Below are 56,603 nucleotides of genomic sequence, written 5' to 3'. Positions count from 1 at the left end.
GTAGGGCGCATCGCCGGGGTAGTTGCCCTTCACCAGAAAACAGACCGGCAGCTCGCTCACCGCCGTGTCGCCGACGCGCCAGCCTTCGGGCAGCACGTAACGGGGAATTCTGAACCAGTCTTCCCCGTTCGATTCCGCGTGCTCGACGTCGCCGAAGTGGCGGCGCAGCAGGGCCAGCTCGTGGCTGATACGCGCGCGCATCAGCCACGCTTCCAGCGGTGCTTCTTGCCGAAACCCTGGCCCGGCTTGATCGCGATGACCTCGCCCGGCGCAAGCGTCCGTTCGACGTTGTGCTGGTCGACCTCGATCACGCCCTGCGAGATGTCCCAGCCGCCTAGCTCGGCAATCTGCTCGGTCGTGATCGTGTCCTCGCCCCAGGGAAACTCCTCCCCTTCGATGCTGAGAATGTACTTCGGTTCCTTAGCCTTCGTCTGATTCATCTCTCCGCTCTCCATGTTCGTTCCTTTCCCGGGCTGCTAGTGCCGATTCAGATATCTCGGTCAGCATGTATGCCAACGTTAGCTTATACAGCGAACACATGCCACAAAAAAATCAAAGGGTCAGCTGACCGCTCTCCGGGCGGGCAAAAAGATCATCGAGCCGGATACGGGCGACGACAGGATTTACTTCAAAGATTTCAGCCAGTTCGTGGACGGCGCGCTCCCGCTCGTCCTCCTTGAGCGTGGGCAGGCCCAGCCCGCCGCGTTCCTCGCAAAAGGTGGCCGCCGCCTTGATAGCGAGAGCGCGCGGCATCAATAGACCGCCGATCGCCCGATTCGCCTGGTACTCCCACCATCGCCCGTCGTAGCGCGACTCGTGCGCTGTGCCGTGAACGTCCCGGCAGAGGATCTCCGGTCGGTCGTTCTCGTCCTCGAACAATTTCGGCGGCTTCTCGCCGAGCGCGAAGAGATGCGTATGAAGCAGGCCGTGCCCCGCCTCGTGGGCGAGCGTCGTCCGGATGCGGCGCTCGGAGACGCTGCCGCCTTCCTCATCCAGCGCCGTCGTGATCACGATGCCCGTGACCCCCTTCGGCCCGAACGATGTATAGCCGAGCACGCCGTCGGGAAGCGCCTCGTATCGCGGTGAGACCTTGAAGTGCTTTTCGACGAACCGTTCGACCCTGACAGCTTCGGGCGTGTCGGGCATCAGCCCCGCGGCTTTCAAAGCGTCGCCGCAGATGCGGTCGATCTCCGCCGGCTTGTAGAAAGGGCGGGTCGCGAACGGCCCCCGATTCGTCCGGTACGTCCTCATTTCTTGCCCCCTTTGGGCGGAGGCTTGCTCTTATTGACGAGCTCAAGAAGCTGTTGCGGCGTCAGCTTCTGATCGACGAGCGTGCGGAACGCGAAGGCGTAGCCGGGGTCCTGCTCAGTCATGCGTTTGATTTCATCAAGTGGGGCGCGCTGGTCATGCCGCTTGATTTCCGCGACATCGACCTTCAGCAGCCGCGCCATCTCCTCCAGCATTGGCTCGGACGGAAAGCGCCGTCCGTGCTCCACGTCGGAGATGAAGGGAGGCGAGCAATCGAGCTTTTTTGCGAATTCACGGAGCGAGAGGTCGAGCTCTTCGCGGCGTTCGCGGATTTTTTGGCCAAGCGTTTTCACGATGTAAGCATACCCAGCGAACGCGTCGACCGTCAAGAATGGGCCGTAGGAAACGCGAAGCACGCCCCTCTGAGCTCCGTGGGCGAGTTCGCTAATGGCTACGCCGCCGTGCGAGGTTGGCGCTCATGGCCGGAAGGGTAAGCAGGGCGGCCACATCATCTATGCCGACCGCATCCGCAGGAAGCGTAAGGTCTAACCCTGCCGAGGATGAAAGATCACCCCCGCCGAAGCCGATCTTCGATGGTGATTCCCAAGAATGAAGACCCCCGAGTAGCCAAAAGACCTAGCTAGATCGGGAACTTGAGCGCAAAGCCAAACTACCAAACCTTGAGGACCCAAAATGTCGGCTTGATAAATCTTCAAAGAGAATATCAAAACCCTTCTCAAGTCGCCGTTGTTGTTCAGCTGGTTGAGCATCATCGAATTGATAGTGAACATGAGCGTCATTCTCGCAGTCCTTGGAAGTCACGGCATTCGCTTGCGTTTTGTCCGTCCCATCGGCCCTTAAGAAAAAAAGCCCCCACACAGCGAGCGCTGGACAAACCGTCCAAAGGCAAATCCGCACTGATCGGGAGGCCAACCCATGGGGTCCCGGCAGGGCCTTCCGATGGGCCCCGCAGCGGTACTCCTCCTGCTGGAGCATCAACCCGGTGCGTCTAGATGGGAGGCGGTAACTTCTTGCTCTATTCAGTACTCGCTGGAGAACATCAGGGTGAGCACGCGAGTCGTTCGCTTTGGGTCGCTCGCTCGGATCTTCTGAGCCGAACCGCATAGCCGAAGGCCCCTTTTTGGTGAGGCGGCCTATGCCTCGAGCCAGGCCGCGCCGAGTCTAAAACAACCTCTTTGCCGGCGAGATCGGCGAGTAAGCTGTCGATGAACTTGGCATCGGTGGCGTCGCCGAGCTGCTCGCGAGCATCATCCCCATTCCAGACCGACTTAGACAACACCACAGCCTTTGCGCGCATGCCTTCCAAAGTCGCTGCGCTGAGCGTCAGCATCTCTTCCCAGGCTTCGCGAACTGGTCGTAAAATTCCGAAGTTTGGGCGGCCAACCGCCTAACTTCCGAGGTGCTCGGCGAAATGGCCGGGCTTTCTGCTACCGCCCTGTCAACGACGACTGAAGAGGCTCCAATCACAGAGCATCATCGGAGCCGACGTCTCAATCGTCTCCCGCAAGGCGGTGGGAAGACCTATTCGAATGCTTGTGCTGGTCACCCTGGAGCGGGAGCGCACCTCCCTCACGAAATCGATCCTATCTGCCATTGCTACAAGATGCGTTAGGGCGGCGGCAGTCCTAGACATGAGATCTTGCCGGATCGGCTCGCATGACCAGGCGCTCACCCACAAGGATTTCGTGTCCAACTTCTGACACGGGACAAAGTCCGTCAGGTTCAAAACACCGGCTGCGTTTTGGGGCGCCTTGGAGTTTTCAAAGCGTAATCAGGCGCTTGATGCGTGCTGACCGAGATGGCACGCCTGTTGCTTTTGGGATGCAGAACCACGGAGTGAGGGCTGAGCGCACACGAGATGCACAAAACGAGTGATGCTCTCCTTCTCTTGAACCCGTGTGCTCCGTTTCTGAGAGAGACAGGCTAGCGCACAAAGTCGCGCAACGAGTGGCAATAGTTTTGGAGAGCAACATCGTGCTGTGCATGGAGTCCCCAGCTCCTCCGATCAAGGTGGAGAACTGGCTGCGCGGCGAGCCCCTCACGAGCTTTCAGCCCGGGAAGGTGTACATCGTCGAATTTTGGGCAACTTGGTGCGGACCATGTACGGCAATGATGCCTCATCTAGTAGAGCTGCAAGAGAAATACAAAGACAGCGGACTTGAGCTGCTCGGCGTCGCAGCTTACGAACAGGCTCCAACGGCGGACGAGGCCCGAACAACGTTGGACGCGTGGTTGACCGAGAAGTTCTCGAACCTGAACTATCGGATCGGGTTCGACTCCACAGGCGAAATGAGCAAGCTTTGGATGGACTCCAGCTTTTCTGTCGGGATTCCCACCTCATTCGTCGTTGACCGTGACGGCCACATCGCCTTTATCGGTCCTCCGATGCAGCTCGATGACGTCTTGCCGAAAGTTCTTAACGGCAGTTGGCGGACCAGCGATGAAGCTAAAGCCGCCGATACAGAGCGGATCGACAGCGGACGACGCGAAATGCGCGAAATGGAGCGCAAGCGGGCGTTGACTGAGCCGATTCTCGCCAAGCTTTGGCCGGCGATGAAGGCGGAGGATTGGGCAAAGGCGGTTTCGGCGGTCGAAGAGGCCGTCGCGGTGATGCCGGACGACCTCAACTTCCGCGTGCTCCATGCGAAACTGTTGCTTCACAGACTGCGCAACTTGCAGACCGGCTTGCCGGTTTTGAAGCGATTCGCTCGCGACGCGATCGACAAAAACGATGAGCACTGGATGGAAGGGGCACTGAGCCAGCTCTTTGATCCGGCGAATGACAACTCCCACTTCCCGTCTGCCGAGCGCCTCGCGATGGGCAAAGAGTTGTCCGAACACATTCTTGCGCTGAATCCTCCGCAAGGGGACGGTGGCTTCAAGTACCTGTCCTATGGGGCGGTCGCTCAGTATTATTATGAGAGCGGCAACAAGGATCGCGCAATCGAATTGGTCGAGGTGGCGTTGAACTCGCTAGACGGTCCTGAGCCTATCCCCGACGAACTGAAACAGCACGTCATGTCGACGTTTGTCGAAGCGCTGGCCAACTACAAGGGTGAAAAGGCTTGCTATGGGACTGTTTGTGCAACTCCGCAAGACGGGTTTCCGAGAGCGTCAAAGCGCAGGCAACGGAGCAAACAAAAAGAAGGGTGATAGTCGGAATTGCTCGCTTGGCATCATCCATTTCTCCGGCTGCCAGTGGCAACTAAATTTAACGGTCTGACGGTTTAAAATGCACGCGCGCACAGCCATCGGGGCGGCCGGACCTAGGCGGGCATCGCCACGCTTCTGCAAACAGGTGAAGATGAATGTTGTCAACTCCACTGATCGGAGTCCAAGATAGGCAACGTTCGGTGGTGTAGGCGAATCGGAACCTGCGAATTCATTCTCGCGTTGCCGCGGTGCCAACACGGAGGAACTAGCATGGCAAAGGCGAGAAGCGGACCACCCGCGGCCGAAAGCAGGACCGGGCGCGGGTGGCGGGCGGACAGGATTACGAGGTTCGCGACGAGGCGAAGAAGACGCGCCGCTCGGCCTCCACGAAGAAGGCGGTCGAGAAGGTGGGCAGCAGCCGCAAGAAGGTCGAGCGGCGCTTGGGTCGATGAGAGGCGGCCTGTCGCTCGTTAGGAACGAGCGTCCCTGCGGCTAGTTCAACGATCAGTCTTGCGTGCCATCTTGCAAGACCGTCCTGTTGCTGACAACTAAGCTCCAGCCCGTTCCTCCCGCGGGCTGGTTCTTTTTCGCGGTGGTTTCACATTTTTGAATCTGAACAGGAAGAATTTTTGGGATGAAGCTGTCGTTTGCCGAACCGGACAGCGGCAGACCGCTCGGTCCCAGCTCGTCTCTCGATCCGGAAAAATCTCCAGTCTGAGGCCGACGTGGTGGGCGCTTCGGCAACTCGAAAAATTTGGGTCATGATTCACATTCGTTATAGCTAGAACCGGGGACGCCAGGAGAAATCGGCAATGCCGGGCGGCGAAGGCATTTCAATTTCGGAATCATTGAACCCGGCAGCGTGAGGGGCCGCTGTCAAAAACAGCGGTCCTTTGCTTTTTGACCCATAGAGGTGCATTAGACACGACAAATTCGGGGTGCGCCGATTGCGTAATCGCGAGTTCCCCACCGCCAATGCAAGGTTGAGCGGCTTGGGTTCAGCGCCGCTTTAAGGCTGACCGAGCTAGGTCCCAACTCCAGCCAGCGCCGAGTTGGGGCCGCCCTTTTACGGTACCGCCGGGAGCGAGGAGCCCGCGTTCCACTTAAATGAGGGCCTTCACTCGTTCTCAGCCTTGGCTTGCGCGATTGCATTTTCCAGTTCAGATACGAGGACCCTGTAGTGAGGGACCACCCGGTCGAAAGCCGCCCGCTTTATTGGCGACTTGGCCTCATCTCTCAACCGCTCGCACTTCCCGATCTGCTCGCGCAAGGTCGCGACATGTTCGAGCATGTCTTTCATCGCGCCCCCCATCGGCCAATGAATTTCAACTGATACAACTTAGGCACTTTAGTCTTTAATAGGCGCTTAAGCGTTCAATTCACCTTGCGGCGCAGCTTCTGGATCAATCAGCATATTGCCGCGTCGGTTTGTGGCCCCAGCCGAAAAGGTAGCCCCCCGACTGCTGGAGGAAAACCCGTATCAGACGGGTTGGCGGCCCCTACTTGGGGCCGTTTACTTTCCAATTCAGTTTGCGCGTAACGGAAAGCTCGCGATCTTGCGCGTCAGCTGCCAAAGCTCGACTGCGTGGGTCCCCGCTAGTTGCTGCGCGCGCTGTCTAGCGGCTCTTCGCACAAATCAGCCTTACGCGTTGCACGATATTCCCATCAGGCCCGAACAAATAGGCCATGAACTCTTCCATCGAAGCTTCCACTACGGGCGCGGACCGCGAACACTATTAGTCTGAAACCATAGAGAACGCTCTAAGCACCGGGATTCGCGACCGCCTGCGGCCAACAACGCAGCGGCCGCGCCAACGCTGGCACGGCCGTGGCGAGGCCGCCTGCGCTCCGGGTTACCGGCGCTGGATATTGCCCGGAGGTTTGCCGATCATACCACCGCCACCAAGAGTAACGTTTGCCCGAAAGGGGCACTCATTAGGAGTGCAAAAAAAGGCCCCAACTCACGCAGGGGCATTTGAGCCGGGGCGGACTTGGGGTTACCCTTGGGGAAGGGCATGAACGTTCCCTTCCTAATTTCAAAGGAGCGTATTTCCGGATGATCTGGCACAAATTGCATATCCAGCCCGACTCAACCTAGGTTAAGATAGTACATGGGCAAAGAACAGCTAGTGCTTGTGCTTGCCATCGGCGCTGGTGTTTTCACCGTGGCCGCTGCAGCGGCGCTACTCTTTGGCCTTTGATCTATCTCAATTGGCGCACGCGAGCCGCCCCGCATCTTCCCATCCTGTTGGAGGCGACAATGACAATGCGGCCTTGGATGTTGCATGCGCTGGCGTGGGCTGCGGCCGCCCTGGGGTTGGCAGCCATCATTTCCATGAGCATGTAGGGGGCGGCGCCGATCGCTCGCTTGGGGCGGTGCTTCGATGTTGAGCTGGGGCAAGCTGCATATCAGGGCTTCTTCTGAGCGTGCTCGGCCTCGACGGCGCGGAGCAGGGCGGCAAGGTTGGGATATTCCACGCCATCGCGAGCATACCGGTTGACGCGCTCGACATAGCGGGCCGATCCGTCGGGCTTGCCGCGCCAGCTGAACAGCAGCACCGCGCTGTTGTGCTGGCGCAGAACGTGGCCGGCGCCATTACCGAAATACTTGCTCATGGCGTGGGGCTTCATGGCCGCGCCTCCAGCTTCGCCAGCTCCGACTTGTCCATTCCCGGATGAGCGTCCCGGCGGGGGACGTTCCTTATTGTAGACGAGGAGAGATTCGGGGAGGGTGAACAGCTTCACACTTCTTTGTTTTCAGGCGGACGACTGTCCAGCATGCCAGGCTGCCCCGGCGTCGGGAGCGCGAACTCCGGGCTGCGCGGTACGTCCGGATGTCGATGCATCGGCAGCAATATTAGATCGCGGCCGCCGCCAGCAGATCCTCGCCGGCCTTCTTCAGCGTTATGATCGTCCTTCCCTCACGACACGGAAGCGGGGTCCCGCCAGTTCGTCAGGGACGACGCGAACCGGGGTGAACTCAGTAACGATCCGCCGAGCGCGTTTGCAGTTGGGGCAAACGAAAAGGTGCGCGACTATCGCTTCTTCGTCGTCTCGCGACAACTCCGAGCGAAGCCAATTCATGCCGATGTGGCAACGGCCGCCCTCGACCAGATCGAGAAGCACGTCAATCCGGACCTGGTCGGCCGGTGCTTATTCTGTGCCTTGGCCGAGACGTAGTTTCGCACGTCATAGTTTTGATGATCCGAGCTCGAGCCAGCCGCGCTCGACGCCAAGATCTGCTCAAATAAGGAATCGCGCTGTTGCTTTTCCCGCTCCGTCATGATGCACGTCCTTAGTTTCCGCTGCGAACGCAAGAGCTCGTTGGAAGGTACCGCTTCCAGTGCGGCTCGGAAACAATGCTGATCGGAAACCCTTTGTCTCGCCAGTCGCAGGCCTTCATGATCTTGTTCCCAAACGACGAGTGTTTCCACGAATCGGTAGCGTAGATGCCGATCACAAGAACGTTTGTTTTCTGTGTCAGGCTACCGACTTCGGCGCCGAGGCGTTCGACCACGCTCTCACATTCCTTGCGGCAGCCGAAATTGAATGTGCCTGTGAAGCAGTATCGTTGGCCGGAGAATGTCAGTGGCGGCTCGGGATCGTTCAGCGGCAGCGATGTTGATTTGAGAACTTCACCCAAGCCATCAATCTCTCGGTTTGAAAACTGATTGAGCGTATCGAGTAGCTCCGTCTTCTCGTCGTCGTCGAGCACGCCGTCACTCAGCATCTCGCCGATCCGCTTGTAAAGCACTCGCACGACGGGCTGGTCGCTGATGTGAAGATTGGCGCCGAGCCACTTCTGCAAGAATTCGACTTCAGCTTGGTTGACCTGGTTGTCTGCCACCAAGCCGCGGGCGATCCCAATCAATTCATCGATCTGCCTGCTGCCGATCCTGTCGCCACCACACGATTATAGAATTCGTCTGCGCCGGCAATCATCTAAAATACTCCCAAACCGATAAATGACGGCATCAAATCGCAACCGGAGGGCGAGCGCAAGGGGTAACGATTGACCTCAATCGGTCACGTAAGCTTCACCTTCCCCAATGATCCTACCCGCCCATTGAGCGCGAGCTCGCAGAGCGCTTTCGTTCATTGACGGCATGTGAGCCTCCAGTTGGTTGAAGAGGACGCTGGCTGAAGCCCCAATCACGCGCGCTTCAGCCAGGCCTGAGGGCCACGCCTATCCGCGCCATAAAGACGGATCCTGCTGGGATTGGCTCGCCGATCGGTCTGGAGACGCTATCACGCTGAAGCGGATTCCCCAAGAGCGGGGATGGTGCGAACGCCTACTCGATCGGGTGTGTTCAATTCCCCAGACTCCTATGCGCGATCGAAGCGCTCGCTGCGGCCTTGGGCGGTCGCAAGCGCTGCGCTCGCACGGAGGACCAAGTCATGACCGAGCCCACACGTCAAGCCGCTGCTGCTCAGAACCGCTCCGGCAAGCTCACCGTCTTAGGCAAGCTCAAGACCGCCGTCGACCTCATGCTGTACGAGGGCTCACGTACGGCCGATGCTGCCATGGCCGCCGGAACGACCGACTACGGGCTCAGAGAGCCTATCTGCTTCGCCGAGGCTAGGTCTTGGATCGCAAACACTCTCGGCGATGGTCGGGGGATAGGGGGCGAAAAGTCCAAAACCGATACGGGGGCGCCTACCGCCATGGGTCTCATTCGGAGATTTTTTTTGCTCGCGCCGGAAATTTCAGCCGAAATCGTCAAAACGACCGAAAAACTCTAGGCGCCAACAACAGACAAAGCGGAGTCAGAACAGCGGCTTAGGGCGGTGACGTCGGAATTATTGCCGAAAAATCTGAATTCCAAAAATTGCATGGAGAATCGCGAAAGAGCCTGCGCCACAAGCACTTTTCGCATTCTGAAAGGAACAGAAAATCATGACGGACAGCGAACATCCGCGCCGGCGCCCGCCGCGCATAGTGATTGAGCGGCCGCCGAACCGGCCGCAGCCCCCGGAAACCTCCGAGGATAAAGCCGCTGAGCGGCAACACCGATTCGCGATCGTGTTGGCAGCGTTGCGCCAAAGCCTCTCGGAATCCGTCGGCCTGATCGATGCGGGCCAGATCGCGACCGCCCGATCAAAACTCGACGAGCTCGTCCGAGGCATCGACGCAGTTGAGGTGATGGATGACGATCCGGAGTGATGCGGCCAACGCCGCCGTTAGTCAGTTGCTCGATTTGGTCGCGACGCTGCAGGAGCGAATGACCAGGGCTATCGGACTCCTCGATGCCGGCAGGACCGCTGATGCCCGCGCTTTGCTTGATGCGCAAGTTATGGCGCTCGACGGACTCGACACCACGCCGATCGCTCAACGTTAGGAACCCTCTTGCCGACGGGTATCGCAAATCGAGTAAGAGTGATTCGTCGCTGCCGCCCTGCGCAATGCCGGCCGGTGATGACGAGATCCTTGTCGCTGGCTGCGCGATGCCGCCGGCACAAGCTGAAAACCTGCCTCTCACGAGGCCCGTGATCGCTTGCCGACAAGGACGACGCGCGAAATGCGCAACAGCATCAAACTCCCGACCGACAAACGGCCATCCGCTCAACGGCGCCTCTTTGCGCGTACCTTCGGAGCTGGATTCGATGTGCGCGCGGCTGACAGAGCCACCGAAATCACTGTTTTCGGCGAGATCGGCTGGGATGTCACCGCAGCAGCATTTCATGAGCGCCTCACGTCGTTGAAAGGCGACCTCGTTGTAAAAATCAATTCGCCCGGAGGCAACGTCTTCGACGGGATCCAAATGCACAACAGCCTGGTCGAGTATCCCGGCAAAGTGACCGTCAAAATCATGGCGCTCGCGGCGAGCGCGGCATCGATCGTCGCGATGGCAGGCCACGAGATACAAATGACCGCCAACAGCTTCTTTATGCTGCATAGAAGCTGGGGCATCACCGTCGGAAACGTCGACGCCCACACTGATACGGCGGGGTTATTGTCCAAGATCGACGGCGCGCTCGCCACAACATATGCCGCTCGCACCGGTCAAGATCTCGAGCAGGTCAACGCCTGGATGGCCAATGAGACGTGGTTCACGCCGATTGAAGCTATCGATGCGGGCCTCGCGGATGAGCAAATCGCGGATCCGGACGAACCGACGGCGGCTTTCGATCTCAGCATTTTTGCCAAAACCCCCGACATCCTGAAGCAATCGCAGCGACAGGGACTCCAAGCCACGAAGACCGAGCTCGAGCAGTCGTTGCGATCGATGGGCATGTCCAGAAGTCAGGCGAAGGGACTCCTCCACAGCGGCTTTGCTGGCTTCTCCAACGACCCTTCCTCCGAGTCGACGCACGCGCCCTCAGCGGCGGCACGGTTCGGAAGTGTTGCCGAGGAGGCTATGGTCGCGAAGGTGCCCGCGCCTTCGATGAGGCCTGGAACAAGGGTTGGAAGGACTTCAAGATCGAGTTCACGTCCGTTTTTCTTTCGCTCTACGGCTTCTTCGATGGTCTCAACGATGGAGCGATGAGTTGGGCGCGGCGTGCCGCAATGGCCGCCGGTGTCGATGTGAAGGGCAATCTGCTTCGCTCCGGACCAGCAGCCGGCAACGTTCTCACGAATGCCCAAGCCGGTTCGTTTTACGACGCCGTCGGCCTCAAATCGCCGTCTGCCGGAAATGGCGTCGACCCGGCGGTGCTGAAGCAGCAGATCGGCCTCGAGCAGCAGCGCATCGGGATTCTTGGCGGCATGGCCTCGATTTCCGATGTTATCCGTCAAAAAGAGCTCGAGATCGCTACGGCTCGGCTCAACCACATCAACATTACCGATCGGGAGGCGGATGCGCTGAAGGCTTTGGCGCGGGAGAACGCGCTCGGCATCACTGCGATGAAGCAGCAGGCCGATACGACACGGATCCAAGCCGAGACGCTCGGGATGTCCGCCGGCGCCGCGGCGGAGTACACGGCCGTTCAAACTAGGCTGGCGGGGGCGCTGCGCAATAAGCAGGGACTGACCGCGCAGGACATTGCGGCGATCAAAGCCCAAGCTGCTGCGCTTGGCCAGGTTACCCTGGCAGCTGCGATCGCGGCGGTGAACGACAACGTCGGATTTGGCCAGCAGACTGCGCTGCTGAGCCCGGATGATGTCCAGATCGCGCAGCAACTGCGGGGCATTTATCCGGATGTCGCGACGGCACTTGGTAGCGTTGAGGCAGGGGCTGCGCACCAATGCAGCCCTCAGCGGGCTCTCCTCGACGGTCTCCGGCCAGCTGGTGACCGGGATGACCGATATCGTCGATGGCACGAAGTCGATAGGGCAGGGCTTCCAGGATATGTCGAAGCTCGTCATTCGCGCGATCGAAGAGATGATCGTGAAGATCGCCATCATCCAGCCGATGATGCAGGCCCTCCATACTGGGGCAACAGCTTGGGTCTGAGCTCCGGAGTAGCGAGCATTTTCGGCGGCGGTGGCGGGCTCCCAGGAACTGCGGGCAGCGCATTTTATGGCCCGGTGGCTCCGAGCGCGTTGGGCAACATCTTCGCCGGCGGCAACATCATCCCGTTCGCGCGCGGTGGCGTTGTTTCGATCCCAACGCTATTCCCAATGGCCAATGGCGGCACCGGCTTGATGGGCGAGGCTGGACCCGAAGCGGTGATGCCGCTTCGCCGCGGCGCAGACGGTCGCCTCGGCGTCTCCGCCGGCGGGGCCGCCAACGATAACCGATCGTCCGGGGGCGTCGTCGTCAACGTCATCAATCAGACCGGCGTTCAAGCCGAAGCATCGACGTCTCGCAACGCCAATGGCGATGTCACGGTCACGCTCAAGAAGATGATGGACGATTCCGTCGGACAGTCCCTTTCTTCTGGTGCCGGTTCGCGTGTGCTGAAAAACCAATATGGCGTTCGCCAGTTTATGGGGTCTTGAGAGATGGGGGATCGCGTCGCGACAATCGCCGACTTCCGCGAGCAAGGCGCCCTCGATGCCAGGAAGTGCGCCGGTATCTTTTCTGAGCTCTGCATTGAGGCCTCGCCGGCCAGGCGTATGGATCCGGAAGATTGGCTCGACGTGCATTATAGCGAGATCGTCCCAAAGCGCCTCGACACGTTGCACCGACTCGGCGCGACCGCTGAAGAGCTAGTCGTGTACGTCAGCTTCCTCAACACCGCTCTCAAGACCGAGCTAAAGCGCTTTCACAACATTGTCGGTCCGATCGAAGGATTCCGCCCATGAGCCGGGTTGCCCGCGCAAGCCATCGCGAGCGCCGAGCCTCGGCCGGCCGCCATCCGGTGCTTCACCTCGTCATGCCCGGTCTCGAGGTCGCGCGAGAGGCACCGCGCCCGCGAGAAACCGTGACGGCGTTTCTGCGCCGGACGGGCTGGGCCCGGCGCGACCGCGTTTATGGCTGGCAGTTCCGGAAGGGCCTCCCGACCATCCTCGAGATCAATGGCGAACCGGTGTTGCGGAAGAACTGGTCGCGCCGGCGCATCGTGGCAAACGACAACGTTCATTTCGTCTCGTATCCATTGGGTGGCGCCGGCGGCAACACCACCAAACAGGTGATCGGCCTTGTCGCGCTGATTGCGGTCGCGGCCTTCGCGGCACCGTTGGGCGGGGTCATCGCGGGAGCGATGGGGCTGCCAGGGGCGGCCGGGCTCATCGGCGCAGGTCTGGCTCTCGGTGGCTCCCTATGCGTCAACAATGTTCGGCCAATCACCATCGTGTCGAGGGAGTTACGAATGTCAGCAGCAAACCTGATCGTCGCCTCGGACGGTGTCCACCTCGTCTCCGATGCGCTGGTTTGGGATACGTCGGATCAGACCATCACGGCGATCTGCCCCAAGGTGGTCCTGCTGCCGCAATTCAGATGCGCAGCGACGATCCGGGCTGAGCAGCTAATGGTGTTCCAGTCAGTGTCGCTCGCGCTATCGACGATGCCGGCGACGGGCTTCGACGACTTCAAGCACACCGTTGGAGGCATACTGCACGAGCTCGATGGCCGTCTGGTGACCTTGCCCCACGGGCTTAATCCAGTTTGAAGTTCGCTCTGGCCCACGACAAGGACCAGAGCATGAAGCGCAGCCGCTTTTCGGACGAGCAGATCATCGGGATATTGAAGGAGCATGAGGCCGGCGTGTCGGTCGCCGATCTATGCCGCAAGCACGGCGTCAGCGACGCCAGCATCTACAAATGGAAGGCCAAGTTCGGTGGGCTGGAGGTGTCGGAGGCCAAGCGGCTGAAGACGCTGGAGGACGAGAATACGCGGCTGAAGCGGCTTTTGGCTGACGCCATGCTGGACAATGCGGCCTTGAAGGACCTCCTGGGAAAGAAGTGGTGACGCCCGCGGCCAAGCGGAAGGCTGTCGCACATCTCGTGGCTGCCCACGGGATGAGCGAGCCGCGGGCCTGGATCGGCTGATCATCGAGCGCGGCAAGCCCAAAATGGTGGTCAGCGACAACGGCACCGAATTGACCAGCAACGCCATCCTGACATGGGCCGATCAGAGCCGCGTCGCCTGGCATTACATCGCGCCCGGCAAGCCGACGCAGAATGCCTTCATCGAAAGCTTCAATGGCCGTCTCCGAGACGAATTGCTGAACGAGACGCTGTTCACGTCGCTGGGCCAGGCCCGAGTCGAACTCGGACATTGGCGGGCCGACTACAACGATACGCGACCTCACTCGCAACTCGGATGGAAAACACCATCGGAGTTCGCCTTCACCTGCAACCCGCGACGTGATCTGGCGCTGCGCTATGCCGATGGCTCCGCGCCAGCTCCCGTCGCTACCACCGCCCGCCCGGGTCAATCCAACAGCCGGAGCGAACTCAGGACTGGATAAAACTTGGGGGCAAGGTCACTGGCACAGTTTGGCCAGAGTAGCCCATTCGAAGTGTCCGTTGCAGGTGTGTCCGAGACACAAGGCCCCAGCGGATTCCGTATCACCACGCTAACTCAATCCGAAAGCAACCACCTCGCGCCCTGGCAGGTCGTTGACATGCCGCGCGGCTTTAATCCATGCCCCTGCGCCAGCGACGCCGACGAGCAAGAGATCCGATCGGCATTGGCTGCGGCGCCGGCGCCCCTCGAAGGGCACGCCATCGCAGCTCTGGCAGCCCAGCGCCGGATCGCGGCTCGAGATCACGCGGCCAGCCGGACTCCTTGCTGGGTTGGCGGCTTCGCCCAACTCACGACGGTCACGCGCAACGCGATCTCGACGCGTGTCATTCACTGTTGGCCCGATGACACAATCGGTCGAAAAATGTACATCAATCGGGTCTAATCGGACAGCCCCGCGCACTTGCGAATATCCCAAATGCTGCGGTCCGCAATCTTGTATAGGCGGTTAACATCGTCCCACGCGAACGAGACCCTCCGTTTCAGATTCCCCGCAGCACCAACTGGAACATGGGCACGTCGCCACAAATCCGCGTCATCTCGGTAGCCGTCTTCGTCGCGATTTGGCGCCGGATATCGATTTGCCCACATGAGGTAAACGCGCGCGATCACGAGACGGCCCGAGTCTTCCGGCGGCAGTTGCGGAAGCCCGGCGATTACCCATAGGTGCGGGACATTGTGGTTAGCCGGCACCTTAGTGACCTGCCCAAGGTCGTGGCCGACCTCAAGCCGCTGAGCGATAACTGCTTTGATGACGAGCTCCAACGCAATCGAGGGCTCCCGGTTGAACGCCTCGGTCAGAGCTATTGACGGCGTGCCGCCGTAGCCGATCGAGGCCGCTCTAGCTGTTACGCCTTCGTCAGTCGGCATCGTCGATAGCAGGTAAGCGGAAAATCTCGCGTTGTCAGCTCGAGCTAAAAAATGAAATGGAGCTCGGCGTCGACGTTCGAATATGGAAATCGGCTTGTAATCGTCGGTCATCTGACTGGACTTCCTTTTTGCGAGGGGTACCGAACGGTTCAGCCGACCGCAATCGCGGAACGTGTGATCGCGGTGCTGCCGTAGCGGCAGCACCGTTCGGCTCCCTCTAAGGTCTACAAGCGCTAGGATCCAACCGCAGAGTCAACCGAAACGACACCGTCTCGCAACGCAGCCTCAACCACACGCGCGAAGCTGGCGCTCTTTTCGATCGCCTCTTCCTGTCGGAACTGGGTGTCCTCTCTCCACTCGACGCCGGGACGCGGGGAGGGAAGGTTTTCTAAGGCGGACACATAGAAGACCCGGTTGGACTTTCGGCCGTAGCCGAGATCTTCCCAAAATTTGCGTATGACGCCGCTCATAGGGGATGGTCTTCCTTAAGGGCGGCGACCGCAGCATCAAAGGAAGGAAATGGCACAACGCGACCGGAGATTCCTCCGCTCGAGTATTTGACGTGTGCGGTCCACTTACCTCCATCCAACTTAAAGATGATTTGATCGCCATCGCTGAGCTTAGTCTTCTGCTTCTCGGTCACAATCATTCTCCCAACTTGTCGGCTATCGTCGTGATGGCCGTACCGCCTTAGTTTCCCGGCTTAATCTCTCTGGTTACGCTTATGGTCTTTATCGTTTCATTTTCGTCGGCGAGCCGGATTCGCACGCTGAACGTGAGATCAACGCCGTTGGCAGGCCAGTCAGCCTTCCCATCAGTTACACCAGACACGGTTGCCTTCATTGTACCCTTACCCTTCGGTGGGATGACTCCCATCGAGTTGAGGCTGAGGAACACGTTGAGCATGTCCACGCTCTGCTGCGAACTCGACAAGTAGAGCTCGCCTTCCTCGAGCAGGTGGAGGGCTGTGATGTCCTGCGGCACGATGTTGGTGTCGCCACGATTGAAAATGTAGATCATTAGGTTCGCGCTCTTCGCAATACCGTTCGGCTTTAGCTGCACGTCGACCATCGGTGACTTTTCAAGCAGTTCGCGCTGGTCTTTCGCCGCAGTCAGCTCGTAGTTGCGCATTGTAAAGAACGCGCTTGCGCCAGAGGCTACCAGCGCGATGGTCGACACCACGGCGGCGTAATGCGCCGTCGAAAACTTGCTCTTCGCTGACGGATCGCTTGCTTGATCGGGTGTCTCCATCGTATTGGCCTCTCTAGAGTCTGTCGTCGCCGTGCTACCGTCAGTCCACCAACTCGTCTGCGGCTTTTACCTCTTTTATTTCACCCAAGGGTAAGAACGCGACGCGGTTGCCAGTGAACACAAGAAAGCCGCTAGATGAGGCCCGGAGGATCTTTCCCGTCATTGGTACGGTGCGATCCTTCAGCGTGAAGGCGTAAGACGTCGTCACGATGTAGAGCTCGTGTTCGGCTACGGCCCTTCCGACCCAATATATCGTCAGCGCGACTACTACGAACGAAAAGAATCCATTTCCTATGCCGATGCGCCTTGTTCTGGTCCAGCGCACGTAATGCGCAGCAACTAACATAGCGCTCATGACGACCCATGCGACTGCAGCCAGTCGATCGCCAAGAAAGTGCACGGGCTTGGTCGATGGATAAAAGTGAAAGAGCCCCCACGCGAGGGTAACCATCATGACAACGAACACGCCGACGATCCAGGCAATCTTCTTGCGGCCCGCTGGTTCGCCAATATTCTTAAGTAGGCTTTCGAAATAGTCGCCCCACCAATAAACTCCGAGAGAGCCGGCCATGATGGCGATGATAAAGCTCAGCGAATATACGAGGTTCGTAAGATCCATCACTCCCAGAAAATGCAATCCAACTTTGGAGAAATAGCCAATGTTGAAGACGGATAGCACGAGCACAGCTAACGTAGTGATGGCAGGCAGGTAGCCCATCAGTCTTGCGAGAGTTGGCTCAACTGGTTCCTTGCTATCCATTGATCGGTCAATCTTCATTCGCGACGCGCAATCACCATTGAACTGCCCAGCATGCCACCGAAGATCAAAAGAGCATTCAGCGCTGTTCTCGACATGCCATTTTCGGGCGCCAATATTGCGAGCGTCGTCACGCAGAGCAGCCAGATGCAGGCAATGGCCGAAATGCCGGAGGCTTGTAGATTTACTATGATGTTCTTGAACGGGTTCACAGAGGCGGCCTCGATCTAGACAACGTGCACGCGCGATTCGCGAGACCCGAAGCATGACACCCTCGGCGCGTGCAGGGGAGCAAAGGCTCGCTTATCCCGGCTATTCACAGGGCTGGGCATTCCGAACGAATCACGTTTGTCGGTAACATGGCCTGATGCCGACGATTGCCCATAACCTGATTGATGGTCTTAAGGAACGAGACGCGTCCTTCTTTTCCGCGCTCCAGGGCGAGGACGACCTCGGAATTGTGATCCGTGCACACATCCACATAGAGCACGAGCTGCAGCAATTCGTCTTGTGGGCTGCTCCGAAAGCGAAGCACGTTAAGTTCTCGGAGATGGATTTCGCCGGCACTCTCCGGCTCGCGTTGACCCTGGGACTGCACGACGAATTCGCGACTGCGCTCCGGGCGATCGGCGGGTTGCGAAACCGTCTCGCCCACAGACTTGATATGCGTTTAGGCGATCAAGAGGTCAGCGACCTCTACAAGGCGCTCGGACCGCAAGCGAAGCATATAGTTCAGGCAACTTACGCAAAGGTCCGGAGTGATAGCCCGACTGTCGCTCCTCCTAAAAATCCGAAAGACCTGGAGCCTAGGGATCTTGCGACGCTGTGCTTTATCGCCGTGCGAGGAGGCGTGATTGTCGAGCGCCTCCGAGTTGAGGGAAAACTGCACGCAAAAGAGATTGACACGTGAGAGGCCCGGGTCATATCTCGACCTCTGTGTATTTCTTGATCTGCGTTTTTTGATGAAGCCCTTCGCGAGATCCTTAATCAGATCGAACGTCCAACCCCCAGCTTGCTGCGCTCCAAGCTTGGTCTTTCGCCAAATCTCGTCATCGCGAACCCAGTCCAGAAAATCATGTCCCGCCCAGGTAAGTCTCCGGAATGTAATTCGACCGCCATTCGTCCCATACGGAGGCGGGCATTCGATGAGACCATGCTCGCCCATCAACGATAGATGATAGTCGATCGCCTCGGCTGTTGCTCCGTCGATTGCGACTTCGGGGCTTGCCCCTCCGATCATGACGACTCTGGCCACATGCCCCTTCGGCAGCGCTTCAAGCTTTAGAAGCAGCGAGCGGATTAGCTCCATATCGCGTTTCATTTTTCACTTCTCCGGATCAACTCGCTGATTTCGTAAATCCGCCGATGATTCCGCCTATCAACCCGCCAAGTGTTACCAGCTGAGGCGCGGAGGCATTCTTGTCCTTCTTTTCCATGATGACTTCGGCCGCGGAAGCTCCGTTCAGGGCGTCGATCTTCTTTCCCAACAAATTCATGCCGTGGCCGGTGATCGCGACACCGAGAAACATGTCGCCACCCCGCCCATCGTCGGAGATCTTGCCGAAGCGGATGATGCCCTCATCCTTCAGCCAAATCATGATGTCGGTGAAAAACCCCTCGAAATCGGCGGGATCTGGATAGCCGGCTTCGCGGATGTCGCTCCGAAACTGATCGACGCTGAGATCCGATCGGGTGATTCCAGTCTCTAACAACTCGCGCAATATCGCAGCCGCAATCGCGGTTTGCGCCTCGAGGTTGTTGGGCCAGAAGCGCGGCCCTTCCTCTGATCGTCCCATTTGTCTTTCCCTTTAATGGTCGGCGCCGGCGTTGGCTCCGTAGAGCAACGCCGGCGATGCTCATCTTTCAACCTTTTATGTTTCGCGGATCCGCGCCGTAGGTACGCTCTTCGCGGATCTGGCCGTTGCTCTTGTGGAGCACAGCCTGACCGAGACCGCCGTTGTCTTGAGCGCGGTGGCCGGCTTTGATCGCAGCCGACTCCGAAGCCGCCTGCGTCCGGTGATTGGAAACCACCTTGCCGCTTTGCTCGACGGCCCAGCCATTGCCTTTGGGGACGGAGTGAAAGACTTGTCGTTTTGACATCGTAGGCACCTTTTGCTGCTGATGAAGAAGATCGAGCCGCCGGCGAAGAGAGCCGGCGGCTGTTGGTCCATCGTGGCTCAGGCCACCTTGGTGGTGATGTGGTCGCTATTGGTCGCCAGCGCCGTTGTCGACGCGTCGGTGAAGAGGTGCTGGCTGTGTGTCACCAGCGATTCCACCAAGCGACCGTGGAAGACGCCGTAGATCGCCTTTGTGGTGATCGTTTTGGTGCTCCCGAGGATGTTGAACCTCAAGCCGCCGAGATCGATCGACGGCCTCATCCACGCAACATTTCGCCACTGATCAGGCGTGTGCGTGAAATCGCCGTCCTTGTCGTAAGACCATGTAACCACATGGCCTTTATCGATCTTGTCCTTGAAGTCGTTCAGCAACGCCTTCGGCGAGTTGGTCTTGAAGAGTACTGCCATTGTTCTGGTCCGTTCAGCTGCATGGCAGCATGGACGCAGAGACCACTTGACAGTTGGGCACTATCTAAACAGATACTGGCCATGTAATCACATATTCCCTGCCACCAAGGTTGGGATCTAGGCCCGGGCGGTGTTGCAACCATCGCCCGGGCCGCTCTATGTCAGGACACGTGCATCCTTTGGTGATGCGCGCATCCGGACCCCGGGAATTGGGAACATTCGTTCCATCTTTCAAGGTTCTGTGAACCGAATCTTTGCCGTGGAAGCGTTCGACGCGACCGTTGACTCGTGTTGCCCGCTCTGCCAGCGGCCGCGCCGATTCGGTTGGCCGGCGTGAGTACTGCCTCGCCTAATTCCTCCGATATCCGCTTCCGCGTCGACCCCGGCGACGTCCCGCCTGAGAAAGCCGCCCGCCGACTTCACCTCACGCTCGCCCGGTTCAACGAGATCCTGCCGAGGCTCCAGGGCCCGCGGCTTTCCAAAGCCAGATCCCGACAACGGTATGTTCGACCTGGACGAGATCGACCGTTGGCGGGCGCGGCGGCATGCGCCGAATATGACCCCGTCGGCGCAGCTCGAGCCCGAGCTCAGCATGGGCGAGCGCTTCGCGACCGCGATGCGTAAAAGGCACAAGGCCGGTGAGAACCGCCGCCGCAACGACTAACCCAGCCATAGCGGCTGTTGTACGATTCGCGCGCTTGTTCGGATGACGAGCGGCCCGCCGTGGTGTTGGAAGCACCGCGGACGGGCCTGACCATGTATGGTCCGGCCGTGCGTTGCAAGTGGTTTTGCCGAGCTGGCGGTAAGCGGTCTTGCATCAATGTATCCGGCCTTTGATTGGAGCATTTGCTCCGGGCCACCATGGATATCAGCGCGCGTGCGTTCTCGTTAGCGGACAGGCCTCGATTGGGCCATTTGGGTCACCAGTGTTCGCATGCGCCGGGAAGACCGAACCTCCATCTCGTCTCATCCTCTCGCAGACCTCGGCTGGAATGTGGGGCTACGTCATCGTTTGCTCCTCATATCGCTCAGTTCCTTTGTTCGAGCCAAGGGCCGTTCCTTCGTCCCGGCCCGCAGAACGTCGATCGCGTCGTGCGCAGGGGCGGTCAAGGCCAGCCGTCGCGCTTGGCTTGCGGCTGGCTCCGGCGTTGCCAGGCTGCGCCTTGACCGCGCCGAGCCCGGCGCGAGGGTCAAGCGGGTCGGACGCCTGCATCGTCGGTCCTCGTCAGCTCGAAGGTGCGTCCTTTGGCCAGCACCGCCCAGGCGATGCGGGCAAGCTTGTTGGCGAGCGCGATCGCGAGCACGTTGTGGTGCAACCGCCTTTTGGCGGCTTCGATCCAGGACTTGAGCCCGTAACGTTCCCAGTTCTTTATCCTGACCAGCACAACCCACGCCGCCTGCACGAACAGAACGCGCAGGTAGCGATTGCCGCGCCTCGAGATTTTGCCGAGGATCGTGCGGTCTCCCGTCGAGATCTGCTTGGGCACCAGTCCGAGCCAAGCGCCGAAGTCGCGGCCTTTGGAGAATACGTCTCCAGTGCCGATCGCGGCCACCATGGCGCTCGAAATGATCGGCCCGATGCCAGGCACCGTCATCAGGCGCGAGCATGCCTGATCTTGACGGGCCAGTGCTTCGATCTCGCCGGATAGGCCATCGATGCGCTGATCCAGCCGGCGCCAGTCGCCTGCCAACTCCTCGATGACACGCAACATGCGTGGCGACACGGCATCGGTGCGGGTCGCAAGGATGGTGGGCAGTTCGGTGCGCAAGAAGCCGATACCCTGGCGCACGGCGATCCCGCGTTCCAGCATGAAGGCGCGAATCTGGTTGATGATGCCGGTGCGTTGCGACACCAGCCGCTCGCGCACCCGGTGCAGCGCCTGCAGATCCAGTTGCTCCGCGGTCTTGGTCGCGACGAACTTCATCGTCGGGCGCTGCACGGCTTCGGCAATCGCTTCGGCATCATTGAAGTCGTTCTTCTGCCCCTTGCTATAGGGGCGGACATATTTGGCCGGCATCAACCTGGCATCGTGACCAAGCGATGCGAGTTTGCGGCTCAGGTGATGTGCCCCGACGCAGGCTTCCATGCCGATCAGGCAAGGCGGTATATTTGCGAGCCGCTCTTCCACTTGGCCACGCGACCACTTTTGCCTCAGCAGGATGGCGCCGCGCGCATCGTGGCCCACGACGTGGAACGAGTTCTTGCCGATATCGATGCCGATCACGGCGATCGCGGTATTGGGTGTCTGTGACATGGCGTGCTCCTTGTCTTTGGCGCCCCTTGCCAGCTTCGCTTGCTGGCGGGGCAGGAGCACGGCCGGACCATCCCATTAGCAAGGACATGACCCATGCCTCAGGCTATTTCTGAGAATAGCACACGTTTGCCCGGCGCCGATGCCCGCCCGGAGCCCTCCCGCAACCACTACGGAAACCTCGAGGAGCAGATCTGCGACCTGGTCCGAGCGGCGGACATCGCCGCAACCCTTGTCGAGATCGCGCTAAAGCAAGCCCATCCGGAGAGCCTTCCGGCGGGCGTAGAGGAGCGGCTGATCTTCGCGGCCTACGAGGTCGAGAAGCGCGCCAAGGCGCTCAGGGACTTCGCCTACGATCCCAAGACTGGTGTCTTAGGCTACGGCGCGCGCGCCGTGGCGGAAGGCGTCAGAGAGGGCGGGGCCGATCTGGTGGCGTGAGCGAGCTCGGCTTCGACCTCGCTACAAGAGTCGGTAGGTGCGAAAGCGAACTCGGGGTCCTACCGTCCGCCCGCGTTCCTCTGCCGATCCTCGAGGAAACAGAAGTAAATGAAAGAACGAGAAGCCAAGATACGGACGAACAGTTATGACCGGCGGAATCAGGGTGGCTACGCAATGCACACCTCGATCAGGAGCGTTGGCGCTCTGATTTGAACGCCGCAGAAGCGACAAATGGCGGGGCGCGTGCCTACGGAAAATCAATCAGGCAAAAATCAGTCTGTGGAACGTGAACCGCTCAACGCGATCACGGCGATCGATCGACTTGCAGGATCGGATCCGGAGAGGGTTGCGCTGAGGTACGGCGCAGACGAACTCACATATGAGGCGCTACGATTAAGATCGGATGCCCTTGCAAGGACCTTACGAGAGCAGAGCGCTCAAGGGGCGGTTGTCGGCTATTGGGGGGAGCGGGACCTCGACTGGGCGACGGCGGTCGTCGCAATATTGAAAGCTGGATCAACGTACCTGCCGCTCGATCCATCGTTACCGGCTTCTCGTACATCATTCATGATCGAGCAGAGCCGCTGCGCTCTGGTGATTGGCCGAGACCAGCCGGCTTCGCTGAGCCTATTGCAGGCGAGCAGCAAAGGCGCCACGCAATTCATAGCGATAGCGGCGGCGCTGCGCCAGGGCCAGACTTTGTCTGTGGTGCCATCGCCGAGCGAGGGTGGACTCGCCTACATTCTGTTTACGTCTGGTTCGACGGGCCAGCCTAAGGGCGCAATGATTGAGCGCGGCGCCCTAAACAATCATTTGGCGGCAAAGATCGACGATCTAAGTCTCACTCGGACGGATTGCGTCGCTCAAACGGCGTCGCATTGCTTTGATATCTCGCTGTGGCAGCTTCTGGCTGGGCTTTGCGTCGGAGCCTCTAGCGCGATCATTGATGATGCAACATTGAGATCGCCATTGTGCCTCCTCCAAGCAATTCAAGGAAGCGGCGCTTCGGTTATCCAATTCGTTCCGTCGATGCTCGCAGTGTTTGTTGAGTATCTGCAGTCACTTGCTCCGGCGGAGCGAGCTCTGGATGGTTTGCGGATTATTTCTACGGTCGGAGAACCGCTAACACCCGGATTGGCACGTGAGTGGCTTGGCTTATATCCCCGCGTCCCCATCCTCAATCACTACGGGCCGACCGAGTGCGCGGACGGCGTTACGCATCATCTGGTTTCCGTGCCGCCTGCGCTGGCTGAGCTTTATGTACCGATCGGCAGACCGATTCATAACGTTAAGGTTTACGTCGCCGACGGACTGCGGCTGTGCAACGTGGGGGAGGTCGGCGAAATCTGTGTGAGTGGCGTTGGTGTCGCTGCCGGTTACGCCAATGACGATGTCCGCACCAAGGATGCCTTTCGGCCAAACCCGTTCTCAAACGATCCGTCGTTCCGGCGCCTATACCGGACAGGTGATCTTGGGCGCCTTCGTTCCGACGGCCTTTTGGAATGTCTCGGTCGACGGGATCGTCAGGTCAAAATTCGCGGGCACAGAATCGAGCTGGGAGAAATCGAAGCTCGTTTGTCCGCTCATCCCTCGGTGCATGGCGCTGCCGCAGTCGCCTCCGTCTGCGCAGGCGTAAAGCTCACGGCGCGAAATATAGCCCGAGGCGAGGCGGAAGCCGGAACGCGGCGAATTATTGCGTATGTGTCAGCTCCAGCTGAACTGGCGGAAAGCGAGCTCCAGAACTTCCTTGCCGAGACGCTTCCCAGCTACATGCTGCCAGAAAGAATCATCCACGTTGACGGTATTCCACTGACCAGGAACGGAAAGGTCGATTTTGGAGCATTGCCCGACCCGACCTGTGTTCGTCCTCCATTGCCAACGCCATTCGAGGAGCCGCAAACAGACCTCGAAGCCCGACTGCGTAAAATCTGGTCCGCCATTTTGCGCATTGAGAAGATTGGTGTGAATGACCAGTTCATAAGCCTCGGCGGAGACTCGCTGCGGGCAATGCTCATATTGGGACAGTTGCAGACTCTGCTCGGAGTGAAAGCGGATTTCAGGATGGTCCTGAATGGGACGATTCGGTCTCTTGCCGCTTCGATCGCGGCTCCAGCCGAGTCCAAGCCCTGCACAGCCCTGACGTACGGAAGTCTCAGCCGATCGCCTCTGACGCGAGTTCAGGAGCACCTATGGTTTCTCTCCCAGCTCGATCCATCTGCCAGGAACTACATCATTCAAGGCGGCCTGCGAATTAGGGGAAGCATCGATCTAGCTCGGTGGAATCGCGCCTGGACCGATGTCGTTCATTCCCACCAGGCACTTTCGGCCCGCTTTATCGACGAAGACGGTCCGGCTCAATGTTTTGATGCTCCGCCATGTACCAGTCTTGAATTGACTGATGCATCTCACCTCACGTCGCAGGAAGCTGAGGAGCTCATCGAACAGCTTCGGCGAACGGAGCTGAACGACAATTTTGATCTCCGGCAAGGCCACTTGTTTCGCGCGCGCATGGTCCGGCTTGGTCCCGACAACCATCTAATATTGATCACCGCTCATGAAATCATCGTCGATGCCTGGTCCATCTCTGTGCTGCTCAGAGATCTTCAGCAAAGATACCTAGATTCCGTGGCGTTTTGCCCAGAGAACCGTGCGTCACTCTCGAGCTACGCGGTGTGGGAAGCACAACACGTTCCGCCAGAGGCGCTGGAGAGCCAACGTCACTATTGGCGCCGTCAGATTGGTGATGATCCACCGGTGCTTTCGCTTGGGAGGGCTCGCCCGCAAACCAATTCATATCGCGGCGGCTCGCATCCAGTACTGCTTGGCGGCGATCTATCCAGTCGGGTAAGAGAATTCGCGCGCCAGAATAGCTGCACCACGTCGACAACACTGCTGGCGTGCTTCCAGCTGCTGCTACGAATGTATAGCGGTCAGGACGATATTGTCGTCGGCATGCCACACGCTGTACGGGATCAACCTGGCAGCGCCGACATCATCGGCTTTTTCCTGAATATGCTGCCGATCCGTGCCGTGATCGATGCCGGTCAATCCTTTGCTGCTCATGCCACCCGCATCCAGGACCTGGTCAGCGATGCCATCGCAAATTCGGCCTATCCATTCGGATGGATGGTCAGGGACACAAGGTTATGTCGCGAACCGGGTCGATCACCGATCTTCCAGGTCATGTTCAACATGTACTCCGAGGCCGCCGAACCCGCTGGTCGGGACGAGTTGGCTCTGACATTCCGCGAGTACGACACAGGCTATGTCAAATTCGACCTAACATTGTACGCGCAAGATCACGGCGATGAAATTGCGCTCCAGCTGGCGTATGCGGAAGACATATTTTCGAGTGATCTAGTTGTTCGCATGGCCAATAATCTGCGCTGTCTGATTGCCGCCTGCGTTGACAAACCGCTTGCGCCTATTGAGGAGCTGAGCTGCCTCGGCGCGTCAGACGTCACCCTACTGAACTCGCTGCAGGGGTCCAGGCAGCCATATGAGTCTGAATGTCTGCTTGTTGAAGCCTTCGAGCAGATCAGTGTCTCCAATCACAGCAAGGTAGCATATTTAGGCGAGTTCGGGGAGGTCACATTCGGCCAGCTGCGTGAGCGCGTAGCAGCTATCAGGTCCTTCCTGCGGGATTTGGACGTGGGTGCTGGCGATATGGTCGCCATGCTGGTCGACCGGTCGCCTGACGTTGCCGCTGCTATGCTGGCGGCGCGAGCTTTGCATTCTATTGTCGTGCCGATACCGCCGGATTATCCGCCTGATCGGATCCAACATATCCTGCGAGATAGTCAGGCAAAGGTGTTGGTTCACGCAAATACCACGGAGACTGGCTTTGACATACCTTCGATTTGTCTATTGACGTTAGACAGGTGCAGGGCGCTGACGGATGATTTCGAATCCAGCGACTCACCCTCAGATCACCAAGTTGCGAGCCTTATATACACGTCGTCCTCAACAGGGCGGGCGAAGGGGGTTCTTATTCCGGAATCGGCCATTCTCAATCGGCTGAACTGGATGTGGCGACGCTTTCCCTTCGATAGTACCGACGTGATGGTTGTCCAGAAGTCCGCTTCCCTTGTTGCGTCCGCTTGGGAGTATTTTGGTGGGCTTCTGAGAGGTGTGCCCACGCTGATCCTCACCCTAGGGCAGGTGCTAGATCCAGATCTCTTGTTGTGCAGTTTGGCAAAACATCGTGTGACACGCTTTTTTGCCTCTCCGCCACTCCTGTCCGGTATCATCGGGGCCCAGGAACGGCAACCGCAAAGGACCGCCTTGAGATTGGTCACAAGCAGCGCCGAACCGATGCCTTCCTCACTGCCCGCGCGCTGGCGCGGGTCTTTTCCGGGTGTGCCCTTGTGGAACTTCTATGGTGCGACGGAATGTGCGTCCAATGCAGCCGTGCACGAAACAGCGGATGCCGATGACAACTCCGCGCTTGTCCCGGTGGGGCGGCCAATCGACAACGTCAAACTCTACGTCCTCGATTCTCGATTGAAGAGAGTGCCTGTTGGAGCCCCCGGCGAACTGTGCATCGCAGGCCGCTGTCTCAGCGCTGGGTACTGGCGGGATCAAGATCGGACTGACCGCTGTTTCGTGCCGAATCCGTATGATGGCGGACAATATAACGTGCTTTATCGAAGTGGGGACATCGCACGCATCTCAACCAGCGGCCTTCTCGAGATTTGCGGCCGATCGGACAACCAGATCAAGGTAAGGGGCTTTCGCATCGAGCCGGAGGAGGTCGAAGTTGCCCTTGAGTCTCATCCGGCAATCGCAAAGGCCGCGGTCTTCGCAGAAGGCATCGATGAGGATCGCCGCTTGACGGCGAGCGTGGTGCCCGCTCGGGAGAATCTAAGCACTGGAGAGATCCTCGCCTACGTGCGCAACAGATTGCCATCTCCCATGGTTCCCACAGCCTTCAGGTTGGTTGACAGTGTTCCTCTGACGACAAGCGGAAAGATAGACCGTGCTCGCCTTTCCTCCGTTCCTTACCGCGAGATAGAAACTAGTCCATCTGCTGAGCCCCGCACCAAAAACGAGCGAGTTCTTGCTCGGATCTGGGAGGATCTATTAGGCGCCAAGGGGGTGGGAATCGACAGCAGTTTCTTTGATATCGGCGGCGATTCTCTTCTAAGCGTACGTTGCGTCACGCTGGCGCGCAAAGCCGGGCTGAATCTCACCGTCAACCAGCTTTATCGAACACCGACCATCAGGGAGTTGGCGGCCGGGGAAGCGGAGGCGGCACCCCACAACGTGGCTTCCGCTGACGGCTTACTGCCTGTGCCCCCCGTAATATCGTTTTGGAATTCTCTTGTCGGCTTTGACGAGCATTTTAACATCGGCGATCTGTTCTTCTTGCGCGGCGGCATCCTGAACATCAAGATCCTGGACCGCGCTCTCGCCCATATCATCGAGAGGCACGAAGGCCTCAGGCTCCGCGTTGCCCGAACCCAAGATGGACTACGGCTGAGGATTGGGCCTTGTCCGGCCGAGCGTATCGTGGAGGAGATCGATCTCGTCCGGATGACCGGCCCAGACCAGCGCAGGACAATCGAGAGCGTCTCGGCAAGACGTCAACACATGTTTCGGTTTGACGGCCACACGCCTCTTGTTCACGTCGTGGCCTTCCGTACTTCGGAAAGCGGCGATTACTATCTGCTGGTGCTGATGCATCATTTCGTAGCGGATGGGATGGGCTATCGGCTATTTCTGGAAGCATTGGAGGGCGCATACCAAGCTCTTGCTGCAGGCCACGATGTGAATGGTCCCGAGACCGTACAAAGGCTCTCTCCCTGGTTGAAGCGCCTCGAGCACTACGCGAACAGCGAAGCACCAGACGAACTCAAGCACTGGGAGGACATCGACTACGACCAATTTAACTTGCGTGTGAGCGACGCGTCATCGCGCGGCACGAGTGTTGCAGAAGGAAGCGCGAGAGAGCTTCACGATGCAAGTGCCGGAGGTCGTCGGGAGGCTGCGAACGGCCGTTCGCTAGATCAGGCCAGGTACCATCTTGAGATCGACGGGGAAGCAACAGCGGGTCTGCTCAGTATTGGAGCCAGATCAGCGCATTGTCAGGACTTTGATGTGTTTCTTGCTGCCCTGTCCGGTGCGTTTGGCGCCCTGTTCGGCAACTATTCGCTCTGGATTGATAGCCTGACCTCGACACGAGGTCGGTTGTTTGACGATTTCGATTCATCTCAGATCATTGGCCTTATCAGCGAGCTCGTTCCGCTTTCATTGAATATCACAGGAAGAGAGTCGCGTTCCGACCGTGCTCGTTTAATATACCGGCAGCGCAATGCGCTGCCGCGTGGGGGAATAGGCTTTCGGGCGCTGAAATTCCTAAACCGAGATCCAGCCATGCGGTGTCGGCTCGATCGCCTGCCACTGCCCAGAATTGGGGTGAATTATCGCGCCCGTTTGCAGCGCCATTTCCCACGCCGTTTTCTAGACACAGACCCTTATCCACTTTGGATCGGCGAACACATGCATCAAGCGGCGGCGATCCACCTCTTCTGGTTCGATGTCGGATATCAATCGGGCGATCTACAGATTGACGCTACGTATGATCCGAGCATGGTCGACTATGAGGTGACACGCCATCTTTGCACGGTCTTGCAACAGGAGCTGTTGCAGACGATCAATGAATTCGTAGCGCTGAGGACGTTGTGATTCATGGATGACCGGAATGCGAAGCTCGTCGTCAAAGGCGATCGCGATGCGATGCCGAAGAAAAGCCGGCACGTGGATCTATCGGATCAAAAGCTCCCGAGCCTTCTCCTTCGGATTGCCATTCCATCTGTTATCGGGTTGTCGATCAGCGCGTTACAGCAGCTCCTCAATGCTATCTTTGTTGGCTCACTTGGTGCGCAGGCGATCGCAGCCGTGAGCATGACTATGCCGATCATTATCCTGCTCGCGGCGGCGGGAGAGGGGATCGGTGTGGGTACTGCATCCTTCATATCTCGTCATCTTGGTGCTGGTAATGAGTTGGAGGCTAGTCGAGGTGCGAGTACGGCACTCGCGCTCGCCGCTCCGATCGGAGTGATCATGACGGTCGGACTGCTTCTGGGCCTACGAGGCATCTTCGTCGTACTCGGGGCAACTCCAACCATCCTTCCCATCGCGCTCGACTACGCCACGATCCTTTTGCCGGGGTCCACTTTGATGCTCCTAAATATTGTCAGCGGCTTCATCGCAAGAGCTGAAGGCAACACACGATTCAGTATGTGGACGATGCTGAGCGCTTTCATATTGAACGCCTTGCTTGATCCCATTTTTATATTCTTGCTGGACTTGGGCGTGCGAGGCGCGGCCCTAGCAACGCTCCTATCTCAGATCGCTGCGATAAGCCTCTACATCGGATATTTTACCAAGGGGTGGGGCACTGTCTTCGTCAGAATCTCTCAGGTCTCGTTGCGGGTAGATCGCATCAGAGAGCTCGCGTTCATTGGGGCGCCGGCGACCGCGACAAGTATCTTATCTGCTCTTGCCGGTATGTTCTTGTACGGAGCCGCTGCCCGATTCGGTGACGAGTTCGTCGCGGCGGTGGGAATAGCTGTAAGAATCCTGACAATCGGGGCGCTGCCTATCACGGGTTTTTGTATCGGCTCTCAAGCTGTCCTGGGGTTTGGTTGGGGCGCCCGCGACCTTGCCCGTGTACTGAGGGTCGCGAAGTTCATGCTATCCATCACGGTTGCGCTTTCCTTTGCGTATTCCACAGCCGTTATGCTTTTTGTCCGGCCGTTGGTCAGGTTGTTCAGCGATAGCGATAAGGTCACCGAAATTGCCGTCTCGACCTGCATCATCTTTCATCTGTTTTTTGGACTCTTCGGTATTCAGTGTTTCGTGACGACAATGCTTCAGTCGCTCGGCAGAGCACGCCTCAGCGCGGTTGTGTCTTTCGCGAGGCATGGATATCTCTTCATACCGGCCGTACTGTTATTCCCTGTCATATCGGGCTTTAGCGGAGTGTTGGCCAGTCAAGCCATCGCTGAGCTGGGCGCCGGAATGATCGCGCTGTTTGTCATGTTCCGCCAGTTCGCTGAGCTCAGACAAGCGGACCGGCACATTCAGCCAGGAATTGAAAGTGCTCTTTGATCTGACAAGGAGATCATCGGAGCCGGCATTTAAGCCTGCATGGCCGGCGAGGGGATGGCTCCAAAACTGGTGTGATGTGCAAGAGCGAGTCGCTATGCATCCATCTTTATCGCTGCGATTGCGATGAAGGCAAAGCCGAATGTTGCACACGCGAACCTCGCGCGCGGGTGGCCCCGCGGTGAGGTCGACGTCGCGCCTAGTCTTGGCGAGCACTCGATCTCAAGCCAAGGACAAGAGAGAGCGATCATGAAGAAGCTACATCCGTGGCTTATGATCTGAAATCCGACCGCCCTGCAGTGTCGTGTCCCTCATAGTGAGGCAAGATAGGCAGCCGGATTTTGCGGCTTGCAGTCGGAGAACGCAAAGACGCCTTCGGAGCGATATTCCTGGCCGTGGGCGCTCCGTTTCGATGTGCGTGCTCAACGGCCGCGAAGCCAAAGCGGCATGCACGCCGTAAGGAAAATCTACGTCTCCGGGTAGAATGAAAGACACGGCATCACAGGGACGACCTGCATTCGCGCCGAGTGCAAATTTTGAAAATCGAGGGATTAAGTCCGTTGTTTAAGCTGCATCGGAAGTTGCAGCTTTCTTATTTTGCGCTTCTCCCGCTAGTCCAAGGCATGACAGTAAGTGATCAGCTGATGAAACGTCGCGCATTGAACAACTCCAAGTCGCAAAAATATGATTAGGAGCCCGTTGAAGTAGTTTTAGAGATGTTATACAGCTTGAGGTAGATTTCATTTTCGAGGCGGTGGGTCCTATCCGCTTCGCGGGTGCATGCCGCGAACCCGTTCTAATCTTCATCCTGCGCATGAGGCCTTGCGGGATGAATGAGGTACGACACAGTCGTTGTTCGAGGATTTTCCAAGCATGAGTTCTGGGACGAGGCGAACGTTGCGCGAGCTCAAAAAGAAGGCTGGTTTCGTTTCATGGACGGGACATGGATTGCGTCTATGATCTGCACTGTTGATCAGCCTGTAAATCGATCTGGTAGTCTCATATGCGAGTGTCCTTCAGATTTCAGCCGCTTAATTGAGCGGCGCGGTGACCCATGCTCAGACAATTCGGGGCTATAGCATCAAGCTTGTTCTGCCGGGTTTGTCGCCAGACGCGACCACCACTGAGCTTGTTTAGACATCGACAGAAAGAGGCGCCGCCATGAGTGGAACAATCGCTGTTGAAAATGTCATTCCGCGAGCAGACATCGTCAAGCACGCGGACCGGCTTGGTGCCGAAATCAAGAACATTGCGCTGTCGGACGATTTGCCTGACGATGTCATCGTCGCGTTCAACCGGCTTCTGCTAAAGCATAAGGTCATCTTTTTCCGTGATCAGGGACATCTCGACGATGCACAGCAGCAGCGTTTTGTGCTCCGGCTCGGCTCGCTGATACCGAATCCCACAATGGCGGGCACAATGGGTGGTTTAACGATCCGGCAGGAGCTGTCTGATCGCGCCTGCAGTGATCGCAACCAGATGAACGATGAGCGGGTAGCCACAGGCATTTCGGTGCTCCGGCTCGCAGCGGTCCCGCCTTTTGGCGGCGACGTTGCTTGGTCGAGCAAGGCGGCCGCTTATCTTGATCTTCCCGATCCCCTGCGGATGCTCGCAGATAACCTGTGGGCTGTGAGCTTCGTCGCATCTGATCTCACTGCGACAGGAAGCGCCACCGAATCCAACAAGCGGCCTTGGTGTGGCGTCTCCACTGGAACGATCTACGAAACGACACATCCGATTGTTCGTGTTCATCCCGAGACCGGCGAACGCATGCTATCGCTCGGTCGTTTCGTGAAGGACTTCGTTGGCCTGCAGCGCTATCCCAGCCAAAGACTGTTTGAACGGCTGCAATCCTATCTCACCGCCCCGCAGAACACCCTGTGCTGGAACTGGAAATCAGGCGACGTCGTGATCTGGGACAATCGCGCGACTGAGCCGTACCCTGTCAGCAAAATCGGCAGTCCTCACTGGGCCATGGACCAGCTTGCGATTGACGCCCGCGTACGGCACGTGAAGCGGCCAAAATCAAGGGCCGCAAAGGCTGCCTGACATTCTCCGCATCTCCCGGATTCATAAGACGCCGGCAGACCTAACACTAAGTTGCGGCCCTGCGATGTCGAGCGGAGCCGGCCTTCTTATGCGCCAGACCGGCCAACGGGCGCAGCTGCCACCTGGTAGGCTTCTTCCAGGTCCAACAGCATTGATCTTCAGGCATCGTCTCTGCTCGCCGGTCAAACCGATGACGCTGCATTTTTGATGATCTAACGCTAGCGTTGGCTCTCGCTCAGCATCCCCTTCATCGCATCGGGATAGTCAGGCCCAGCCTAGCTCACACCCAATTCAGACCATATTCGCCACCATCTCGCGACGCGTCGGATGGCCTTGATTCACAGCGCCCGGCGCCGGCTGAAACTATCCCGCTCGCGATTGTGCCGGCGTCTTTCGGGTCCCATAAACAAACGGCCAGTCGAGCCTTTCCAGCGAGTGCCTAAAATGCGCCCCTGCATGGCCCCACGGCTTCCCGATCTTCGGCCACCGGAAAGGTCCCCTCCTCGAGCCGCACGCCAGCTTTATCCTCCGACCGACAACTCTGGACGACGGAGTCTCATGCTCTTACGCACACCAGGGTAGCAAGTCCCTCCATGCCCTTACGGACGTCTCTTGGTTTCGGCGTTGCGATCACGCGAACCCCAGCCGACAAACCGACCACAGCTCCAAAGAGACTCTTCGGAGCGGCGCAAGCCCTCATTTTTAAGATGCTCGGCCTTACGACGGGCTGCCCGGGGACGCTAGGTGGACCCTGCTGGAACGACATCGGCTGGAGCAGGAGAGCGGAATCGTCGACTGTAGATCGAAGAAAGCACGTGCGCCGCTCCGGCTCGCTCCCTCCCGTCCTTAGCTGAAACATGGCTCCGACAATAATTATGTCCTGTTCCGACAGGGGCGCGCTGGTTTGCGTCCTCTAGACTAGGCATCGGCTTGGGGAGCTTCGCACCCTGGCCGGCGCAGCGAACAATTCGGACAAGTGAATACCCAAGGTCACGGCGATACGGTCCAGAAGATCAATGGTCGGGTTGTCTTTCTTCTGCTCAATGCGCCCCAGGTACGAGCGGTCGATCCCGGCATAATAAGCCAATTGCTCTTGCGGAATGCCGCGCTCTACGCCGATCCGGCGCACATTCTAGGCGACAAGCGCACGAGCGTTCATGCGCAGAGGCAGCTATTTCGACGATTATGAAACCACTGGTTATAGCCAGACTATTACGATAAGCTCGCACGAGCAGTGGCCGTCCTCCCCAATTGCTTCGAGGAATCAGAACGGTGAGATGCAGACGCAGCTAGCGCGTGCCGTCTTCTCGTTAAACCATCACAAGCGTTCTCGTGGGGCAATAGCTTGCCATTAGCGGCAGAGAGGGAATCGCGCTCAGAGATTGCCTGCGGCGTTTTCCCGGGAGCGCGACTAGTAGGACGAATGTTCAACTGTGGCTCGAAGGGAAACGAATATTCTCAGTTCGCTGGTTCTGGTTATTGCCTTTCACGAGTGCGAGCGGGCCTGTCACCACGAACCACCATGCCTTCCGCCAGGAAAGGACAACCTAGTTGTAGGGCACATCTGCAATCCCTTCCAGTATGGATTGCGATGAACAAGGGAAAGCGCTGGATAGAGCCACCAGGTCAATGTGAGCCAATATGCGATTGCCATCTCAGCGCGAAAAGGAGGTTGGCGTACGACCAATGGGCAGGTACCAAAACGACCTCAAAGTAGTTATCGTTGCTTTGATTTCGCTAGATTTTTCAGTTGGGTAGGAGTTTCAGGCAGTGCCAGCCGAGCCGAAGATCGCAGAATTGGCGCCCAGCGTCGACGAGCTCACGTCATATGACAAGGAGCATGCTGTTGCCTATATGCGACTTCTTGATGCGGACGCGGACAAGGCAGATTGGCGCGAAATCGCGCGAATTGTGCTTGGGCTTGATCCCACCGCTGAACCGGATCGTGCGCGACGCACATTCGAAAGTCATCTGACGCGGGCCAAGTGGCTAGCGGGCCACGGCTATCGCGATCTGCTACGTAGCGGTTGGCCAAAACAATGATCAGCGCGGATGTCAGGGGCGCGGGAATGTGTCGCGATCGCAAAAGTTGATCATTCCATCGATTAAGTGCGTGCAAGGCGCGTACACGATAAGCAAGCACCGGAAAGAGCCACAATCATCGGATGCATTTCGCCGCGTCTGAAGATTGTGCGGGAAAGGTACGATGCCGGATACTGACTGGAGAAATGAGGAAGCGTACAGCGGTCTGAAGAAGCCGGATGCTGCCGACCTGGCCTGGGAGTGGCTGCGCCGGGATCGCGACTACCAAGAGGATTATCAGCGGCTATCTCGCCGCGAACGTTCAAGCGCAGCGGCGGGCCAGTTCCGACGCAAGTGGGGGCTCTCGTTTTCCTGCTGATCCGCAAAGGACTTTCAACGAGCATTCAGTCTTTTGGGCACCCGAGGTGCTGCCGACCGTACTAGCTGTGCGGGCGGCCAATTGCATTGCGCCTGAAAGCTGTCAGCTCGATTTCGACAATCTGCCGGGCAGCGAGCTTCGTCGTGCGCCGGATGGATGGCATGCGATCGTGCCGCTCGGGGGCACGAAGCATCGCCTTTGGCTAAGAGAGCTTCCGGCGAGCGGATATGCTGTCGTCGTTGATCTGCCGCTCGATGCCGATTTCGAGCTTCGGCTGGGAGCCGCACGTCGATTTTGGCTTGCCCTTGAGCGTCGGGCGCTTGGCGAGCCGCCACTTGCTTTGCCTGCTTTGAAGCGGCGTCGGCTGATCCTGGCGTTGCGGGCAGTGGATGGATGGCAGGAAGGAAATAGCTATCGCCAAATCGCGCAAGGCCTGTTTGGAAGTCATCGTCTTGCCGAGCGCGCCTGGAAAACAGACGATTTGCGCAGCCGAACCATTCGACTTGTTAAGCTGGGGCGACGCCTCATACGCCTTCGCTGGCGAGCATTGCTCGACAAACGCAGTGGCAGGGATGACAAGTAAAGGGTTGCGGCTAAAATGGCCTACCTTCCGCGTCAGCCAATTCTTCTCCTGCCATGGGTACGATGGCGGCCAGGATAAAGTCTTTGCGCTCCGACGTGTAACCGTTGGCGTCTTGATTGCTGCACCAGAGCAGCGCCATCTCCGTAGGCTTTGACGACTGTGCTCGAATGGTTTTCTTAAGTTGAGGCCTCTCAATTTGAGCATTGATCTCCCGCTGTACCCGATCGAGGGATACCGCTAGACTCTAAATACAAGCAAGAGTGACTTATCGCCGATAAGGGGAGCTCGGATGATGAGGTTTACAGGCACTACATGGGAGGCATTCGGTCCCGATTTTAGCGGCGACGCCTGCAACTATCCGAAGAAGAGATGTGGAGACAAGTGTTGCTGACTGAGATCTTGCGGCGGCCTTCGCTCCGTGAATTGAGGAAGACTGGCTGCGTTGCAGAAGCTCGAAGCTCACCTAAGATGGTGATTAACTTTAGCCGCCTTTCATGACGCTGCTGCGATTCTGCTGGAATCGTTCATGACTTGCTGAATGAGAGTTTGTACCTCTTTGTTGTACGTTGACTGCTCAAGGCGGAACTTGTCGGCTGCCGCAAGATCCGGATCGTCAAACGCGAGCTATCGCTTCAGCGGTTGTTTTCGCGCTGGTAAGTGGGCTCACGCCACGATTAAAGCCAACAGGGGCGTCAACGGCTTTAAGCGCGATCATCGCCCAATACTTCAACCAATCCGACATTCTCCCCTCCGCTCCACACTCGCTCAGACTGTCGAGTTATACGAAAGGTTCGCGCAGCCAAGCTAAGCTCCAGCTGTTCGATCAAGAGCGATATCTTCCTAGCCAGATGTCATCAGTGAATGCAGCGCCGCGCGGCGACCTAGCAGGCTGTTGAAGAACTCAGCCGCGTTCGCAAACGAAGGCTGAATCGTCGCCATTGTGTATGTAGAAGTGGCCGACGAGCCTGCCCACAGTGCCGATCATAGCCCATCCGCGACCGCAGGCGGGGTCATTCTCATCGTGCCCCTCCCATGAGAACTCCGCGCAGGCCGAACCGTCTCGCGCGCCGTAGCGGATATCGAGGAAGCCTTTCAGCGCACCGAAGGCAATTTCACCGTCGGACTTGCCCTTGAAGGTGAGATGCGCCTGTTCGACGAGGTCGAGGAAGTCGCTGTCCCAGTTGTCCATTTCGACGATGCGCCAGCGGCCAGCAAAGGCCTTGGCATAGCCGGGCACCTTGGTCATCAGCCGGCCTCCGCGATCAGCTTGGGCAGCCGCACCAGATTGTAGGCGGCGGCAGCGAAGGTAAAGGCCCATCCGACGCGTTCACGGCCACGGAATCGGGTCTTCTCTTGTCCGGCGACCGTCTTGATCCAGCCGAATGCCTCCTCGATGCGCTTGCGGATGCGCTGGCTGACGGCATAGCCGCCGTGCCGGGTCGTTCGCCCGTCAATCGCAGAGCTGCGGCCGCTGGTGTTCTGCGCAACATGCGGCGTCACGTTCATCGAGCGCAGCTCGTTGACGAAGTCTTCTGCGTCGTAGGCTTTATCGGCGCCAAGCGTGATCGCTGTTGGCCGGTCGGCACGGGGTTCGATCATGTGCAGCGCGGCCACCCGTTCGGCATGCCCGTCGGCCCGCGTCAGACAGGCGTCGACCAGCAGGCCGTGGCGGTTCTCCATCAGCCCATGCCCGATGAAGCACAGCTTCGTCTCCTTGCCCTTTCCCTTGCGGCAGAGACTGGCATCCGGATCGGTGGTCGAAGCATGGGTGTCGTTAGAACATTTCTGGCCGTGGAAGTCCGCTTCGGCATTGCGCCCGCCGCCTTGCGCCGGCGGCTCGCCAGAGCGATCCTTCGGCTTCACGCTCTTCATCGAGGCCCAGGCCTTGATCAGCGTGCCATCGACCGAGAAATGATCGCTCGACAGCAACTTCTTCACCTTGGGCTGCGCCAGCACCGCCGCCAGGAACTTGGCAGCGATGTCGCCTTCCAGCAACCGGTCGCGGTTCTTCGAGAACACCGAATGATCCCAGGCTGCGTCGTCGACGCCAATTCCGACGAACCAGCGGAACAGCAGGTCGTATTCCAGCCGCTCCATCAGAAGCCGCTCCGAGCGGATCAAATACAACGCCTGCAACAACATCGCCCGCAGCAGCTTCTCCGGCGGGATCGACGGCCGCCCAATCGGCGAATAGAGGGCTGTAAACTCCCGCTCTAGCGTCGACAGCGCCTCGTTCACGATCGTCCGGATCGCTCGCAGCGGATGGTCACGCCGCACCCGCGCCTCCAGGTCGACGTAGCTGAACAGCTCGCCCGTTCGATTGTCGCCGCCGCGCACGCATCATCTCCGAATCTCGTCGGAGCCAATGAATCACGGTCGCTGGTCGGCGGCGAGCACCTTTTTCAACAGCTTGCTAGGTGAAGCAGCTATTCCTAGCTTTCCTGGAAGACCAAATAGCTTCATTTCGTCCGTTGGACTTGGGAGCTGCGCACTTATGGTCAGGTGCGCGCAAAATGACTTGCGAGGGAGGCAACGCCGAGAATTCGTTGGCGCGGACATAGTCTTAAGGTACGGCGGCAGCGCCTATCCCGCCAGCTCGCCAGACCGCACAATCGATAACTTCGCCAAAGAGAGGGATGCTATACGCGCCGGTTTTCGGGGCGCGACGATATCGTAGGCAGGGTGCGGGCGGAGGACCGGCCGGGACACAGATGTATGGGGAGAGCCCATCGATGCGGCTGTGCGCGCAACCAACGCATGAGCCTCGGGTTCAGTCAGCGTCCTAGCCCGGTTGAAGCCCTCCGGGACGACAGGACGAGATTTAGGTTTCCGTGCTTTGGCCATTTCGAAAATATCCCAAGCTGGCGATTAGTGCGTTTCTCACTCCGGTTTCGATGCCGTTCGCGATCTGAGCAGAGAGATGCAGGTCAGCGGCGCGCCTGTCAGGCACGCGGCTTGCCGCCGCAATTCTCCGACCATTTCTTGTCGCTTCCACGACGCCCGGAACGGCTGGTCCCAGCGTAATCGTCAGATCGTTTGTCCTCGTGCGATCCAAGCTCAGGAAGTTGCCGCTAGGGTTGACGGTAACTCTGGTGAATGTCCAGCTCGGAGCGGCTGTGGCATTGGTGTTGATCACAAAGTTTACCTGGCGCTGCAAGATTGAATCCTTCACTGCATATCGTAGTCGTCTTGAAATTGACGGTGTTCGTCATGGAGGCGCTGATAGCAGTGAATAGCCACTCCGAAAGCTTCAATCGCTCTGCGCAGGAATGCGCCATTCGGGCGCGACTCATCAGAGCACGTTGCCTTCTGCAAGTCGGAAACCGGATAATAAGCGTCAATCTTGTTCGTCATCGTTGCATCTGAGGATACGGACAGACCAGCGCCCAGGGAGAACACTGCGGTTGCCGGGCTGGGGGGGCACGACCTGAAAAGGTGAGGACCACGTACTTCCACTTCTGCCGCGACGCGCGCAATGACTAGCGTTGGACACTACATACCGCCACGAGAGCCATCTGAATCGCGAGTTCGGCCGCAAGCGCTTCGGCGATGAAGGCTATGCCATGGAAGGGGTAGTCGCAGAGCTTGGCGCGGCCTTCCTGTCCGCCGATCGTCTCGGCCTGACACCGGAGGTGTGAGGGAGGGGCACATTTCCCATATGCCCTCTTAGATCAAGGTGCCGAAGAACGACAAACGCGCGATCTTCAAGACCTCGTCCAATGCCCAGCGGGCGGCGGACTTCCTGTGTCGGTTTCAGGCCAAAAATTCCGCCGCGGCCTGAGCCACGGCGCGCTTTATTAAGTTGCCCTTCTAATCGTCGCGCTGGCTGGTCTCACGAAATTTCATTCTGGATTGGCATTCTTCCAGTACTTCCGGGGTATTTTCAGTCTTGCGTTGGCCCGAAGACGCTCGCCAGGAATTGCTCCTGGGTCCATTGCTTCAGCGCATCGTCGTTGAGTACCGAGTTGACGAAGGCATTCCAATTCTCACCAGCCTCTCTCCATTTCGTTTTTCGGTCGGGAATGTTCCGGAGCTGCGCAGGTCGAACCATTGCAGCAGTCTTGCAGCAGGCGAAAACTGACAGTGCCCCAGCGTGAGAGACACGAACATAACCAATCGTCACCTCGTTAGCGAGTTTACGGGCAAAGGCGCTCGGGTTCAGCTTTCTCAAGGAGATATGTTCCTGGGGCGGTCCATGGCATTCTGGTGGAAACGCTTCTGCGTCGCCCGCGGCAAGAGTAGCGCCCGCGACAGGATTGAAGCAATTCAGCCAAGGTTGCATCAAACACACCTGGGATGTCCTTCGAACAAATGTCCACGAGACCGCAGCGACATCCAGCTCAGTGGTTCTGGCAACTACCTGCCACTTGAAGCCGCGTGCTGTGGCGCAAATGTGCGAGGTCGCGTGTGCTTGTATGCCCTCGCATTCGCGTCCGAAGCAAGTTCATATTTCTCGAGGAATCACGGTTGCGGGGAGATGACCGCTGCCTAACGTTATTCGCTCGGCCTGCCGCTACTGCCGACTCCTAGTCTGTGTTTGATTTTACACATTCGTGTTCGTGTTACTGTTCTTCTCTAGCCGACAAGGGGGATCAGATAACAACGTAATAACGCCTGCAGCTTCGATGGCATCATTTCTGCAAGGATGACTTGGACGGAGCTCAAGGGGGATTGAGAAGGGCACTGGCGATCTTTGGGCCCGCGACTTAGCCGCACGCTATCAGCGAGCCTTATTGCTCCTTTCGTATACGGGGCACCTTAACGATCGCTCCGTTAGCTCAGATGAGGAGGAAGCCCTGGACCGCCGGAAAGATAGTTTTGGACACGAGATCCTGCAGGTAGCGGATTACGAACGAGCGCTCTCGATCAACGGTTACTATGGTCAGCTCACGGTCAATGTCGCGGACGTGCCGTTCTGGGTGTCAGATGGTGAGGCCTTTGCTTATTGCCGAAGGGTAAGGGGCCGGCGCCAATTCATCATCGTGAACGCTGTCACGGGCGCAAAACAGCTGGCCTTTGATCATGATAAGCTGGCTGCCGCCCTGACCCGAGCAACGCAGAGGCATTGCGACGCTGACAATCTGCCGTTTCGTCGCTTTGACCTGGCTAGCGATGGTCGCGAGATCAGCTTCCAGATCGATAGCACCAGGTGGAGCTGCGATCTTGTGAGCTACACCTGTCTAGCCCAGAACGCTTCATCCAAAGTCCATGAGGAGAACCCCTATGGCAGCCCTCCGGTAGAAAATGATCCGAAGGAAAAAAGCGCATCTCCTGATGGTAAATGGCTGGCCTATATCAATAGGCACAATCTATTCCTGTGCAGCAAGGATGGCTCGCAGGACATGCCCTTGACCTGGGACGGATCCGAGAGCAACTACTACGCGTTGTCCACACTGAGGTGGTCTCCGAACTCGCGCTATCTTGCGGGATACCGGTTCCGCCCCGGGTACGAGCGTAAAATTCATTTCGTCGAATCGTCGCCGACCGACCAGCTTCATCCGAGGCGCCGGACCATGACGTATCCTAAGCCTGGCGACCTGTTGACAGTATCACACCCGGTGCTCTTTGAGATCGGCAGCCGTCGCGAGATCCAACTCGACAACAGTCTATTCCGAAATCCTTACGAACTTTCGCCGATCGAGTGGTGGGAGGACAGTCGAGGTTTCACTTTTAAGTATAATCAACGAGGCCATCAGCTCTATCGCCTTCTAGAAGTGGTGGCAGCCACCGGAGAAGTCCGCTCGCTGATCGATGAGTGCAGCAAGACCTTCGTCGACTATCAGCCGCTGAACATGGACCAAGAGTGCGCTGGCAAAATCTTTCAGTTTAACGTTGCAGACGGGAAGGAGATCATCTGGGCGTCCGAGCGCGACGGATACGAGCATCTTTACCTATTCGATGGCCGAACCGGCGAGATTAAAAATCAGATCACCAAAGGCAAGTGGGTGGTCCGCACGGTCTATTTTGTCGATCCGGTGACCCGCCGGATCTGGTTTGGCGCGAGCGGAATGAACGCAGGCGAAGATCCTTACTTCATCCATGGCTACCGAATCGAATTTGACGGGACGGACCTGACTGCGCTCACCCCTCGAGCGGCAAATCATCACATCGAGTTCTCGCCAGATGGCCAATACTATGTAGACCTGTGTTCACGAATCGATCTTCCGCCGAGCCTGGTCTTATATCGAACCACTGACAATTCGGAGCTCATGCAGGTCGAAAGCGCCGACATTTCGGAGCTCGTGGCCGCTGGCTGGACGCCGCCGCTCAGCTTTCATGCGAAGGGGAGAGATGGCGAGGCTGATATTTGGGGGGTCATTCACCTTCCCATTAATTTCGATCAAACCAAGCGATATCCGGTCGTTGAGAGAATATATGCTGGCCCTCACGGTTCGTTCGTTCCGAAGTCATTCTCAGCATCGGCCGAGCCGCTCGCGCAACTTGGATTCGTCGTTGTACAGATCGATGGAATGGGGACGAACAACCGCTCGCGAGCGTTCCACGACGTCGCCTGGAAAAATCTGAAGGACGGTGGGCTTCCCGACCGAATCCTGTGGCACAAGGCGGCGAGCGTAAACTATCCGTGGTACGATATTTCAAACCTTGGCATTTTTGGTGCGTCCGCCGGTGGTCAGAATGCGGTGAGCGCACTCCTCTTCCATTCTGAGTTCTACAAGGTTGGGGTCGCCAATTGCGGTTGCTATGACAACCGAATGGACAAGATCTGGTGGAATGAGCAGTGGATGGGCTGGCCGGTCGGCATCGAATATTCACAATCCTCCGCCGTCGACAACGCGCACCGATTACGAGGTAAGCTGTTGCTGATTGTCGGCGAACTGGATGAAAACGTCGATCCATCATCCACCTTCCAGCTTGCCGACCGTCTTATCGACGCAGGAAAATTCTTCGACATGCTTGTGGTGCCGAACGCGAACCACGGAGTGCCGGGCAATTACTGCGAACTAAAGCTCGTGGACTTCTTCGTTCGCAACATTCTTTGGCAGACACCGCCTAACTGGAACGCGGCTTCGATCGAGTCGCTGAGCCGGTGCTGGATGCGAGGACGTGATGGCCAAAAACTAATTAGCTCGATCGAATCTCACAAGTGATGTCCGCGTTCTACGGTCGGACTATTTGGCCGATTCAGCGTTCGTGTGAAGCGCGGGTGACGGTGGGTCATTGGCGCTTCCATTGCGGTACGAAACGTACAGTTCTGCGTCTATTAGGATATATCGTGCCGGACCTCTCCTCGCTCATCGTCCGTGTAAGAGCCTCTGCTGGTAGATGGATGAGTCCGTCCAGATGGGAGCCAAATCGCTTTATGAACCATTCCATCCCGGAAGTTCGAGCTCCTGTCCGGCGTCAACAGGTACGCCCTCCGCCGACCGCTCGATCATAAATGCGGGCGGAAATTGGCGACGCCGCTGATGTCGGCATCCCTCAACGATACGGCCATATCCTCCCAGCAAGCGAACGGGTCGATCATGATTATCGCCGCATAGACATGAGGAGCGGACGTTGCCTGGTCGAGGGTTACCAAGTCTCGCAAACGACAGTCGTTCCAGTCGAGGATTGGCAGGATCGCCATGACCAGCAGGGAGCCTTCTGGAAGGCTGCGCAAAGAGCGTGCGTAGACTTGCAATTGTCCGCCTTTAGCTATGTCCGACATCTGTGTGGTAAGTTTGCCGGGAACACTCGCGCTCAACGTTTCTACCCAATGTTACCCATTTGGACGCCTCACCGATCTTATACCCGGGTAGAGCCGGGTCTAGACCACCTGTTGTTAGGAATGGTTCTGGGAGGAAGATCGTGTCTCACCATTGTACGGACGACCAGAGGTCGGCCCGTGATGGTAACCTGTCCAAACTGGCGACTGGATCCGCGACTACGGATGCGGTCGCGATCGTGGCCACGCTGGATACCAAGGGCCGCGAGGCGTCTTACCTTGCGAATATTATCGAGGCGTGCGGCCGCAAGACCATCCTGATCGACATTGGCACTAGGAGGGATGACGGCGACAAACCAGCAGATGCGAAGACCCCACGGAACTCTTGAAGCAGATTGCTGAAAGGACGTCGCTTGCCTATGTCGCAAGCCCTCAAGACGCCAAAGCGATGGCAAGTGCAGGGGCCGACTGCATGGTCCCACATGTCGGCGCAACGCGCGGCGGGCTGGTCGGTCATGAGGAGGGGCAATCCCTTAAGGAGGCGATCCGGCGCATCAATGAGATCAACGCGGCGGCGCGAAGCATCCGGTCGGACGTCCTCTCGCTTTGCCATGGTGGGGCAATTGCCGAGCCTGAAGATACGATCGAGGTCTATCGGACGACCGAGTGTGTCGGCTTTGTTGGCGCATCCTCGATCGACAGAATTCCAATTGAGCGGGCAGTGAAAACAGCGGCGGCGGAATTCAAGGCTGTCCCGCTTCCGCAAACTCATTGATGTTAACTGCAACGTGCAGCGAGGCCGCATGAACGCACTAAATGACCGAGCTAAGCCGGACACGATCGCTTTCGCCTCCAAAGGAGAGACGAGGGCGGATCAAGACTGGGAGACAGATGTCCTCGTGATCGGAAGCGGCGCGGCTGGACTGTCGGCGGCGCTCTATGCGGCAAAGGCCGGACTGCGCGTCATTGTATGCGAGAAATCTCCGCGACTTGACGGAACGACGGCCCTGTCGAATGGCATGATCTGGGTTCCTTGTTCTGCTCAGGCGCGCGCGGCTAAAATCGATGACACCATCGCCAATGCGAGGACATACCCGCAGCACGAACTCGGCGTTCATTATCGTGCGCAATTCATTGATGCTTATCTTGAAGACGGCCCGGCGGCGCTAACCGCGCTCGAGAACGGCACGAGTGTCAAGTTTACCCTGGCCACTACGCCCGATTATCACTCGAGCCAGCTTGGCGGCGCTGATAAGGGACGGGCACTGAGCCCCGCCCCCTATGATGGGCGGCTTCTAGGCAAGGACTTCGATTTGATTGGTGATCCCATTCGGGTTGTGCTCGGGGGCATGATGATCTCATCGAGTGAGGTGAGAAGCTTTCTCAACCCACTCCCATCTGTTGCGTCGCTCAAACACGTCTTAACTCGCCTGAGCCGCTATGCGCGGGATCGGCTCAGCTTCAGGCGTGGTACTGAGCTCAGCGGCGGGAATGCCTTGATCGCGCGGCTGCTGGTGAGCCTGCGCGAGTACGGCGTAGAAATTTGGCCATCTTCTCCAGCGGTCGAACTCACGAAGGAAGGCGGACGCGTCACGGGTGCCATTATCAAGCGGATCAACGTTGGCATCCGCGTGCGCGCCTCACGTGGTGTCGTTCTCGCAACTGGCGGCTTTGCCCGGAACGCGCAGTTGAGAACGCACCTCGGTGGTGCACACCAGCATGATGTTACGTTGGCCCACGCCGATGTTAACGGTGACGGCATTGGGCTTGCAACTATGCTCGGGGCCGCCATCGACAAAGATGTCGCATCGGCGGGCTTCTGGACCCCGGTTTCGATCCTGAAACGCGGCAGCGGCTCGCAGGTTGTGCCATACGCCTGGCTCGACCGCGGCCGTCCTGGGGTCTCTGCTGTCGGTCCAAATGTCAGACGCTTCGTCAACGAATCGAATTCGTATCACGATATTTGCCTGGCAATGTTTGAAAACGGCTATCCAGCAGATAAGCGATTCTACTTCATCTGCGATCACCAGTTCGTTCGATTGAGGGGCATGGGACACCTACTGCCATGGCCCTGGACCTTGAGCATCGGAAAATATCTCCGCCTTGGCTACGTCAAGGCAGGTGAAACGATTTCTGAGCTCGCAGAGCAGCTGGGACTAGATCCCCTTTGCTTCAAAAGACGATCGAGGAACACAACGGGCACGCTGCCCAAGGACGGGATCCCCTCTTTAAGCGTGGGGAATCGGGTTTTAATCGCACGCTCGGCGATCCGACCGTCGGAAAAAATCCAAATCTTGGACCAATCAAAAACGGACCGTTTGTTGCGCTGCCGATCGTTGCGGCAACGCTTGGCACGGCGACGGGATTCGCGACGGATAGTTACGGAAACGTCCTGGATGAACAAGGCAACGCAATCCAGGGTTTTTATGCTTGCGGCAATGACATGACGTCGCCGATGCGCGGAATTTATCCGGGGCAGGCATAACAATCGGTCCCGCCATCGTATTCGCATATCGCACCGTCAACGCAATAGGGCTTTCCGCTGATCAGGAGCAAAAAGCCGTCGCCTCCCGAGCTTGACCGTCTACCACACTCGTCGGGGGATATGTGCTCGGGTCCGGGGCGCGCATCGATAGAAACGTCGGCCCCGCCCCGCGACATCCTCGAGAGGGCGGTCGCGTCCGAGTTCGGTGAGCCCCGTCGGAGGGGAGATCGCCGCACCAACTGTCTTCGATGTATCGCAAAGAGCTGGGCTCCCAATAGGTGTTCCAAGACAAATGACAGCGGGAGAAATCGATCGTTCAACAGCTAGGCGGCGTAGTGAGGAGGCGAAAATGTCAGGACAAGCGGCGCAGGCGTCTGCTTCCCCGACGCGATCGCAATCCACTGGCCGCGAGGCAGTGATGCAACTCGACAAGATCGATTTTCGTCTTCTTGATCTCGTCCAACGAGACAATCGCCTCTGTAGTGAACAACTTGGAGGGAAGGTCGGCCTATCCGCATCCGGAGTTCAACGTCGGCTGAAGCGCCTTCGATCGACGGGTGTCATAGAGGCCGACGTTTCCATCATTTCTCCAAAAGCAATTGGGCGTAATGTGACCGCAGTGGTTCTCATTTCCTTGGAGCGCGCGCGTGCCGATACCGTTGATCGTCTAAAGAGCCAAATTTGCAAGATGTCTGAAGTGATGAGCGCATTCTATGTTACAGGTCTGGCTGACCTCGTCTTGCTAGTTACCGTAAACGATATGGAAGATTACGAGCGGTTTGCCCGGCGCCTTACAGACGAAAGTTCAGACATAAAGCGCATTGAAACAATGGTGGTCATGGATCGGTTCAAAGCAGGATTTACTTTGCCAATAGCCTCCATCGCGTGGTGTTAACCACTTGCGCAACGATTTCTCCGTCTCGCGGCTCGGTGCCCCTCAAGCGCACCCGGAAAATCGTCATCGTCGCAACGCAAATCTTGGATTCCATGGTGGCTGGGCCGATTCCGCCGCGGGCGGAAATCTCAGATGTCGCTACCGCCATCTATGATGGAGCCGATGCAGTGATGCTATCTGCTGAATCGGGAAGCGGGGCCTAACCAAGCTCTTCAGAAACAACTAGGGCGTTTCGGCATTCAGCCGGGGAAGAAGCGAAGGGGGTAAGGTAAGATCCTCGTCAAGATCTATGACACGTTATCTGCGGAACTTGGCGCAGCCACTGCGAAGCTCGACGCGATCGCTTGATTAGCGATTAGCAGAATCCGCGTCAATTAGCGAATAGCTCGTACTGCGGCCGCCGGCCGCGTCCTTGGTCAGCACGCCTTTTGCGACAAGATCGTCAATGTCACGCAGAGCTGTGTCCTGCGATGACTTCGTTAACAGCGCCCACTTCGACGAGGTGAGCTTGCCTTCGAAGCCTTCGAATAGGCGTTCGATCATTGCGCGCTGGCGGTCGTTGAAGCTTTGCTCGGCATGCTTCTTCCAGAAGCGGGCCTTTCGAAGAACTGACGCCAGGATTGTGTCAGCGCGATCGAAGGCACGATCGAGGCAATCAAGAAACCATTCGAGCCATTCGGTGATGTCGAGTTCACCTTTCTGGGTGGCTTCCAGAATATCGTAGTAGGCGTTACGCACCTGCCGGATCTGGGCCGACATGCTGTAGAAGCGCTGCGAGCTGTTCTCGGAGCGGGCCAGCGCCATATCGGCTATCGCGCGGGCAATGCGGCCATTGCCGTCTTCGAACGGATGGATGGTGACGAACCAAAGGTGCGCGATCGCCGCCTTCAACACGGCATCGATTTCCTGCTCGCCATTGAACCAATCAATGAAGGCTTTCATCTCGTCGGCCAGCAAGGCGGCTTTGGGGGCTTCGTAATGTACCCGCTCGCGTCCGATCGGCCCCGAGACGACTTGCATTGGACCCGACGCCTCAGTGCGCCAGGCACCGACGGTGATCTTGTTCATGCCGCTGCGCCCCGTGGGGAACAAGGCTGCCTGCCAGCCAAACAACCGTTCGGCGCTGAGGGGCGTGCTGTACTTTCCAGTGGCGTCGAGCATCATCTCCACGATGCCTTCGACGTTGCGCTCCGAAGGGGTGAGGGCGCCGATATCGATTCCGAGACGACGTGCCAGCGATGAACGCACCTGTTCGCGGCTGAGAACCTCGCCTTCGATTTCGCTCGACTTGGTGACTTCTTCGGTGAGGGCCTCAAGATTTGCTTCTGTCTTGAGTCTGATGCCGAGCTCCTCCATACGCCCCGAAAGACGTCCCTGGCGATTGCGCACCGCCGCCAGCTTCTGGGCAAGCTTTGAGGCGTCCCAGGTGAAGTGGGGCCAGTCCTTCAGCTCATGGATATAGGTTGTCATTATCCGCACCTTTTGCGGAGAATATACCCAAATCTCCGCAAAAGCAAGTTATTCTCCGCATATTGTGCGGTGAAAGTAGTGGATAATCTCCGCACGTTTAGAGGGAAGGATTAGTAAGAGTCCTCGAAAAGCTCAGTAATTTGGCTTGTATTATGAGATACGTCCAAGTTTCTGAGCTTTTCAAATCAACGCAGCAGAATTCAAAGCATGGCGGCAGGGCCTGGGATTGACCCAGCAAGACGCTGTTGACCGGCTCGATGTCAGCCGGACGACCATTCAGAATTGGGAAAATAGCACCCCGATCCCCCAGACCGTCGATATACGCTGCAAGGTCTGGGAGCACCGTTTCCGACAGGAGAACCCCGCCATTGGTCCGCTCACGCTGATCTACAGCGACGCACCGATGTTCGTGGACCCCTATGGTCCCCGGCGCCGGCTTGCGATGATCCAGCAAGAGCCACATCCAACGAACGCCGCTGTCCTTGCCCGTGTTCAACAACTGGCTGGCCAGCCCAACTTCCACAACCCGTTCGTCGTCGCAGCCGACCAGTCCACGCTGTGGAATTTGCCGGAGCTGGCTCGCGTTATCAGTGGTGAGGATCAACAGGCGCCGACGCTAGCCAACATGCTGCGTAAAGCGGCGACGATTGTTCGCGAAGACTCCGCCAATTTCGTGCGCAATGGCGCAGGCTGGCCGACTCAGGTCGAGATTGCGGCGCGCCACGAAGACATCATTGCGCAAGCCGATCTTCTCGAGAGCTTCGCCGGCGATAGTTTTCCGACAATCGCGCGGCACCAACTGGCTATTGAGGATGTTTTTGCGAATCTTCTTGGTCTCCGAGCGCCCGATGCGCTCGTATCAGGCATTGCCTTTGCCCTAAGCGTATTCGATCGATAACGGTCGATGCCGATGAAGAGACCGCGAAACGCCATGACGCACCTTAGGACCTGACGATCCCGACCGAGAATGCCCTGTTCGGCTTCTCGGCCTTCTCAAGCACGACAGGGGAGAAGCTCTTTTCCTGAGCGATGTGCTTGTTCCCAACCTTCTCGAACCAGACGCACCAAACCGCCTCTGCTGGAGCATTGCGGTTATGCCGACCTTTTCGACTGTCATCACGGGGCCGCCCGATTTCACTCGAACCAGGTCGTCCGGTTTGAATTCACTGCCTTCCATCTTTCATCTCTTTCGAGTTGCCTTGAGCCTGCTGGGTTTGGCATTTGTAACGTCAATTGTTCTTTATTTGTTCGTTTCGCAACTGTTCCTGCATCATCATCCACAGGACGCGTCCCGGTAGAAGTAAATGGTTTGGATAATGGCGCCAGAATCAACTGATGCTTGATAAATTTAGAGAATTTCAAACTAGCCTTTCGGTTTGAAAATATGCTATTATATCAATCATGGATAGACAAAAAGGCCAACTCCTAAACCAGCTCGACAAGCTCCTGCCTGAGGGGCTTGTCGTGGATTCCGCCTGGCTCAAGCGGCACGGCTACTCCACCCAGCTCCAACATCTGTATGTGACGCGTGGCTGGCTCGAACAGCCAACCCGCGGGGTTTTCCGGCGACCGCGCTACGAATTGAGCTGGCAGCAGGTCGTCATATCCCTGCAGGGCATCCTGAACTATTCACCGCTCGTCGTGGGCGGGCGAACGGCGCTCGAATTACAAGGATACGCTCACTACCTGCCGCAAGCGACGACTCGCGTTCACCTCTACGGCCCCAAGTCTCCGCCGTCCTGGGTGAACAAGCTGCCGCTGTCCGTGAAGTTCGTCTACCACAACGACCGGCGGCTCTTCAAAAACGAACCCGTCGCGAAGGGCATAAGCAGTGTCCGCTGGAATGTCGAAACCGGGAAGATGCTCGATGATACGGCTTTTCGGGGAGGCGACGTAACTCAACTGAACTGGGGCCAATGGGACTGGCCTCTAACCCTGTCGACGCCCGAGCGCGCCGTTTTCGAGCTGCTCGACGAATTGCCCAACAACGAAAGCTTCGAACAGGTCGATGCTCTACTCGGTGGCCTTGCCAATCTTCGGCCCGATCGCTTGCAAAAACTCCTGAAGGATTGCGCAAGCGTTAAGGTGAAGCGTCTCTTCTTTTACTTCGCCGACCGTCACAACCATGCTTGGCTCAAACGGCTTAACAAGCAAGCCGTCGATCTTGGGCATGGTAAACGTATGCTCGTCAAAGGTGGTGTTCTCGATCCGACCTATCAAATAACCGTCCCGGGAGATCTCGATGGCGTTCGCTGACGCTTACAAAAGGCAGGTCGCGCTGTTGCTGCGCGTTCTCCCATTTGTCGCCGAAGAGAAATGCTTCGCCCTGAAAGGAGGAACTGCGATCAACCTCTTCGTTCGCGACTTGCCCCGTCTCTCCGTCGATATCGATCTAACCTATGTTCCTGTCGCGCCGCGCGCCGAGTCCCTCGCCGATATTGATGCGTCCATGAAGCGCATCGTTGCAGAGATTAAAGAGAAGATCCCCGGGGCACAGGTCCATGAGACCCGTAAAGAGGCCACGATCGTCAAACTGGTGGTTCGCTCGCAGAACGTCCAGATCAAGATTGAAGTCACGCCTGTGCTGCGTGGCTGCGTCTTCGAGCCGGTCGTGACTTCGGTGCGTCCCGCCGTCGAAGAGGCGTTTGGTTTCGCTGAGGCTCGCACGGTCTCTTTTGCTGACCTCTATGGCGGAAAAATTGTCGCCGCTTTGGATCGCCAGCATCCGCGTGATCTGTTCGATATTCGCGACCTGCTGGCCAATGAGGGAATTACCGATGAACTCCGCAAGGCCTTCATCGTCTATCTCTTGAGTCACGACAGGCCGATGTTCGAGGTACTTGGCTCGCCACAAAAAGATATCAGCGATGAATTCCTTCACGGCTTCGAAGGGATGAGGGACAAGCCCGTTTCAAAGGACGAGCTGGTTGCCGCGCGCAAGACCCTGGTCGAAGAAATTGTCGGTAAGATGCCAGAGGCTCACCGGAAATTTCTCGTATCGTTCGAGCGCGGCGAGCCTGATTGGGATCTCCTCGGCATCCCCGCCGCCGCCGATCTGCCTGCCGTCAAATGGCGTCAGCAGAATCTCGACAAGCTATCGAAAGAAAAGCGCGCAGAGCTCGTTGCGGCCCTGGAAAAAGTCCTCAACTCTCGCGCCTAGCTTACCGGCGCGACAAGCCTTTCAGCTCCGCCCGACGCCTGGGGACGAGGTGTCGTGTCTCTGCCGAATCGAACCCGGCCTGCTCAAGCTGGCGTATGGTGCCAGTCAGTGCAACGATCTGCGCCCGAAGATGAAGCAATCGGATCGGCTGCTTCTCTTGCCCCCTGATAAATCCTGCCAGCACTAACTTGCGCGCACAGAGCACGGAGCCCAACCTGAAGAGGGGCAGTTTCGACGTCTCGGCCAGATAATACACTTTGCGTCGAAACTCCCGTGATCCAAACAGATATTCTGCGATTGCAGCAGCACCTTCCAGGATGTCGTCAGCACGTACGTCTAAGCTGGCGGCCTTCGGCTCCATGTGTCCTCCCAATTTCTGTTGATTGGTCCTCGGCGGCTGCAAAGGACATTCCCTGGGCAATATGGGAGTGTTCGCTTGAATCTCGCTGGCCGGGCCTCAGGTTCGACCTGCCAAAATCAGGTAACCCCACTGTCCTGGCACGCTCTGAGCTTCGACAAACGCACCGAGGGAACAGGCTCATTGTCTTTTTTTGGTAGGTCCGAAGTCAATTTTAAAATGCTGCATTGCAGAAGGTTTCCAACCATTCCGATGAAAAGGTCGCTCGTATTGCGAGCGGCCACTCTGGCTCATGCGCCGCTATGCAGCGGATTCTGCTGCGCCATCGAGATCACTTCGATCGCCCGGCGTGTAGTCATAGGGGAGCGTCAGTTGAGAACGAAACCCAAATAGCGGCAACATGCAGAGATGAAAGATCAGCCAGCATGCGTAGACCGCATCATCGCCGTACGGGTCACCATCGCTGAGCAAGCCATGCGAAAGCCAGTTACGAAGATTGGGACCGATCTTTTTCAAGAACGCATTCTCGATATTCGCGATGATAGCGTCGCCCAATACAGCTAAGAGCTCCGATCGCATCTGATCAAAGAGCGAGGAGATTGTACGATCTTACTGTGTCTTGGTCGCGTCATCCAGCTTCGAGACGTCATGTCCCGAACTCTTGAGCACATGCCGAAGCGATTGCTCAAGGAGAGGCGTCAGAATATAGGTCGCTCCGACAAAATCGCCCTGGAAGAAGCGGGTGAAACCGCGGGAGTAGGTCATGACAAGATTGAGCGGTACGAAAGCGCTATGTACGAGCAACTGCTCAAACACGTCATCGGCGATATAGTAATCTCTGGTAATGGTCTGACGCGCAATCTCGGCCGCAGCTGCTGCGATGTGTCGACGAATTCTTTCGCCCTCTGCGACCTGGCGCTCGACGGCTGAAGCATCTGCACCATCACCCAAGCCGGCGCCCTCGCTCCGGTGCACGACTTTGCCCTCACGGTCATGGTGTGAGCCGCCGAAGAGCGATGATAACGGGTGTTCCCGGATGGTGTCTCGCGCTTCCTGCTTGAGCGCTGCCGGATCGGGAGATCTACTGAGCGCCGCAAAAGCGAACAGCTTGTCGCGCAGGGGGCTGCATCTGCTGTTCGACCTGTCTCGCCAACTCCTCGATGTCTGTAGGAATGGAGAAATCGGACGTCTCGTCGGCAATGCCGGCCTGAACATCTACCAGCCGATGCCTTAGCTCTTTTCGTCGATCCTTCGCGCCGGGCACGCCGTGCAACTAGCCTATCGCTTCGGTAAGTGTCTGGGAGGCCAAAAGAGCCATCGGCTGGCTGGCCGCGATGGCGACAAGTTGGTCGGCGGCCGAGGACTGCGAGCGGTGCTGATCGTCGGTCCTTTTCGCAAGGCGATACCCGCGTGCCGCCATACGCCATAGTTTGACGATCGTGTGCGGATCGGAGCCCTCGGGAAGCTTGGCGATGAGTGCCTCAATCTGACTGCTGATCTCGCCGGCATCGCCAACGCCAAAATCGAGAGCTAGATGACTAAACCAGAGGGAGGGGACCATCAATCCCTGCTCGAAGGCCTTCACCCTTAGTGCCGATACAATATCTCGCGCTGCCGCAGGGCCTCGCTTGTCAGCCCCAATGGCACGGCCGATTAAGAGGGCCCGACGGAGCAGATCGCGGGCGTCGAACGTAAGGACGCCACGATCATCCTCGCCGCGAAACCGAAGTTCGCCCGCGCCAACCTTCGCCACGATATCGGCGTAGGACTCGGCGGCTATGGCTGCGAGCTGAGCCTTGCGATCGACGACCCAACAGATGTCCGCAAGCCGTGCGCGAAGGACCGGATGCGTGGCGCGCCTTGCCATCTCCGCCAGTACCTCAGCAGGCGGACCGCAAAAATCGACCGGAAGGGCTGTGCGACGACCATCGGCGGTAACCATCAGCGCCCCGAAGGGCTCGTTCGGTTCTTTCGATCGGAATATCATCCCAGCAGCCGCCGACAGCATCTGGAAGACGCGGGCCGCTGGCGTATCGGCCAATTCACCATTCGAACCGATGGACCCGCCGGCCGCGCTGAATAGGTCCGACAAGGTTGAGCTATCCGCGCTCTTCGATTCCGCTACAGGAGCCTCGAAGTCGAAATCAGTGAGGTCAGATAGAGTCGCTCTTGCCCAGGGCGGCGGTGGCGGGTTTGACGCGCTTGCGTCCTCTGATGCATTGCCGGGAGATAAATCCTCCATAGTCCTCTCATCATTGCGGTGGGGTTCGCGTGAGGGTTGATAGCTTCCTATTTGGGGATTGATGAGTGAGCGATCAAGGTGGCTCGCGCGCTGCGGGGGAAGTGTGTAGGACGCGGCGCGGTAGCTCTCCCGATTACTGACCATTTCGGTTCATTCCAGAGCGATTCCCGACCCTTTCGCTCTCGATCAATGTCTGATCCCGCTAGCCTCTCCGATCAACCACAAGAGAGGAGATACCCATGAAAGTCATCACCATAGGAAAGAAGCTGGTACCCGTCGAACAGGTCGCGTTCGTCGAGCCGTTCGATCCCGCAGCCAATCCCGAATTCAAACCCGAGAAGGACTACAAGGGCCGGATCGTCCTGCTCAATCGGGACATCGCACTCACCGAGCAGACGCCGCAAGAGTTTGCGGCTGAATACGAGCTCCACCTCTTCACCGAGGACAGTGTTGCCGTCAATCGGGCCATCGTGTTCAGAGTCGAGACCTTCGAGCCGACCGAGAGCTTCAAGCCAGCGAAGCCCTACAAGACACGGCTCAAATGGCGGGATCTGACCGGCGGGGAGCAGAGCAAGCTTCTTCTGACCGAGGCCGAGACCGTCATCGCTGAAATCCTTGGCGCCAAGGCAGAACTGCCCAAGCCGGCGAAGCGTCCTACGCGGCGGCCTGGCAGAGGCCGCAATGGATCGCGCCGCATGGAGGCTTATCGCACCTAGAGAGCGCAGGTAGCAAATCAAGCCCCGGTTGGACCTCCAGTCTTGTACCGTGCATGCTAAAGAAAGACGTTTTGCGGGAGAGCGGAGATGCGAAAGCTCGTCGATACGAACTACCTCAAGTCCGAAAAACTGCGCGAATATCTAGCCGATCCGCGAACATCGCCGTTATCCCCGACTACGTTATGATCGAAGCGCTCGCCAGTAGCGATGCAGCATCCATCTGCGAACGGTTCAAGATTCTGGCCGAATACCCCGGCCAGGTCAGGGTCTTGAAGTCAACCCATGCGATCAGCGGCCTGCGTGCAAAGCGGCGAAGCCGTGGTCTTCAGAAGCGCCTCATCGAGCGCGATCAAACCGCCAATTTCAGCAAGTTCTATGCAACGCTTGAGCGGGCGCGCGACGGCGACAAGCCTGCTAAGCGGCTCCTGGCGCAGAAGTCGGCTGCGGCGGCCGCCGAAATCGCGCAATTGCGAAAGGGTCAGGAGACCTACACCGCCAATCTGGCCGAGCATGCCAAGAAATACACGGATGCCGAGCTTGCCATTCTGACCAAGGGAAAGCCAATCCCTCAGGAGTTGTTCAGCAAGGTCACGGGAGAGATCGTCGCACTCGCCGACAACATGTTCATGGCGCATGGCTACTTCAAGAAGCAGCCTCCGACGAGGACGTTGTCCAACGCATGCATATTCCGCTACGCCGTTGCGGGCTATGTCGTGGCGCTTCGCTGCATCAAGGAAGGTGGCGCGCAAGGAGCATCGGCGGAGAACATAGGCAACCACATCATTGATGCGATGATCGCGGCATATGCAACGTATTTCGATGGCTTCCTCAGCGAGGACAAGAGAGCGCAACAAATCTATGAGACCACAGGCGATCTGCTGAAGTTCTATCATCACGACATCAAACGCTTCGAAGAAGCGTCTGCGGCAGCAAAGGTTTCTGCGGATGCAACCATCAGTAAGGCGACAGCCCTCGCCGAAGCATGACACGCCGAATGTTGTCACAACGGCCGCCGTCAGGCGGCCGTTAAGGGGACACCGGACGAGCTCGACTTCGAACCCGTCTTCAAGCTGTTCAACCCTTGCGGAGCCGCCACCTGGCTGCTCACCGAGATTGATCCCGACGATCACACCGTCGCCTGGGGCCTTTGCGATCTCGGCATCGGCTTCCCCGAGTTCGGCACCGTCGGCCTGACGGAGCTCGCCGCCTATCGCGGGCGCCTTGGGCTCGCGATCGAACGCGATCTTCACTTCAAGGCGCGCGGGCCGATCTCGGCCTACATTCAAGCCGTCAATAAGGCAGATCGGATTGTCGAAGACATTCGCTTGTAAGGCCGAGATGGAGGTGCTCAATGAGCATCTCCATCATCGTCTTCGGCGGGGCAATACCTTAGTCAAGAAATGTACAGGCCGCCCCCTGTTCATCGGCGAGGTTCAACATCTGCGCCGGCCCGGCGCGACGCCTCCTGACGAACAGTCCAATCGTTCGCCAGAGGTCCGCGAACAAGTTCGGTCTTGTCGGCTCCTCGAAGCCCTGTCGAATCTCGCGCCATGTTTGCCGGGGCATGCGAATCCCTACATCGACGGACGACGCGCCGCCCGCAAAAAGCGGGTGGAGGTATTCAAGCGCATAGCCTGCCACCCAGATAAAATCGCGCGATCCTGCGTGGAGGTAAGGATTGCTCCACCGGTAAATCCTGGCAACATCGTGAAAATCGACAGCGAACTCGATGTTGCTGAGGTGAGGCCTGATCGCATCGAAGAGCTCACTAAGGGCGATCGGCACCAGACCGCCATTCCTCGTATCGATATAGCTATACACGCCGAAAGCCGACCGAAGCCGGTTCTCAATGGCAGTCCGCAACACGGCGACGCCGATGAAGGGCGCTCGGTCTCTGAAAGTCATTCCCGAGAAACGCCCATAAACGGCTTGCTCGGCTCCTCGGTATATCTCGAATGGATGTTCCTGAGTGCGCCGCTAACCGCCATACGTCCCCGGCAATTCCAACAGGCAGTGAGACGCCTGGGGATAGAGGCGCTCTACCGCCGGCCGCGCACCACCAAGCCCGAGCCTGGACACAAGATCTATCCATATCTGCTG

57 protein-coding genes and 8 pseudogenes (1 of these 65 running past the window's edge) are annotated in these 56,603 nt (G+C 58.0%); 36 read left to right on the top strand and 29 right to left on the bottom strand.

Going from position 1 to position 56,603, the window contains the following annotated elements; all coding sequences use genetic code 11:
* The 4 genes from XH79_RS20375 to XH79_RS20360 form a co-directional block, all read right to left on the bottom strand.
* Positions 1-201, bottom strand: partial view of a hypothetical protein gene (locus XH79_RS20375; RefSeq protein ID WP_128948673.1) — the beginning only. The gene continues 207 nt to the left of window position 1, outside the view; 201 of the gene's 408 nt are visible here — the first part of the coding sequence; its start codon is at positions 199-201; the stop codon falls past the left edge of the window.
* Positions 201-440, bottom strand: coding sequence for a hypothetical protein (locus XH79_RS20370; protein ID WP_128948674.1), 240 nt, complete (start codon positions 438-440; stop codon positions 201-203). The genes XH79_RS20375 and XH79_RS20370 overlap by 1 nt, the downstream gene beginning before the upstream one ends.
* A gap of 112 nt (positions 441-552) precedes the next feature.
* Positions 553-1,251 carry an ImmA/IrrE family metallo-endopeptidase gene (locus XH79_RS20365; protein WP_245471965.1) on the bottom strand — a complete coding sequence of 233 codons (699 nt, stop codon included), beginning with the start codon at positions 1,249-1,251 and terminating at the stop codon, positions 553-555.
* On the bottom strand, positions 1,248-1,637 hold the full coding sequence (locus XH79_RS20360; protein WP_164937422.1) for a helix-turn-helix domain-containing protein: 390 nt from the start codon (positions 1,635-1,637) through the stop codon (positions 1,248-1,250). The genes XH79_RS20365 and XH79_RS20360 overlap by 4 nt, the downstream gene beginning before the upstream one ends.
* A 1,013-nt stretch (positions 1,638-2,650) precedes the next feature.
* Between XH79_RS20360 and XH79_RS20355 the strand changes: the two are divergent.
* The 3 genes and pseudogenes from XH79_RS20355 to XH79_RS20345 all read left to right on the top strand — a co-directional run.
* A pseudogene (locus XH79_RS20355) lies at positions 2,651-2,864 on the top strand (winged helix-turn-helix transcriptional regulator); the annotation flags it as partial.
* A gap of 388 nt (positions 2,865-3,252) precedes the next feature.
* Positions 3,253-4,422, top strand: coding sequence for a TlpA disulfide reductase family protein (locus XH79_RS20350; protein ID WP_128948684.1), 1,170 nt, complete (start codon positions 3,253-3,255; stop codon positions 4,420-4,422).
* 281 nt (positions 4,423-4,703) lie between these two features.
* Positions 4,704-4,874: pseudogene (locus tag XH79_RS20345) on the top strand (DUF3606 domain-containing protein); the annotation flags it as partial.
* Positions 4,875-5,539: 665 nt separating this feature from the next.
* On the opposite strand, the gene XH79_RS20340 reads toward XH79_RS20345, so the two are convergent.
* A complete protein-coding gene (locus XH79_RS20340) occupies positions 5,540-5,722 on the bottom strand; it encodes a hypothetical protein (RefSeq protein WP_128948677.1) in 183 nt (60 codons plus the stop codon).
* A gap of 1,109 nt (positions 5,723-6,831) precedes the next feature.
* Positions 6,832-7,053: a hypothetical protein gene (locus XH79_RS20335; RefSeq protein ID WP_128948678.1), complete on the bottom strand. Its 222-nt coding sequence runs from the start codon at positions 7,051-7,053 to the stop codon at positions 6,832-6,834.
* A 396-nt stretch (positions 7,054-7,449) separates the two neighbouring features.
* Between XH79_RS20335 and XH79_RS20330 the strand changes: the two genes are divergently transcribed.
* Positions 7,450-7,602: a hypothetical protein gene (locus XH79_RS20330; protein WP_271582768.1), complete on the top strand. Its 153-nt coding sequence runs from the start codon at positions 7,450-7,452 to the stop codon at positions 7,600-7,602.
* Between the two features lie 115 nt (positions 7,603-7,717).
* Here XH79_RS20330 and XH79_RS20325 read toward each other — a convergent pair whose 3' ends face one another.
* The gene (locus tag XH79_RS20325) at positions 7,718-8,293 is read right to left on the bottom strand and encodes a BRCT domain-containing protein (RefSeq protein ID WP_245471674.1); all 576 of its coding nucleotides are present in this window, start codon (positions 8,291-8,293) and stop codon (positions 7,718-7,720) included.
* Between the two features lie 527 nt (positions 8,294-8,820).
* Here XH79_RS20325 and XH79_RS20320 point away from each other — a divergent pair.
* From XH79_RS20320 to XH79_RS20285, 8 genes and pseudogenes are all read left to right on the top strand, one after another.
* Positions 8,821-9,165: a hypothetical protein gene (locus XH79_RS20320; RefSeq protein WP_128948191.1), complete on the top strand. Its 345-nt coding sequence runs from the start codon at positions 8,821-8,823 to the stop codon at positions 9,163-9,165.
* Between the two features lie 154 nt (positions 9,166-9,319).
* Complete coding sequence (locus XH79_RS20315) at positions 9,320-9,586, top strand: hypothetical protein (protein WP_128948192.1); 267 nt, start codon at positions 9,320-9,322, stop codon at positions 9,584-9,586.
* Positions 9,570-9,761 (top strand): hypothetical protein, encoded by a 192-nt coding sequence (locus XH79_RS20310; protein WP_128948193.1) that lies wholly within the window; start codon positions 9,570-9,572, stop codon positions 9,759-9,761. Before XH79_RS20315 ends, XH79_RS20310 begins: the two co-directional genes overlap by 17 nt.
* A 180-nt stretch (positions 9,762-9,941) precedes the next feature.
* Positions 9,942-10,910 (top strand): head maturation protease, ClpP-related, encoded by a 969-nt coding sequence (locus XH79_RS20305; RefSeq protein ID WP_128948194.1) that lies wholly within the window; start codon positions 9,942-9,944, stop codon positions 10,908-10,910.
* Positions 10,911-10,930: 20 nt separating this feature from the next.
* Entirely contained in the window at positions 10,931-12,304 is a 1,374-nt protein-coding gene (locus tag XH79_RS43310) for a phage tail tape measure protein (RefSeq protein ID WP_430641887.1), read from the top strand.
* Positions 12,305-12,307: 3 nt separating this feature from the next.
* Positions 12,308-12,610, top strand: coding sequence for a hypothetical protein (locus XH79_RS20295; protein ID WP_128948195.1), 303 nt, complete (start codon positions 12,308-12,310; stop codon positions 12,608-12,610).
* Positions 12,607-13,416, top strand: a complete 810-nt coding sequence (locus XH79_RS20290; RefSeq protein WP_128948196.1) for a hypothetical protein — start codon at positions 12,607-12,609, stop codon at positions 13,414-13,416. Before XH79_RS20295 ends, XH79_RS20290 begins: the two co-directional genes overlap by 4 nt.
* 32 nt (positions 13,417-13,448) lie before the next feature.
* A pseudogene (locus XH79_RS20285) lies at positions 13,449-14,217 on the top strand (integrase core domain-containing protein).
* A 437-nt stretch (positions 14,218-14,654) separates the two neighbouring features.
* Here XH79_RS20285 and XH79_RS20280 read toward each other — a convergent pair.
* The 4 genes from XH79_RS20280 to XH79_RS20265 all read right to left on the bottom strand — a co-directional run bounded on the left by XH79_RS20280 (position 14,655) and on the right by XH79_RS20265 (position 17,363).
* A complete protein-coding gene (locus XH79_RS20280; RefSeq protein ID WP_128948197.1) occupies positions 14,655-15,254 on the bottom strand; it encodes a hypothetical protein in 600 nt (199 codons plus the stop codon).
* A gap of 579 nt (positions 15,255-15,833) precedes the next feature.
* The gene (locus tag XH79_RS20275; RefSeq protein ID WP_128948198.1) at positions 15,834-16,394 is read right to left on the bottom strand and encodes a hypothetical protein; all 561 of its coding nucleotides are present in this window, start codon (positions 16,392-16,394) and stop codon (positions 15,834-15,836) included.
* Positions 16,395-16,434: 40 nt separating this feature from the next.
* Entirely contained in the window at positions 16,435-17,154 is a 720-nt protein-coding gene (locus XH79_RS20270; RefSeq protein WP_128948199.1) for a hypothetical protein, read from the bottom strand.
* Positions 17,155-17,168: 14 nt separating this feature from the next.
* A complete protein-coding gene (locus XH79_RS20265; RefSeq protein ID WP_128948200.1) occupies positions 17,169-17,363 on the bottom strand; it encodes a hypothetical protein in 195 nt (64 codons plus the stop codon).
* 155 nt (positions 17,364-17,518) lie between these two features.
* On the opposite strand from XH79_RS20265, the gene XH79_RS20260 reads away from it, so the two are divergent.
* The gene (locus XH79_RS20260) at positions 17,519-18,061 is read left to right on the top strand and encodes a hypothetical protein (protein WP_245471675.1); all 543 of its coding nucleotides are present in this window, start codon (positions 17,519-17,521) and stop codon (positions 18,059-18,061) included.
* A gap of 108 nt (positions 18,062-18,169) precedes the next feature.
* Here the strand turns inward: XH79_RS20260 and XH79_RS43305 are convergent.
* The 4 genes and pseudogenes from XH79_RS43305 to XH79_RS20245 form a co-directional block, all read right to left on the bottom strand.
* A pseudogene (locus tag XH79_RS43305) lies at positions 18,170-18,460 on the bottom strand (DUF2513 domain-containing protein); the annotation flags it as partial.
* Positions 18,461-18,488: 28 nt separating this feature from the next.
* A complete protein-coding gene (locus XH79_RS20255) occupies positions 18,489-18,947 on the bottom strand; it encodes a hypothetical protein (RefSeq protein ID WP_128948202.1) in 459 nt (152 codons plus the stop codon).
* A 67-nt stretch (positions 18,948-19,014) separates the two neighbouring features.
* Complete coding sequence (locus XH79_RS20250; protein WP_128948203.1) at positions 19,015-19,251, bottom strand: DUF2188 domain-containing protein; 237 nt, start codon at positions 19,249-19,251, stop codon at positions 19,015-19,017.
* Between the two features lie 77 nt (positions 19,252-19,328).
* Positions 19,329-19,676, bottom strand: a complete 348-nt coding sequence (locus tag XH79_RS20245) for a hypothetical protein (RefSeq protein ID WP_128948204.1) — start codon at positions 19,674-19,676, stop codon at positions 19,329-19,331.
* Between the two features lie 502 nt (positions 19,677-20,178).
* On the opposite strand from XH79_RS20245, the gene XH79_RS20240 reads away from it, so the two are divergent.
* Positions 20,179-20,340, top strand: a complete 162-nt coding sequence (locus tag XH79_RS20240; RefSeq protein ID WP_164937349.1) for a hypothetical protein — start codon at positions 20,179-20,181, stop codon at positions 20,338-20,340.
* A gap of 526 nt (positions 20,341-20,866) precedes the next feature.
* Here XH79_RS20240 and XH79_RS20235 read toward each other — a convergent pair.
* Positions 20,867-21,931, bottom strand: coding sequence for an IS110 family transposase (locus tag XH79_RS20235; RefSeq protein ID WP_128948289.1), 1,065 nt, complete (start codon positions 21,929-21,931; stop codon positions 20,867-20,869).
* A 93-nt stretch (positions 21,932-22,024) separates the two neighbouring features.
* Here XH79_RS20235 and XH79_RS20230 point away from each other — a divergent pair, with 93 nt between their 5' ends.
* The 4 genes from XH79_RS20230 (at position 22,025) to XH79_RS20215 (ending at position 32,527) form a co-directional block, all read left to right on the top strand.
* Positions 22,025-22,366 carry a hypothetical protein gene (locus XH79_RS20230; protein ID WP_128948206.1) on the top strand — a complete coding sequence of 114 codons (342 nt, stop codon included), beginning with the start codon at positions 22,025-22,027 and terminating at the stop codon, positions 22,364-22,366.
* Positions 22,367-22,597: 231 nt separating this feature from the next.
* Complete coding sequence (locus XH79_RS20225) at positions 22,598-29,053, top strand: non-ribosomal peptide synthetase (protein WP_271582767.1); 6,456 nt, start codon at positions 22,598-22,600, stop codon at positions 29,051-29,053.
* 3 nt (positions 29,054-29,056) lie between these two features.
* The gene (locus tag XH79_RS20220) at positions 29,057-30,481 is read left to right on the top strand and encodes an MATE family efflux transporter (RefSeq protein ID WP_271526498.1); all 1,425 of its coding nucleotides are present in this window, start codon (positions 29,057-29,059) and stop codon (positions 30,479-30,481) included.
* A 1,158-nt stretch (positions 30,482-31,639) separates the two neighbouring features.
* A complete protein-coding gene (locus XH79_RS20215) occupies positions 31,640-32,527 on the top strand; it encodes a TauD/TfdA dioxygenase family protein (protein ID WP_271582766.1) in 888 nt (295 codons plus the stop codon).
* Positions 32,528-33,440: 913 nt separating this feature from the next.
* Here the strand turns inward: XH79_RS20215 and XH79_RS20210 are convergent.
* Entirely contained in the window at positions 33,441-33,656 is a 216-nt protein-coding gene (locus tag XH79_RS20210) for a helix-turn-helix domain-containing protein (protein ID WP_271526496.1), read from the bottom strand.
* 641 nt (positions 33,657-34,297) lie between these two features.
* Between XH79_RS20210 and XH79_RS20205 the strand changes: the two genes are divergently transcribed.
* The 3 genes from XH79_RS20205 (at position 34,298) to XH79_RS20200 (ending at position 35,511) form a co-directional block, all read left to right on the top strand.
* Complete coding sequence (locus XH79_RS20205) at positions 34,298-34,570, top strand: DNA -binding domain-containing protein (RefSeq protein WP_271526495.1); 273 nt, start codon at positions 34,298-34,300, stop codon at positions 34,568-34,570.
* A 163-nt stretch (positions 34,571-34,733) separates the two neighbouring features.
* Positions 34,734-34,928: a transcriptional regulator domain-containing protein gene (locus XH79_RS43300; protein WP_271526494.1), complete on the top strand. Its 195-nt coding sequence runs from the start codon at positions 34,734-34,736 to the stop codon at positions 34,926-34,928.
* Positions 34,929-34,974: 46 nt separating this feature from the next.
* A complete protein-coding gene (locus XH79_RS20200) occupies positions 34,975-35,511 on the top strand; it encodes a DUF2285 domain-containing protein (protein ID WP_271526493.1) in 537 nt (178 codons plus the stop codon).
* Positions 35,512-36,412: 901 nt separating this feature from the next.
* Here the strand turns inward: XH79_RS20200 and XH79_RS20195 are convergent.
* The 4 genes from XH79_RS20195 to XH79_RS20180 all read right to left on the bottom strand — a co-directional run bounded on the left by XH79_RS20195 (position 36,413) and on the right by XH79_RS20180 (position 38,865).
* Positions 36,413-36,757, bottom strand: a complete 345-nt coding sequence (locus XH79_RS20195; protein WP_271526492.1) for a hypothetical protein — start codon at positions 36,755-36,757, stop codon at positions 36,413-36,415.
* Positions 36,757-37,848, bottom strand: coding sequence for an IS5 family transposase (locus XH79_RS20190; protein WP_271526491.1), 1,092 nt, complete (start codon positions 37,846-37,848; stop codon positions 36,757-36,759). The genes XH79_RS20195 and XH79_RS20190 overlap by 1 nt, the downstream gene beginning before the upstream one ends.
* 484 nt (positions 37,849-38,332) lie before the next feature.
* Positions 38,333-38,668, bottom strand: coding sequence for a hypothetical protein (locus XH79_RS20185; protein ID WP_271526490.1), 336 nt, complete (start codon positions 38,666-38,668; stop codon positions 38,333-38,335).
* Between the two features lie 11 nt (positions 38,669-38,679).
* Entirely contained in the window at positions 38,680-38,865 is a 186-nt protein-coding gene (locus tag XH79_RS20180; protein ID WP_128948215.1) for a hypothetical protein, read from the bottom strand.
* 131 nt (positions 38,866-38,996) lie between these two features.
* Between XH79_RS20180 and XH79_RS43135 the strand changes: the two genes are divergently transcribed.
* Entirely contained in the window at positions 38,997-39,149 is a 153-nt protein-coding gene (locus tag XH79_RS43135) for a zincin-like metallopeptidase domain-containing protein (RefSeq protein WP_333920994.1), read from the top strand.
* Positions 39,150-39,394: 245 nt separating this feature from the next.
* Here XH79_RS43135 and XH79_RS20170 read toward each other — a convergent pair whose 3' ends face one another.
* Complete coding sequence (locus XH79_RS20170; protein ID WP_245471679.1) at positions 39,395-39,793, bottom strand: hypothetical protein; 399 nt, start codon at positions 39,791-39,793, stop codon at positions 39,395-39,397.
* A 514-nt stretch (positions 39,794-40,307) separates the two neighbouring features.
* On the opposite strand from XH79_RS20170, the gene XH79_RS20165 reads away from it, so the two are divergent.
* Positions 40,308-42,620 carry a S9 family peptidase gene (locus XH79_RS20165; RefSeq protein ID WP_271526931.1) on the top strand — a complete coding sequence of 771 codons (2,313 nt, stop codon included), beginning with the start codon at positions 40,308-40,310 and terminating at the stop codon, positions 42,618-42,620.
* Between the two features lie 284 nt (positions 42,621-42,904).
* Here XH79_RS20165 and XH79_RS20160 read toward each other — a convergent pair whose 3' ends face one another.
* Positions 42,905-43,216 carry a hypothetical protein gene (locus XH79_RS20160; RefSeq protein ID WP_208757062.1) on the bottom strand — a complete coding sequence of 104 codons (312 nt, stop codon included), beginning with the start codon at positions 43,214-43,216 and terminating at the stop codon, positions 42,905-42,907.
* Between the two features lie 104 nt (positions 43,217-43,320).
* Here XH79_RS20160 and XH79_RS43130 point away from each other — a divergent pair, with 104 nt between their 5' ends.
* The 6 genes and pseudogenes from XH79_RS43130 to XH79_RS20130 form a co-directional block, all read left to right on the top strand.
* On the top strand, positions 43,321-43,566 hold the full coding sequence (locus tag XH79_RS43130) for a Tm-1-like ATP-binding domain-containing protein (RefSeq protein ID WP_333909286.1): 246 nt from the start codon (positions 43,321-43,323) through the stop codon (positions 43,564-43,566).
* Positions 43,563-43,952, top strand: coding sequence for a phosphoenolpyruvate hydrolase family protein (locus XH79_RS20150; protein WP_245471682.1), 390 nt, complete (start codon positions 43,563-43,565; stop codon positions 43,950-43,952). The genes XH79_RS43130 and XH79_RS20150 overlap by 4 nt, the downstream gene beginning before the upstream one ends.
* 28 nt (positions 43,953-43,980) lie before the next feature.
* Positions 43,981-45,201: pseudogene (locus XH79_RS20145) on the top strand (FAD-dependent oxidoreductase); the annotation flags it as partial.
* A gap of 143 nt (positions 45,202-45,344) precedes the next feature.
* Positions 45,345-45,662, top strand: a complete 318-nt coding sequence (locus tag XH79_RS20140) for an FAD-binding protein (protein ID WP_271526929.1) — start codon at positions 45,345-45,347, stop codon at positions 45,660-45,662.
* Between the two features lie 418 nt (positions 45,663-46,080).
* Positions 46,081-46,557, top strand: a complete 477-nt coding sequence (locus XH79_RS20135; RefSeq protein ID WP_271526927.1) for an Lrp/AsnC family transcriptional regulator — start codon at positions 46,081-46,083, stop codon at positions 46,555-46,557.
* A 56-nt stretch (positions 46,558-46,613) separates the two neighbouring features.
* A pseudogene (locus XH79_RS20130) lies at positions 46,614-46,754 on the top strand (pyruvate kinase); the annotation flags it as partial.
* 151 nt (positions 46,755-46,905) lie between these two features.
* On the opposite strand, the gene XH79_RS20125 reads toward XH79_RS20130, so the two are convergent.
* Entirely contained in the window at positions 46,906-48,027 is a 1,122-nt protein-coding gene (locus tag XH79_RS20125; protein ID WP_271526489.1) for a Fic family protein, read from the bottom strand.
* Positions 48,028-48,211: 184 nt separating this feature from the next.
* Here XH79_RS20125 and XH79_RS20120 point away from each other — a divergent pair, with 184 nt between their 5' ends.
* Positions 48,212-48,925 carry a helix-turn-helix domain-containing protein gene (locus XH79_RS20120; protein WP_271526925.1) on the top strand — a complete coding sequence of 238 codons (714 nt, stop codon included), beginning with the start codon at positions 48,212-48,214 and terminating at the stop codon, positions 48,923-48,925.
* 236 nt (positions 48,926-49,161) lie between these two features.
* Here the strand turns inward: XH79_RS20120 and XH79_RS20115 are convergent, their stop codons facing one another.
* Positions 49,162-49,389 (bottom strand): hypothetical protein, encoded by a 228-nt coding sequence (locus XH79_RS20115; RefSeq protein WP_271582764.1) that lies wholly within the window; start codon positions 49,387-49,389, stop codon positions 49,162-49,164.
* Positions 49,390-49,428: 39 nt separating this feature from the next.
* Here XH79_RS20115 and XH79_RS20110 point away from each other — a divergent pair, with 39 nt between their 5' ends.
* Together XH79_RS20110 and XH79_RS20105 are read left to right on the top strand one after the other, a co-directional pair.
* On the top strand, positions 49,429-50,283 hold the full coding sequence (locus tag XH79_RS20110) for a type IV toxin-antitoxin system AbiEi family antitoxin domain-containing protein (protein ID WP_271526488.1): 855 nt from the start codon (positions 49,429-49,431) through the stop codon (positions 50,281-50,283).
* On the top strand, positions 50,270-51,187 hold the full coding sequence (locus tag XH79_RS20105) for a nucleotidyl transferase AbiEii/AbiGii toxin family protein (RefSeq protein ID WP_271526487.1): 918 nt from the start codon (positions 50,270-50,272) through the stop codon (positions 51,185-51,187). Before XH79_RS20110 ends, XH79_RS20105 begins: the two co-directional genes overlap by 14 nt.
* Position 51,188: 1 nt before the next feature.
* On the opposite strand, the gene XH79_RS20100 is transcribed toward XH79_RS20105, so the two are convergent.
* The 4 genes from XH79_RS20100 to XH79_RS20085 form a co-directional block, all read right to left on the bottom strand.
* Positions 51,189-51,548 carry a hypothetical protein gene (locus XH79_RS20100; RefSeq protein ID WP_271526486.1) on the bottom strand — a complete coding sequence of 120 codons (360 nt, stop codon included), beginning with the start codon at positions 51,546-51,548 and terminating at the stop codon, positions 51,189-51,191.
* Positions 51,549-51,845: 297 nt separating this feature from the next.
* Positions 51,846-52,100, bottom strand: coding sequence for a DUF4209 domain-containing protein (locus XH79_RS20095; RefSeq protein ID WP_271526485.1), 255 nt, complete (start codon positions 52,098-52,100; stop codon positions 51,846-51,848).
* Positions 52,101-52,154: 54 nt separating this feature from the next.
* Positions 52,155-52,496 (bottom strand): hypothetical protein, encoded by a 342-nt coding sequence (locus XH79_RS20090; protein WP_271526484.1) that lies wholly within the window; start codon positions 52,494-52,496, stop codon positions 52,155-52,157.
* Between the two features lie 322 nt (positions 52,497-52,818).
* Positions 52,819-53,787, bottom strand: coding sequence for a DUF7380 domain-containing protein (locus XH79_RS20085; RefSeq protein WP_442869965.1), 969 nt, complete (start codon positions 53,785-53,787; stop codon positions 52,819-52,821).
* 239 nt (positions 53,788-54,026) lie between these two features.
* On the opposite strand from XH79_RS20085, the gene XH79_RS20080 reads away from it, so the two are divergent.
* From XH79_RS20080 to XH79_RS20065, 4 genes and pseudogenes are all read left to right on the top strand, one after another.
* Positions 54,027-54,503: a hypothetical protein gene (locus tag XH79_RS20080; RefSeq protein ID WP_271526482.1), complete on the top strand. Its 477-nt coding sequence runs from the start codon at positions 54,027-54,029 to the stop codon at positions 54,501-54,503.
* 182 nt (positions 54,504-54,685) lie between these two features.
* A complete protein-coding gene (locus XH79_RS20075; protein WP_271526481.1) occupies positions 54,686-55,489 on the top strand; it encodes a hypothetical protein in 804 nt (267 codons plus the stop codon).
* A 78-nt stretch (positions 55,490-55,567) separates the two neighbouring features.
* Positions 55,568-55,834 (top strand): annotated as a pseudogene (locus XH79_RS20070) (DUF2958 domain-containing protein); the annotation flags it as partial.
* A pseudogene (locus tag XH79_RS20065) lies at positions 55,812-56,603 on the top strand (hypothetical protein); the annotation flags it as partial. The pseudogenes XH79_RS20070 and XH79_RS20065, both read left to right, overlap by 23 nt.

Source organism: Bradyrhizobium sp. CCBAU 45389 (assembly GCF_028128625.1).
In the GTDB taxonomy this organism is placed as follows: domain Bacteria; phylum Pseudomonadota; class Alphaproteobacteria; order Rhizobiales; family Xanthobacteraceae; genus Bradyrhizobium; species Bradyrhizobium liaoningense_B.
This window is presented reverse-complemented; position numbering and strand designations above follow the sequence as displayed.

Coding starts and splice junctions, on each gene's coding strand:
- XH79_RS20320 (WP_128948191.1), top strand. CDS start 8,821: ATGACCGAGCCCACACGTCAAGCCGCTGCTGCTCAGAACCGCTCCGGC.
- XH79_RS20340 (WP_128948677.1), bottom strand. CDS start 5,722: ATGAAAGACATGCTCGAACATGTCGCGACCTTGCGCGAGCAGATCGGG.
- XH79_RS20280 (WP_128948197.1), bottom strand. CDS start 15,254: ATGACCGACGATTACAAGCCGATTTCCATATTCGAACGTCGACGCCGA.
- XH79_RS20310 (WP_128948193.1), top strand. CDS start 9,570: ATGACGATCCGGAGTGATGCGGCCAACGCCGCCGTTAGTCAGTTGCTC.
- XH79_RS20215 (WP_271582766.1), top strand. CDS start 31,640: ATGAGTGGAACAATCGCTGTTGAAAATGTCATTCCGCGAGCAGACATC.
- XH79_RS20170 (WP_245471679.1), bottom strand. CDS start 39,793: ATGCAACCTTGGCTGAATTGCTTCAATCCTGTCGCGGGCGCTACTCTT.
- XH79_RS20220 (WP_271526498.1), top strand. CDS start 29,057: ATGGATGACCGGAATGCGAAGCTCGTCGTCAAAGGCGATCGCGATGCG.
- XH79_RS20235 (WP_128948289.1), bottom strand. CDS start 21,931: ATGTCACAGACACCCAATACCGCGATCGCCGTGATCGGCATCGATATC.
- XH79_RS20350 (WP_128948684.1), top strand. CDS start 3,253: ATGGAGTCCCCAGCTCCTCCGATCAAGGTGGAGAACTGGCTGCGCGGC.
- XH79_RS20305 (WP_128948194.1), top strand. CDS start 9,942: ATGCGCAACAGCATCAAACTCCCGACCGACAAACGGCCATCCGCTCAA.
- XH79_RS20225 (WP_271582767.1), top strand. CDS start 22,598: ATGGCGGGGCGCGTGCCTACGGAAAATCAATCAGGCAAAAATCAGTCT.
- XH79_RS20270 (WP_128948199.1), bottom strand. CDS start 17,154: ATGGATAGCAAGGAACCAGTTGAGCCAACTCTCGCAAGACTGATGGGC.
- XH79_RS20335 (WP_128948678.1), bottom strand. CDS start 7,053: ATGAAGCCCCACGCCATGAGCAAGTATTTCGGTAATGGCGCCGGCCAC.
- XH79_RS20085 (WP_442869965.1), bottom strand. CDS start 53,787: ATGGAGGATTTATCTCCCGGCAATGCATCAGAGGACGCAAGCGCGTCA.
- XH79_RS20250 (WP_128948203.1), bottom strand. CDS start 19,251: ATGTCAAAACGACAAGTCTTTCACTCCGTCCCCAAAGGCAATGGCTGG.
- XH79_RS20275 (WP_128948198.1), bottom strand. CDS start 16,394: ATGGAGACACCCGATCAAGCAAGCGATCCGTCAGCGAAGAGCAAGTTT.
- XH79_RS20195 (WP_271526492.1), bottom strand. CDS start 36,757: ATGACCAAGGTGCCCGGCTATGCCAAGGCCTTTGCTGGCCGCTGGCGC.
- XH79_RS20075 (WP_271526481.1), top strand. CDS start 54,686: ATGATCGAAGCGCTCGCCAGTAGCGATGCAGCATCCATCTGCGAACGG.
- XH79_RS20230 (WP_128948206.1), top strand. CDS start 22,025: ATGCCTCAGGCTATTTCTGAGAATAGCACACGTTTGCCCGGCGCCGAT.
- XH79_RS20245 (WP_128948204.1), bottom strand. CDS start 19,676: ATGGCAGTACTCTTCAAGACCAACTCGCCGAAGGCGTTGCTGAACGAC.
- XH79_RS20370 (WP_128948674.1), bottom strand. CDS start 440: ATGAATCAGACGAAGGCTAAGGAACCGAAGTACATTCTCAGCATCGAA.
- XH79_RS20110 (WP_271526488.1), top strand. CDS start 49,429: ATGGATAGACAAAAAGGCCAACTCCTAAACCAGCTCGACAAGCTCCTG.
- XH79_RS20365 (WP_245471965.1), bottom strand. CDS start 1,251: ATGAGGACGTACCGGACGAATCGGGGGCCGTTCGCGACCCGCCCTTTC.
- XH79_RS20295 (WP_128948195.1), top strand. CDS start 12,308: ATGGGGGATCGCGTCGCGACAATCGCCGACTTCCGCGAGCAAGGCGCC.
- XH79_RS20100 (WP_271526486.1), bottom strand. CDS start 51,548: ATGGAGCCGAAGGCCGCCAGCTTAGACGTACGTGCTGACGACATCCTG.
- XH79_RS43310 (WP_430641887.1), top strand. CDS start 10,931: ATGGCCGCCGGTGTCGATGTGAAGGGCAATCTGCTTCGCTCCGGACCA.
- XH79_RS43300 (WP_271526494.1), top strand. CDS start 34,734: ATGCCGGATACTGACTGGAGAAATGAGGAAGCGTACAGCGGTCTGAAG.
- XH79_RS20180 (WP_128948215.1), bottom strand. CDS start 38,865: ATGACGAACAAGATTGACGCTTATTATCCGGTTTCCGACTTGCAGAAG.
- XH79_RS20315 (WP_128948192.1), top strand. CDS start 9,320: ATGACGGACAGCGAACATCCGCGCCGGCGCCCGCCGCGCATAGTGATT.
- XH79_RS20125 (WP_271526489.1), bottom strand. CDS start 48,027: ATGACAACCTATATCCATGAGCTGAAGGACTGGCCCCACTTCACCTGG.
- XH79_RS20255 (WP_128948202.1), bottom strand. CDS start 18,947: ATGGGACGATCAGAGGAAGGGCCGCGCTTCTGGCCCAACAACCTCGAG.
- XH79_RS20290 (WP_128948196.1), top strand. CDS start 12,607: ATGAGCCGGGTTGCCCGCGCAAGCCATCGCGAGCGCCGAGCCTCGGCC.
- XH79_RS20240 (WP_164937349.1), top strand. CDS start 20,179: ATGTTCGACCTGGACGAGATCGACCGTTGGCGGGCGCGGCGGCATGCG.
- XH79_RS20080 (WP_271526482.1), top strand. CDS start 54,027: ATGAAAGTCATCACCATAGGAAAGAAGCTGGTACCCGTCGAACAGGTC.
- XH79_RS20105 (WP_271526487.1), top strand. CDS start 50,270: ATGGCGTTCGCTGACGCTTACAAAAGGCAGGTCGCGCTGTTGCTGCGC.
- XH79_RS20135 (WP_271526927.1), top strand. CDS start 46,081: ATGCAACTCGACAAGATCGATTTTCGTCTTCTTGATCTCGTCCAACGA.
- XH79_RS20260 (WP_245471675.1), top strand. CDS start 17,519: ATGCCGACGATTGCCCATAACCTGATTGATGGTCTTAAGGAACGAGAC.